The 56,990-nt window shown below is 67.0% G+C and carries 49 protein-coding genes and 2 pseudogenes (1 of these 51 only partly in view); 33 read left to right on the top strand and 18 right to left on the bottom strand.

Annotated features, from left to right (window positions below; all coding sequences use genetic code 11):
* Positions 1-212: 212 nt before the first annotated feature.
* From GC150_00495 to GC150_00470, 6 genes and pseudogenes are all read left to right on the top strand, one after another.
* Positions 213-986, top strand: a complete 774-nt coding sequence (locus tag GC150_00495) for a GntR family transcriptional regulator (protein MBI1383377.1) — start codon at positions 213-215, stop codon at positions 984-986.
* Positions 987-1,089: 103 nt separating this feature from the next.
* Positions 1,090-3,432 carry a molybdopterin-dependent oxidoreductase gene (locus GC150_00490; GenBank protein ID MBI1383376.1) on the top strand — a complete coding sequence of 781 codons (2,343 nt, stop codon included), beginning with the start codon at positions 1,090-1,092 and terminating at the stop codon, positions 3,430-3,432.
* The gene (locus GC150_00485; protein ID MBI1383375.1) at positions 3,429-4,265 is read left to right on the top strand and encodes a carbon monoxide dehydrogenase; all 837 of its coding nucleotides are present in this window, start codon (positions 3,429-3,431) and stop codon (positions 4,263-4,265) included. The genes GC150_00490 and GC150_00485 overlap by 4 nt, the downstream gene beginning before the upstream one ends.
* Positions 4,262-5,508, top strand: a pseudogene (locus GC150_00480) (2Fe-2S iron-sulfur cluster binding domain-containing protein). The gene GC150_00485 and the pseudogene GC150_00480 overlap by 4 nt, the downstream one beginning before the upstream one ends.
* Before the next feature lie 1,063 nt (positions 5,509-6,571).
* On the top strand, positions 6,572-7,348 hold the full coding sequence (locus GC150_00475; GenBank protein ID MBI1383374.1) for an SDR family oxidoreductase: 777 nt from the start codon (positions 6,572-6,574) through the stop codon (positions 7,346-7,348).
* Between the two features lie 62 nt (positions 7,349-7,410).
* Positions 7,411-8,403 (top strand): alcohol dehydrogenase catalytic domain-containing protein, encoded by a 993-nt coding sequence (locus GC150_00470; GenBank protein MBI1383373.1) that lies wholly within the window; start codon positions 7,411-7,413, stop codon positions 8,401-8,403.
* 27 nt (positions 8,404-8,430) lie between these two features.
* Here GC150_00470 and GC150_00465 read toward each other — a convergent pair whose 3' ends face one another.
* From GC150_00465 to GC150_00450, 4 genes are all read right to left on the bottom strand, one after another.
* Positions 8,431-9,000, bottom strand: a complete 570-nt coding sequence (locus GC150_00465; GenBank protein MBI1383372.1) for a GNAT family N-acetyltransferase — start codon at positions 8,998-9,000, stop codon at positions 8,431-8,433.
* A gap of 94 nt (positions 9,001-9,094) precedes the next feature.
* The gene (locus GC150_00460; GenBank protein MBI1383371.1) at positions 9,095-9,553 is read right to left on the bottom strand and encodes a phasin; all 459 of its coding nucleotides are present in this window, start codon (positions 9,551-9,553) and stop codon (positions 9,095-9,097) included.
* A 202-nt stretch (positions 9,554-9,755) separates the two neighbouring features.
* Positions 9,756-10,532, bottom strand: coding sequence for a DUF429 domain-containing protein (locus GC150_00455; GenBank protein MBI1383370.1), 777 nt, complete (start codon positions 10,530-10,532; stop codon positions 9,756-9,758).
* Positions 10,529-11,599, bottom strand: a complete 1,071-nt coding sequence (locus tag GC150_00450) for a pyridoxal kinase (GenBank protein ID MBI1383369.1) — start codon at positions 11,597-11,599, stop codon at positions 10,529-10,531. Before GC150_00450 ends, GC150_00455 begins: the two co-directional genes overlap by 4 nt.
* On the opposite strand from GC150_00450, the gene GC150_00445 reads away from it, so the two are divergent.
* Both GC150_00445 and GC150_00440 read left to right on the top strand, forming a co-directional pair.
* Positions 11,598-12,512 (top strand): CoA ester lyase, encoded by a 915-nt coding sequence (locus GC150_00445; GenBank protein MBI1383368.1) that lies wholly within the window; start codon positions 11,598-11,600, stop codon positions 12,510-12,512. The two genes, GC150_00450 and GC150_00445, sit on opposite strands and share 2 nt — an antisense overlap.
* Positions 12,491-12,694: a DUF1737 domain-containing protein gene (locus GC150_00440; GenBank protein MBI1383367.1), complete on the top strand. Its 204-nt coding sequence runs from the start codon at positions 12,491-12,493 to the stop codon at positions 12,692-12,694. Before GC150_00445 ends, GC150_00440 begins: the two co-directional genes overlap by 22 nt.
* Positions 12,695-12,791: 97 nt before the next feature.
* Here GC150_00440 and GC150_00435 read toward each other — a convergent pair whose 3' ends face one another.
* Positions 12,792-13,208, bottom strand: coding sequence for a TIGR02300 family protein (locus GC150_00435; GenBank protein MBI1383366.1), 417 nt, complete (start codon positions 13,206-13,208; stop codon positions 12,792-12,794).
* Positions 13,209-13,351: 143 nt separating this feature from the next.
* Here GC150_00435 and aroA point away from each other — a divergent pair, with 143 nt between their 5' ends.
* The 8 genes and pseudogenes from aroA (at position 13,352) to trpB (ending at position 21,726) form a co-directional block, all read left to right on the top strand.
* On the top strand, positions 13,352-14,686 hold the full coding sequence (gene aroA / locus GC150_00430) for a 3-phosphoshikimate 1-carboxyvinyltransferase (GenBank protein ID MBI1383365.1): 1,335 nt from the start codon (positions 13,352-13,354) through the stop codon (positions 14,684-14,686).
* 56 nt (positions 14,687-14,742) lie between these two features.
* Positions 14,743-15,369 carry a (d)CMP kinase gene (locus GC150_00425; protein ID MBI1383364.1) on the top strand — a complete coding sequence of 209 codons (627 nt, stop codon included), beginning with the start codon at positions 14,743-14,745 and terminating at the stop codon, positions 15,367-15,369.
* Between the two features lie 238 nt (positions 15,370-15,607).
* Positions 15,608-17,338, top strand: a complete 1,731-nt coding sequence (locus GC150_00420; GenBank protein ID MBI1383363.1) for a 30S ribosomal protein S1 — start codon at positions 15,608-15,610, stop codon at positions 17,336-17,338.
* A gap of 57 nt (positions 17,339-17,395) precedes the next feature.
* Positions 17,396-18,373, top strand: a complete 978-nt coding sequence (sppA, locus tag GC150_00415; GenBank protein ID MBI1383362.1) for a signal peptide peptidase SppA — start codon at positions 17,396-17,398, stop codon at positions 18,371-18,373.
* Positions 18,374-18,490: 117 nt separating this feature from the next.
* Positions 18,491-18,769 (top strand): annotated as a pseudogene (ihfB, locus tag GC150_00410) (integration host factor subunit beta).
* A gap of 571 nt (positions 18,770-19,340) precedes the next feature.
* On the top strand, positions 19,341-19,688 hold the full coding sequence (locus GC150_00405) for a hypothetical protein (protein MBI1383361.1): 348 nt from the start codon (positions 19,341-19,343) through the stop codon (positions 19,686-19,688).
* A gap of 86 nt (positions 19,689-19,774) precedes the next feature.
* On the top strand, positions 19,775-20,485 hold the full coding sequence (locus tag GC150_00400) for a phosphoribosylanthranilate isomerase (GenBank protein ID MBI1383360.1): 711 nt from the start codon (positions 19,775-19,777) through the stop codon (positions 20,483-20,485).
* An 11-nt stretch (positions 20,486-20,496) separates the two neighbouring features.
* Positions 20,497-21,726: a tryptophan synthase subunit beta gene (gene trpB, locus GC150_00395; protein MBI1383359.1), complete on the top strand. Its 1,230-nt coding sequence runs from the start codon at positions 20,497-20,499 to the stop codon at positions 21,724-21,726.
* Between the two features lie 37 nt (positions 21,727-21,763).
* Here the strand turns inward: trpB and GC150_00390 are convergent, their stop codons facing one another.
* Positions 21,764-21,949 (bottom strand): hypothetical protein, encoded by a 186-nt coding sequence (locus GC150_00390; GenBank protein ID MBI1383358.1) that lies wholly within the window; start codon positions 21,947-21,949, stop codon positions 21,764-21,766.
* 186 nt (positions 21,950-22,135) lie between these two features.
* Between GC150_00390 and GC150_00385 the strand changes: the two genes are divergently transcribed.
* Entirely contained in the window at positions 22,136-22,591 is a 456-nt protein-coding gene (locus tag GC150_00385; protein MBI1383357.1) for a hypothetical protein, read from the top strand.
* A 242-nt stretch (positions 22,592-22,833) separates the two neighbouring features.
* On the opposite strand, the gene GC150_00380 is transcribed toward GC150_00385, so the two are convergent.
* Positions 22,834-23,046 (bottom strand): hypothetical protein, encoded by a 213-nt coding sequence (locus tag GC150_00380; GenBank protein MBI1383356.1) that lies wholly within the window; start codon positions 23,044-23,046, stop codon positions 22,834-22,836.
* 283 nt (positions 23,047-23,329) lie between these two features.
* On the opposite strand from GC150_00380, the gene GC150_00375 reads away from it, so the two are divergent.
* From GC150_00375 to speE, 6 genes are all read left to right on the top strand, one after another.
* Positions 23,330-24,181, top strand: coding sequence for a tryptophan synthase subunit alpha (locus GC150_00375; protein ID MBI1383355.1), 852 nt, complete (start codon positions 23,330-23,332; stop codon positions 24,179-24,181).
* Positions 24,182-24,409: 228 nt separating this feature from the next.
* Complete coding sequence (locus tag GC150_00370; protein MBI1383354.1) at positions 24,410-25,543, top strand: acetyl-CoA carboxylase carboxyltransferase subunit beta; 1,134 nt, start codon at positions 24,410-24,412, stop codon at positions 25,541-25,543.
* 145 nt (positions 25,544-25,688) lie between these two features.
* Positions 25,689-27,008: a bifunctional folylpolyglutamate synthase/dihydrofolate synthase gene (locus GC150_00365; protein ID MBI1383353.1), complete on the top strand. Its 1,320-nt coding sequence runs from the start codon at positions 25,689-25,691 to the stop codon at positions 27,006-27,008.
* A 160-nt stretch (positions 27,009-27,168) separates the two neighbouring features.
* Positions 27,169-29,430: an AsmA family protein gene (locus tag GC150_00360; protein ID MBI1383352.1), complete on the top strand. Its 2,262-nt coding sequence runs from the start codon at positions 27,169-27,171 to the stop codon at positions 29,428-29,430.
* 310 nt (positions 29,431-29,740) lie between these two features.
* Complete coding sequence (gene speD, locus GC150_00355) at positions 29,741-30,292, top strand: adenosylmethionine decarboxylase (GenBank protein ID MBI1383351.1); 552 nt, start codon at positions 29,741-29,743, stop codon at positions 30,290-30,292.
* Positions 30,226-31,086 carry a polyamine aminopropyltransferase gene (gene speE / locus GC150_00350; GenBank protein MBI1383350.1) on the top strand — a complete coding sequence of 287 codons (861 nt, stop codon included), beginning with the start codon at positions 30,226-30,228 and terminating at the stop codon, positions 31,084-31,086. Before speD ends, speE begins: the two co-directional genes overlap by 67 nt.
* A 108-nt stretch (positions 31,087-31,194) precedes the next feature.
* Here speE and GC150_00345 read toward each other — a convergent pair whose 3' ends face one another.
* Positions 31,195-32,058, bottom strand: coding sequence for a hypothetical protein (locus GC150_00345; protein MBI1383349.1), 864 nt, complete (start codon positions 32,056-32,058; stop codon positions 31,195-31,197).
* Positions 32,055-34,565 (bottom strand): AAA family ATPase, encoded by a 2,511-nt coding sequence (locus GC150_00340; GenBank protein ID MBI1383348.1) that lies wholly within the window; start codon positions 34,563-34,565, stop codon positions 32,055-32,057. The genes GC150_00345 and GC150_00340 overlap by 4 nt, the downstream gene beginning before the upstream one ends.
* A 104-nt stretch (positions 34,566-34,669) precedes the next feature.
* On the opposite strand from GC150_00340, the gene GC150_00335 reads away from it, so the two are divergent.
* From GC150_00335 to GC150_00320, 4 genes are all read left to right on the top strand, one after another.
* The gene (locus tag GC150_00335; protein ID MBI1383347.1) at positions 34,670-35,203 is read left to right on the top strand and encodes an MmcB family DNA repair protein; all 534 of its coding nucleotides are present in this window, start codon (positions 34,670-34,672) and stop codon (positions 35,201-35,203) included.
* Positions 35,204-35,253: 50 nt separating this feature from the next.
* Positions 35,254-35,874, top strand: coding sequence for a redoxin domain-containing protein (locus GC150_00330; protein ID MBI1383346.1), 621 nt, complete (start codon positions 35,254-35,256; stop codon positions 35,872-35,874).
* 232 nt (positions 35,875-36,106) lie between these two features.
* Entirely contained in the window at positions 36,107-37,558 is a 1,452-nt protein-coding gene (gene phaZ, locus GC150_00325) for a polyhydroxyalkanoate depolymerase (GenBank protein ID MBI1383345.1), read from the top strand.
* Positions 37,559-37,650: 92 nt separating this feature from the next.
* Positions 37,651-38,529, top strand: coding sequence for a DUF45 domain-containing protein (locus GC150_00320; GenBank protein ID MBI1383344.1), 879 nt, complete (start codon positions 37,651-37,653; stop codon positions 38,527-38,529).
* A gap of 95 nt (positions 38,530-38,624) precedes the next feature.
* Here GC150_00320 and aqpZ read toward each other — a convergent pair whose 3' ends face one another.
* The 3 genes from aqpZ to GC150_00305 form a co-directional block, all read right to left on the bottom strand.
* On the bottom strand, positions 38,625-39,320 hold the full coding sequence (aqpZ, locus tag GC150_00315; GenBank protein MBI1383343.1) for an aquaporin Z: 696 nt from the start codon (positions 39,318-39,320) through the stop codon (positions 38,625-38,627).
* 220 nt (positions 39,321-39,540) lie between these two features.
* The gene (locus GC150_00310; GenBank protein MBI1383342.1) at positions 39,541-41,823 is read right to left on the bottom strand and encodes a PBP1A family penicillin-binding protein; all 2,283 of its coding nucleotides are present in this window, start codon (positions 41,821-41,823) and stop codon (positions 39,541-39,543) included.
* A gap of 81 nt (positions 41,824-41,904) precedes the next feature.
* Positions 41,905-42,396 (bottom strand): hypothetical protein, encoded by a 492-nt coding sequence (locus GC150_00305; protein MBI1383341.1) that lies wholly within the window; start codon positions 42,394-42,396, stop codon positions 41,905-41,907.
* 47 nt (positions 42,397-42,443) lie between these two features.
* Here GC150_00305 and GC150_00300 point away from each other — a divergent pair, with 47 nt between their 5' ends.
* The 3 genes from GC150_00300 (at position 42,444) to GC150_00290 (ending at position 44,795) form a co-directional block, all read left to right on the top strand.
* Entirely contained in the window at positions 42,444-43,067 is a 624-nt protein-coding gene (locus GC150_00300) for a GNAT family N-acetyltransferase (protein MBI1383340.1), read from the top strand.
* A gap of 259 nt (positions 43,068-43,326) precedes the next feature.
* A complete protein-coding gene (locus GC150_00295) occupies positions 43,327-43,710 on the top strand; it encodes a hypothetical protein (GenBank protein MBI1383339.1) in 384 nt (127 codons plus the stop codon).
* 158 nt (positions 43,711-43,868) lie between these two features.
* Positions 43,869-44,795: an EamA family transporter gene (locus GC150_00290; protein ID MBI1383338.1), complete on the top strand. Its 927-nt coding sequence runs from the start codon at positions 43,869-43,871 to the stop codon at positions 44,793-44,795.
* 27 nt (positions 44,796-44,822) lie between these two features.
* Here the strand turns inward: GC150_00290 and gyrB are convergent, their stop codons facing one another.
* The 5 genes from gyrB to GC150_00265 form a co-directional block, all read right to left on the bottom strand.
* The gene (gyrB, locus tag GC150_00285) at positions 44,823-47,285 is read right to left on the bottom strand and encodes a DNA topoisomerase (ATP-hydrolyzing) subunit B (GenBank protein ID MBI1383337.1); all 2,463 of its coding nucleotides are present in this window, start codon (positions 47,283-47,285) and stop codon (positions 44,823-44,825) included.
* Positions 47,286-47,909: 624 nt separating this feature from the next.
* Positions 47,910-49,112 carry a DNA replication/repair protein RecF gene (recF, locus tag GC150_00280; GenBank protein ID MBI1383336.1) on the bottom strand — a complete coding sequence of 401 codons (1,203 nt, stop codon included), beginning with the start codon at positions 49,110-49,112 and terminating at the stop codon, positions 47,910-47,912.
* Positions 49,105-50,223, bottom strand: a complete 1,119-nt coding sequence (locus GC150_00275; protein MBI1383335.1) for a DNA polymerase III subunit beta — start codon at positions 50,221-50,223, stop codon at positions 49,105-49,107. Before GC150_00275 ends, recF begins: the two co-directional genes overlap by 8 nt.
* A gap of 302 nt (positions 50,224-50,525) precedes the next feature.
* Complete coding sequence (gene dnaA, locus GC150_00270; protein ID MBI1383334.1) at positions 50,526-52,133, bottom strand: chromosomal replication initiator protein DnaA; 1,608 nt, start codon at positions 52,131-52,133, stop codon at positions 50,526-50,528.
* 936 nt (positions 52,134-53,069) lie between these two features.
* Positions 53,070-53,345, bottom strand: coding sequence for a 30S ribosomal protein S20 (locus GC150_00265; protein ID MBI1383333.1), 276 nt, complete (start codon positions 53,343-53,345; stop codon positions 53,070-53,072).
* Between the two features lie 414 nt (positions 53,346-53,759).
* Here GC150_00265 and GC150_00260 point away from each other — a divergent pair, with 414 nt between their 5' ends.
* The 3 genes from GC150_00260 (at position 53,760) to GC150_00250 (ending at position 56,165) form a co-directional block, all read left to right on the top strand.
* Entirely contained in the window at positions 53,760-54,770 is a 1,011-nt protein-coding gene (locus tag GC150_00260) for an NAD-dependent epimerase/dehydratase family protein (GenBank protein ID MBI1383332.1), read from the top strand.
* 157 nt (positions 54,771-54,927) lie between these two features.
* Positions 54,928-55,572: a hypothetical protein gene (locus GC150_00255; GenBank protein ID MBI1383331.1), complete on the top strand. Its 645-nt coding sequence runs from the start codon at positions 54,928-54,930 to the stop codon at positions 55,570-55,572.
* On the top strand, positions 55,569-56,165 hold the full coding sequence (locus GC150_00250; protein ID MBI1383330.1) for a hypothetical protein: 597 nt from the start codon (positions 55,569-55,571) through the stop codon (positions 56,163-56,165). The genes GC150_00255 and GC150_00250 overlap by 4 nt, the downstream gene beginning before the upstream one ends.
* Before the next feature lie 12 nt (positions 56,166-56,177).
* On the opposite strand, the gene mepA is transcribed toward GC150_00250, so the two are convergent.
* A protein-coding gene (mepA, locus tag GC150_00245) for a penicillin-insensitive murein endopeptidase (GenBank protein MBI1383329.1) crosses the window boundary here: on the bottom strand, positions 56,178-56,990 show its 3' portion. It continues 186 nt past the right edge of the window; the window shows 813 of its 999 coding nt (coding positions 187-999); its start codon lies beyond the right edge, outside the window — the gene reads right to left on this strand; it ends in the stop codon at positions 56,178-56,180.

The raw sequence follows: 56,990 nt of genomic DNA, 5'->3' as shown, positions 1-56,990 counted from the left end.
CGCACGTCAACCAATAATTCCATCATTAGTAAGACCGGATCAATGGTTCGTGCCGCGCGCCGGCCGTGCGACGGACCGTGGTGGCGAGCTTGACCCGCCGCGAGCCGTCCGGCAAGGAAGACAACTTGCCTGATCGCGGCCGCCTGGGCCACAACCGCTGCGCGGCCGATCACCGGCGGCGACGAGCCTCGGCGACGATCTCGGATGGAACCATGGGAAAGACAGCACGCACATCGGTTTCTGGCGAACGGCCCGTGCCGGCGAGCCGGGTCCCGCGCTATCTCGAGGTGGCATCGGTGCTGCGCCAGCGCATCAAGGACGGAAGCTGGTCCGTCGGGGACAAAATCTCGACGCTCGAGGAGCTGGAAAAGGAAATCGGCGTTGCCCGAGTGACCGTGCGCCAAGCGATCGAGCTGCTGCAGAACGAGGGGATCCTCAAGGCTTTCCAAGGTCGCGGCACGTTCGTCACGCGTGCCATCGTCGACGATCGCTGGCTGCAGCTGGCGACCGATTGGGAAAGCCTCATAGCGCCGATCAAGAACAACGTGCTCCAGGTCATCGAGCAACGCCCGAGTGGACCTCCTGTGCGCATGGACGACGATGGCGAGCACGCGGAAAGCTATGTCTACATTCGCAGCGTGCAGAGCCGAGGTCAGGAATCCTACGGTTTCGCTCGGGTCCACATCGCCAAGCACATCCACGACCGGGCGCCGCAACTCTTTTCGAGCCGCGCCGCGCTGGCCGTCATCGCGGGCATGAAGGGCCTCAAGCTGTCGCGCGCCCACCAAACCTTCGTGGTGCGCGGCGCCGATGTCGAGGCGGCCCGCTACCTCAACGTTCCGCTCAATGCCCCGACCGCCGAGGCGCGATGCGTGGTCGAGGACGAGGACGGTGTGCTGATCTACGTCGGCGAGATCACCTACCGGGGCGACTGTGTACGGCTCAACGTCGAATTGCTGTCGGCGGACCGGGCGCAGGATCGCTAGACGGCCCGCCCGTTTGCGTGTCGGACGACTTGTGATCGGGCCCGCGAGCCTCTAAGCTCAATGGTATTGTCATTGGTATGATGTGAACATTGGGCGCGCGAGCATGAGTGAGGGGATCGGAGCGCGGCTGCGGCGCAAGGAAGACGACCGCTACATGCGCGGTCGCGGCCAGTTCGTCGGCGACATCACGCTGGCCGGCATGCTGCACGTCGCTTTCCTCAGAAGCCCCGTGGCGCACGCCCGCATCAACGCGGTCAGGGTGCCCGCCGCGATGCGGGACAGGGTTTTCATCGCCCAAGACCTCGTTGGTGTGACGGGGATCCGTGCGGACACCGCGTTGCCCGGCTTCAAATCGTCGATCCAACCGATCCTGGCCGACGGCAAATTGCGCTACGTCGGCGAACTCGTCGCCATGTGCGTCGCCGAGAGTCGCGCCGCCGCCGAGGACCTCGCCGGCGAGATCGTGATCGACGACGAGGAGTTGCCCGCGGTCACGGACATGCTGGCCGGCCGGCGGGCGGACAGTGCGCTACTGCACGAGGAGTGGGGCGACAACCTCTTCCTGACGACCAACGCCAATGTCGATTTCGAGGCGGCGATCGGCAAGGCGGCCTACAAGGTGACGCGCGAGCTGCGCACCGCCCGTCAGGCGATGTCACCGCTCGAGGGGCGCGGCGTCGTCGCGCACTGGAGCGAGCGGCTCGGTCAGCTCGAAGTCTTTTCATCCACGCAACAGTCGCATCTCGTTCGCTCGGGCCTCGCCGAGTGCCTGGATCTCACGGAGGCGCAGATCCGGGTGATCGCGCCGGATGTCGGTGGCGGGTTCGGCTACAAGGGCATCCTCTTGCCGGAGGAAGTGGCGCTCGCCTGGGGGACCCGTCGCCTCGGGCGACCGCTCAAGTGGCTCGAGGATCGGCGCGAGTGCCTCATCAACGGGGCCGACTGCCGCGAGCACCACTACGTGCTGACGGCCTATGCCGACAGCGACGGTCGGCTCCTCGCGCTCGATGCCGAGGCGACGGTGGATGCGGGAGCTTATTCCGCGTATCCGTTCTCGGCCTGCCTCGAGGCCGGCCAGGTCGGCAGCATCCTGCCGGGGCTCTATGATTTTCCGCACTATCGCTGCCGGACCTATACGGTCGCGACCAACAAGCCGCCCATCCTGCCCTATCGGGGCGTGGCGCGGACCGGCGTCTGCTTCGCGCTCGAGGTGACGCTCGAGGCACTGGCGCGCGAGGCCGGGGTCTCGCCGGTCGACCTTCGCCTCAAGAGCCTCGTACGTCCCGAGCAGATGCCGTTCGACAACATCGCCAAGCGGCATTTCGATTCGGGAGATTATCCCGAGGCGCTGCGCCGCGCGGTGGCGGCGATCCGCCCGGAGCGGGTGGCCGAGTTGTCCGCCAAGCTCGGGAAGGAAAAGAAGATCGGCGTCGGATACGCGATGTATTCCGAGCAGGCGGGGCACGGCACGAGCGTTTATGCATCCTGGGGCATCCCGTTCGTGCCCGGCTACGAGCAGTGCATGGCGCGCCTTACGCCGGACGGCGGGCTCGAGCTGAGGATCGGCGCGCACAGCCACGGCCAGGGCCTCGAGACGACGCTCTCGCAGGTCGCGCACAGTGTCCTCGGTCTCGCCCACGAGGACATCAAGCTCGTGCATGGCGACACGGCGCTGACGCCCTATTCGACGGGAACCTGGGGCTCGCGCTGCATGATCATGTCGGGTGGCGCGGTGGCGGAGGCCTGCTCGCAGCTGCGCGAGCGGGCGCTCGGGATCGGCGCCAAGCTGCTGCAGGCGGCCCCGTCGAGCGTGCGCTACGAGAACGGGCACATCGTCGGCAATGGTGGAAAAATTTCGATCGGGGAGATCGCGCGAACCTGGTACCGGCGCCCGCAGAACCTGCCGGGTGATGTCGATCCGGCCGGGCTCGAGGTGACGGCCGGATACAAGGCCAAGCGCGACACCGGAACGTTCAGCTATGCGGCCCATGCCGTCGTGGTGAGCGTCGACACGGAGACGGGGGAGGTCGCGATCGTCGACTACGTGATCGTCGAGGACGGTGGCGTGCTGGTCAATCCGATGATCGTCGACGGCCAGATCTGGGGCGGCGCGGCGCAAGGCATCGGAACGGCCCTCTATGAGGAGATGGCCTACGACAGCCGCGGTCAGCCGCTCGCATCGACGCTCGGGGATTACCTCCTGCCCGGACCGACGGAGGTGCCCGAGGTGCGAATCCTGCACATGGAAACGCCTTCGCCCTACACGACATTCGGTCAGAAGGGGCTCGGGGAAGGCGGGGCGATCGCGCCGCCAGCAGCCATCGTCAATGCCATCAACGATGCACTCGTGGGTGAGGGAGTGGAAATCACGGTCACTCCGGCGACGCCGCGAAGGATCGTCGAGGCGCTCGCGGCGGCGAGGCGAGGAAAAGGGGCCACCCCATGAAGCCGGCTCCCTTCGAATACGTCCGCCCCGGCTCGCTGGCCGAGGCGCAAGTGCTGCTCGCGGACCGGGCCGGAGCCAAGGTCATGGCGGGCGGCCAGACGCTCGGGCCGATGCTCAACCTGCGTCTCGTGCAGCCGTCGCTGTTGGTCGACATCACGCGGATCGACGAATTGACGCGGGTCGAGGCCATCGATGGCGGACGGGCGCTGCTGATCGGGGCCTGCGTGACACATGCCGCGATCGAGGACGGGCTGATCGAGGATCCCTGCCAGGGACTGCTCGGCTTCGTCGCGCGGGGGATCGCATATCGGGCGGTGCGCACGCGCGGGACCATCGGTGGCAGCCTCGCGCACGGGGATCCGGCGGCGGACTGGCTGTCGAGCCTCGTTGCAGCGGATGCCGCGGTCGTCGTGCATGGCGGCTCGGGTGAGCGGCGCATGGGCCTTGCCGACTTCATGCTCGGCGCGATGTCGACGGCGCTCGAGGAGGACGAAATGCTGACCGGGGTCGTCGTGCCGCGGCTCTCGCGTGGCGCGCGCTGGGGCTATGCCAAGATCTGCCGCAAGACCGGCGAATTCGCGCATGCGATCGGGGTTTATCTCGAGGACCGCGAGCGCGGGATCGAGCGTTTCGTGGCGGGGGCGACGGATGGCCGGCCGATCGTCGTGGAACTGGGAGAACTCGGGGCCGGGGATGCCGAGGGGCTCCGCCAGGGCGACCGGGGTGCCATCAAGGCGGTGCTCACCGGGCGCGGGCTGGCGCGTGACGACTACGAACTCGCCCTCAACGCCGCCGCGATCGCACGGGCCCTGGACATGGCGAGGCGCGCATGACGGCGATCAAGCTCACGGTCAACGGGCGTCCCGTCAGTGTCGACGTCGAACCTCGCGCGCATCTCGCGGACGTACTGCGCGATGAACTCCTGCTCACCGGTACGCATATCGGGTGCGAGCACGGGGTATGCGGGGCCTGCACGGTCGAACTCGACGGGGAAATCGTGCGCTCGTGCATCACCTATGCGGTGGCGTGTGACGGGGCCAGCGTGCGCACAATCGAGGGCTTCGACGACGATGGGTTGATGGCCCGGCTCAGGGCGGCCTTCAGCGGGGAGCATGCGCTGCAGTGCGGCTACTGTACGCCTGGCATGCTCATCGCGGCCCGTGATCTCGTGACGCGCAAGCGCGGACTTTCGGGAGACGACATCCGCCACGAAATGAGCGGCAACCTCTGCCGCTGCACGGGTTACGTCGGCATCACCCGGGCGATCGCGGGGGTGATGGCGGAATGTGAGCGCGAGGGCGTGGCGGTGCGCTCCAGCGAGCGGGCGCTCGGACCTGCTCCGGGGCCTCGAGCTACGACGGCTGGCGAGCGGGCTGTCGGTGGGCAGCAATCGCATCGCCCTGGTGAGCCGGCCAAGTCGCAGCGTCCGCCGGCAACGAGCACGCAACGCGGCGGCGCCTCGCGCCCGGCGATCACGGTCGAGGTCTCGCGTCCCGAGGCACACGAAGGCGCCACGCGGCTCGCCCAGTCCTTCGTGCTGCCGCACCCGCGCGACGACGTCTGGGCGCTCATGTCGGACCTGCGCGAGATGGCGAGCTGTATGCCGGGTCTCGTTATCGAACGGGTCGACGAGGACGGGAACGTCGCCGGTCGCTTCAATGTTCGCCTCGGGCCGATCACGGCCGGCTTTGCCGGAGAGGGAAGTGTCGCCCGCGAGCCGGAGCGCTTTCGGGCGACCATCGAGGGGCGGGGCAGCGATCAAAAGAGCGGCTCTGCGACCAGCGGGCGCATGTCCTACACGCTTGCCGCCGTGGACGGCAGCGACGGGCAACCGGCGACGCGGGTCGATGTGATCATGGACTATGCGCTCACCGGTCCGCTGGCCCAGTTCGGCCGCTCGGGCATGGTTGCGGACCTCGTCAAGCGCATGTCGGGAACCTTCGCAAGCAACCTCGATCACAAGCTGGCGGGGGAGGCCGTAGAGGGCGGGGCCGGGCGCGGGGCGAGCGCCATCGGCCTCCTCTGGGGATTGCTGCGGGACTGGTTCGCGCGGCTGTTTCGGCGTGGCTAGCACAGCCCACCTGTTGTCGCGGGGCCGGGCGAAGTGCACTTCGCCCGGCCCACGCATCGCGGTCAGGCCGCTTTCGGGCACTCGTAGTCGGCCGGCCATTCGAGGCCGAGGTCGTTCGGCTCATCGTCGCTGGTTCCGTCGTCCTTCGTCAGCCAGTAGAGGGGTGCGACCGGGATTTCTGCCGGTCCGTCGCCCGGCTCCGCGACGTCCAGCTTGGCGCGCAAGGCCTCCTCGGCGGCGATCGCCGCCCGCAATTCGGCGCCGGTGTCCACGATCTCATCGGAGGCGACCCGTCCCGCCTCGATCGCGATCCGCCGTTCCTTCGAATAGACGCTGTCGAAGCCCATGTGGGCATAGAGCAGCCTGCGGCCCATGGGGATGTGGAGGGTGCCCGAAAACCAGGTGGCCGGAGCCGGCAAGCGGTTGCCGGGCAGGACGGCAAGGAGGGTCTCCAGCATGTCCGGCGGCATCGGCGCCTCCCAGCTGCCGGCTCCGACGTTGATGTGAACGAGGTGGAGCCGGCCGTCGATGATCTCCCATGTGCCGGTGTAGCCGCGCCAGTGGCAGGTCGAAAGAGTGTTGGGATTGTAAATGGGGAGCTGGTGTTGCTCGATGAGTGGCGTCAGGGGGACGCATGTCAGTGCGGCGAGGCGGCCGTCGAGGATCATGCGCTCGGAACATTGTGCGGTCATCTGCTCTCCAGGATCGGTGTGGGGGTTGGTCCCGAAACGGCTCTCTCGGCAGGGGAGTGGAGCACGTTCCGAGACCCGAACAACTTACCACACCGGCCCGCAGAAGGCAAAAATTACCCCATGATAATCAATTGATTTTGCTTATAGAATCGACGTTCTTGACGTGGCGGCGCGTGGTATTTCGGCCACGTCCGCGATGGCCCCGCCGGGACCTTTCACACCATCGTTTCAGCCCCGGCGGGCGGCTCTCCTCGAGGCGTCGCGTGAGCCTTCACTTGCGAGGCGGGGGCGCATTCGCCATACCGGCCGGGTGCATTGGCCGATGGGGTGGCGCGCGTATTGGCGCCGCGCGACGCGGGCGGATGGAGGGGCAGGAATGGCAAGGCCGTATCTCGAGGAGCTCTTCTCCCTTTCGGGCCGCGTCGCGGTGGTCACCGGTGCCTCCTCGGGCATCGGCCGGCACATGGCGCGCGTCCTGGCACGGGCCGGGGCGAGCGTGGTGGCGGTGGCAAGGCGGCCGGAGCCGCTGGCCGAACTCGCCGGCGAGATCGTCGATGGTGGCGGGCACGGCGGTTTCGTGGTGGAAGCGCTCGACGGGGCGATGGATTTCGTCGGCTTCGCACGAACGCTCGCCGATCCGTTCGGGGCGCCGGACATCCTCGTCAACGCGGCCGGCGTCAATTTGCGCCAGCATGCCGACGCGGTGACGCCCGAGGGCTGGGCGAAGACCCTCGACATCAACCTCACGGTGCCGTTCTTCCTCGCCCAGGCGCTGGTGCCGGGGATGCGCGCCAAGGGCGGTGGCAACATCATCAACATCGCCTCGCTGCAGTCCTTCCGCGCCTTTGCCAACGGCATCGCCTATGGCGCCTCCAAGGGCGGCGTGGCGCAGCTGACACGCGCGATGGCCGAGGCCTGGTCGCGGGATGGGATCGTCAGCAATGCGATCACGCCCGGCTTCTTTCCGACCGAGCTGACGGCACCGGTGTTCGCCAACCCGGAGCTCAGCCGCCACAACGCGGCGATGACCGCGATCGGGCGGAATGGCGAGATGCGCGATCTCGACGGCGTGACGGTTTTCCTCGCCTCGCGCGGGTCGGCCTACATCACCGGCCAGCTGATCGCCGTCGACGGCGGCTATACCGCGAAATAACCTCGGGCTGGGTCGCACGGCGGCCAGTGGCGAAGCATGCGGCAACGTTGGGGAGCCAATAGATGGAAGCGCTCGTCTATACCGGACCCGAAGCGCTCGAAGTGCGCGACGTGGCAAGGCCCGAGGCGGCGGGCGAGTGCGTCGTCGCGGTCGAGGCGTGCGGCATTTGCGGCTCGGACATGCACGCCTATCTCGGGCACGATCCGCGGCGACCGGCGCCGCTGGTGCTGGGCCACGAGGCGGCGGGCACGGTGGTCGAGGGACCTCGAAAGGGTGAGCGCGTCACGATCAATCCGCTCGTCACCTGCGGCACCTGCCCGGCCTGCACCGGGGGGCGCAGCAATCTCTGTCGCAGCCGGCAGATCATCTCGATGCCGCCGCGTCCGGGCGCGTTCGCCGAGCTGGTGCGCATTCCCGAGCGCAACCTCGTCACCTTGCCGGACGGAATGCCGTTCCTGGCGGCCGCGCTGACCGAGCCGATGGCGACGGGCTATCATGCGGTTGCTGCCGCTGCGCGGCTCTCGGCGCGTCCGCTCGCCTCGCTCGAGGTGGCGGTGCTGGGGGGCGGGGCCATCGGCCTCGGCGTTGCCTACGTGCTGCGGCACTTCGGGGCCGGGCGGATCGTCGTCGTCGAGCCGAATGCCCTGCGGCGGGCGACGCTCGAACGGCTCGGGATCGCCGAGGTGGTCGAGGCGGACGCGGCGCTCGCGGATTCGAGCGTCGAGGTGGTGGTCGATGCGGTCGGGATCGCCGCCACGCGCGCCGCCAGCTCGCGGATCGCGGCGCCGGGCGGAGTCATCGTGCACGTTGGGCTCGGCGACAACGCGGGCGGGCTCGACACGCGCAAGTGCACGCTGCAGGAGATCACGTTCCTTGGAACCTACACCTACACCATGGCCGATTTCCGCGAGACGCTGGAGCTGATCGGGCGCGGCGTTTTCGGCGATCTCGACTGGGTGGAACGGCGGGCGTTGGGCGAGGGGAGTGCGGCCTTTCGCGCGTTGCGGCGGGGCGAGGTGGCGGCGGCCAAGATCGTGCTCTGCCCGGGTGGGTGACCGCGCGTCGGACCCGGAAATCGGTGACTACGACCAGTGAAACGACTGGCGCTCGAGCCGCGTCGAGCCGAAGCGCTGGCTCGAGCGTTCACCCGGCCGCCCTCCGCGCCGTCTGTAGAACGCGCAGGCCGGCTCGTTGGCGACGAGCGACCAGACCCGCAGATGCCGCAGGCCGAGCGCAGCGAGATTTTCGCGGGCGGCGGCAAAGAGCTGCTCGCCGAGTCCGATCCCCTGGTACGCGGGGCCGAGATAGAGTTCGGTGATTTCCCCCGTCGGGCGGCCCTGGAAACGGCCGCTCGAAAGGCAGGCGTAGCCGCCGATCTCGCCGAGCACTTCCAGCACCAGAACCGGTAAGCCGCGGGCGAGGCCCCCCTGCCAGTAGGAGGCATCGCGCTTCGACACGAAACGCATCAGATCGAGGTGCGGGATGATGCCCTGGTAGGCGCCGATCCATGAACTGGCCGAAACGTCGGAGAGGGCGGTGCTGTCGCCGGCAGTGGCCCGGCGGATCATGATCGGGGCAGCGGTCATGGGGACGAATCTAGGGCTGGCTGGACCGGTGACAAGGGCCAACCGGGTTCCGCCGCTCGGGGGCATCGTCCCACCACGAGAAAAGGGGCCCGCGGCGATGCCGCGAACCCCTTTCGATCGAATGTGTGCGCCCGGCGGGCTCAGCCCGCGGATCGCGACCTCAGTTGCCGGTCTCGCGGACCTGCTCCATCGTGCGCGCCGTGACGGAGTTGGCGTGCTCGACGGTTTCGCGCATGACCTTCGAGGACATCTCGAAGAAGGAGCGGGTCTGCTCGCCGAGAACGGCGAACTGCTGCTGCATGAAGTCGGCCTGGAGACGGGCGGCTTCCGGAAGCGAACGAGCGCGGGCCAGGGCCTCGGCGGCGTCGAACGCGGCCTCGGTGTTGGCCGACATGTTCGCCATGGCCTGCTCGCTGAGCGAACGCACGCCGACAGCGGCCTTGGTGACCAGTTCCTCGGTCGCGGAATTGGCTTCCTTGGCGACGGCATTGAGCTTGGTGTAGGCGTCGCGGGTGCGCGCCACGCTTTCCTCGGCGAGGGCCTGGAAGTTCTCAGGCATGCGGACCTGCTTGGCGGCCTGCATCATGTCCTCGGCCTGCTTCATGAAGTGCTCGTTCATCGTCGTCACCGTTCCAGTTTGGGGTTAGCGTCGTTCGTGTTTGGTCGCACCTGCACGCTGCGATTTTGGCCATGTGACCACTTCGGCAGCCCGACCGAATTCCATGAGGCATACATAGCGCGAAGTTTGCTGCGACGCAATAGTAGATTTGTGCAGCGCAACAAAAATTGCGCCTACGTCGCGCTCGCGGATTTTCAGGCCCTCAAGCCCAGATTTCCATCCTGAGGCCGCGGCGGTCGCGCATGGGCTCGTCGGGAAAACGGCGGGCGTTGCCCGCGATGCGGCGGCGCGCCGTCCAGGCACAGGCGGCGGCATCCAGCAGGTCGTCGGCACCGGCGAGGCGGGCCGGCCAGGAGAAACCAACCAGCGCGGCAACCGGAAAGCCGGCCTCGGACAACAGGTTGCGCCGCAAATCCAAGCCCTCCGGGGCGGGGCGCGACTTCACCTTCTTGGGCAACGCGAGGGGCCGCCAGCCGTTCATCGCGCAGAAGGCGACCTCGGGGTGGCACTCGACGACGCGCTCCTGCAGGGCGGGGGTCAAGAGGCGGTCGGCCTCGCGGATCTTGGGAAAAATATTGTAGCACTGCTTGGAGACCTTGCGCGGTGGATCGGACGTCGCGAACGCGGTGGCGCAGGCCTCGACATAGCTCGCAGCCATGACGGCCGCCCGTGACGGCACAGCAAAGAGCGCGGACTGGCGCTCGCCGAGGAGCCGACGCGCGGCGGTGTCGCAGCCGCGCCCGCCTCTCGTCACGTGGTCGGCGAGCCCGATCGGGATGTCGATGGCGAGGTGGTCGGTGGGTCGGAGGCGAGCCAGAAGATCGCCGAGACGCGGGGTGATGAAGACCTCGAGATCTGACGACCCGTCGTTGCTGCCGGACGCATCGGCGGTGGCGCTCGCTGGCCAGCGCACGACCAGCCAGCCACCCGGACAACCGTCGGCGCCGTAAGCGTCCGCAGCGGTCGGTGGGGCCGTCATGTGCCGGTGCCGGGCGGCGTCGAGGCGCGGCTGTCGTCGAGCGTCTCGAGCGGCACAACGGGCCAGGGTTTGCGCTCGATCCAGGCTCCGCCCTCGGCCGCGAGGGCCAGTTCGTCGCGGCCGGCAGCCGCCTCGACGACCGCCTCGAGCGCCGCGACGGAATGGGCGAGCATGCCGCGGGCACCGACCGAGGGGGCGCGCAGCCGGTGGCCAAGTACCAGGGCGGCGATGAGGTCGCCGGTGCCGTGGGGCACGTGGGGGCGTCTCGTCTGCACGGCCGCCCAGGCGGTGCCATCGCCGACGAGGACCGTGGAGATGTGCCGCGCGCTCGGCAAGGGAACGGACGTCACCAGCGTCGCCGGACGCGACAGGCGATCGACCTGCGCCATGACGTCCGCCTTGGTCGAGGGCATGCCGAGACCGCTCAGCCAGCCGAGCTCGAAGATGTTCGGCGTGATGATGTCGGCACGCGGCACAAGTTCATCGCGGATGGCGCCCGCCACCTCCTCGTCGACATAGAGGCCCTTGGGGTGATCGCCGATGATCGGGTCGACCATGACCAAGGGCGCGCGCCCGGCCGCGCGGATGCGGTCGATGGCGGCGGCGGCAGTGGCCACGTGTCGCGGGCTCGGCATGTAGCCACAGAGAATCGCCGAGACCTCACCGAACCAGCCGTTGGCGGCAAGTGCGTCGACCATGGCGCGAACGGTTTCCGGCGGGATCGGCGAGCCGGCCATGTGCGAGTAGCCGGGGTGGTTCGAGAGCACGATTGTCGGCAGGCACCAGGTTTCGAGCCCGAGACGGCGTAGCGCGAACACCGCTGCGCTGTTGCCCACGTGGCCGCGCACGACCGTTGAAGAGATGGCAAGGATGGCGGGCATCGCGGACGGGCTCATGGCACACTGGCGGGCGCCTCGGCGTTGGCCTATCGAACAGTGGCCGCAGCGGCGACGGAGCGCTAGAATCGGCCACATCCACCGTGCCCGCAAGGGGCCTCGTGCGCGTTCGGCGGCGGGCTTGGGTCGGCCCCGGGATGCCGACGAAACGCAGGCGAGGACACTAGGCATGCACGACGATGGCTTCAGACCGCGGCGCAGCGTTCTCTACATGCCCGGCGCCAATGCCCGGGCGCTCGAAAAGGCGCGCACACTCGATGCCGATGGCCTGATCCTCGATCTCGAGGATGCGGTGGCTCCGGACGCCAAGTCCATGGCGCGAGAACAGGTGGTCGCAGCGGTGGCGGCGGGCGGCTATGGCCACCGCGAGGTGATCGTGCGGATCAACGGCCTCGACACCGCGTGGGGCAACGATGACCTCGAGGCCGCGGCGCGTGTTCGGCCCGACGCGATCCTGGTTCCCAAGGTCAGCGAGCCGGAACAGATCCGTACGGTCGGCAGGCGGCTCGGTGAGCTGGACCCAGGTGGCCGCGTCGCGATCTGGGCGATGATGGAAACGCCAATCGGCATTCTCGATCTCGGGGCCATCGCGGCGGCGAAAAAGGACGAGCCGCGCTTTCGCGCATTCGTCATGGGCACCAACGATCTGGCCAAGGAGACAGGCGCCTCGCTCGACCAGGGGCGGGCGGCGATGACGGCCTGGCTGAGCTTTGCCGTTCTCGCCGCGTCGGCCCACGGGCTGACGATCATCGACGGCGTCTACAACGATTTCCGTGACAACGAGGGGTTCGTCGCCGAGTGCGCGCAAGGGCGATTGCTCGGCATGCACGGCAAGACGCTCATCCATCCCGGCCAGATCGCGGAGGCGAACCGCGCTTTCGCCCCGAGCGCCGAGGAAGTGGTCCGGGCGCGGCGGATCGTGGCGGCATTCGAGGCCCCGGAGAACGCCGGCAAAGGTGTCGTCACTCTCGACGGGCGTATGGTCGAGTTGCTACATGCCCGCGTCGCGGCGCGCACGCTCGCCGTCGCCGATGCGATCGCCAAACGGGATGGAGGCGAAGGGTGCGTCTCTACAGATACCTGACGGGTCCGGACGACAAGAGCTTCTGCCACCGCGTCAGCGAAGCTCTGAACAACGGTTGGATGCTCTACGGCAATCCGACGCTGACGTTCGATGCCAAGACCGGGCGCGTGATCTGCGGCCAGGCGATCGTCAAGGATCGGGACGGCGACTACTCGCCCGACCTCGAGCTATCCAAGCAATAGACCGGCCCGCCAATTGGCGCCCGCGGCGCGGTCGATTGCCGAGGCGACGCGGGATCGGATGCAAACCCCCCGATGTGGGCGGGCGCGGGAGCGGCCCTCAGACCTCGTCCTCTTCCGGCTCCACGCCGCCGCCGAGGATACCGGTCACATCGTCGCCTTCGACCTCGTCCTCCTCGAGGAACGCATCGTCCTCGTCGTCGTCGGCTTCGACTTCGGCGACGTCGACGCTGATGTCGGCCAGATCCTCGTCGGCGATGTCCTCACCGACAACCGGGGCCACTGGCCGCTTGGGCGCTGGAGCCGCACGCTTGCGTGCCTCCTCCTCGAGGACCGGATCCGGCCGCGCGTCGTCGGCCTCCATCTGGTACTCCGCGCCGCAGAGCGGGCAGATGATCTCGCTGCGATTGAGATCGTAGAACCGGCCATTGCAGGACCGGCAAACGCGTTTGGTGCCGCGATCGGCCTTCTTGGTCATCGGAAACCCGGTTGATGTTTTGAAACGGTTGCGGCCCATTGCCACGCCCAAGGCACGCTGTCAAAAGCATTCCCGACAAAGGGTGGACGACGCGCGGCGAGCCTGGGGGCAAGCCCGATGCGCGCCACGGCCCGTTGCCGCGACCGGGCGTCGCGGTCGCGAACTCACGGGGAGTGTAATGCATGGCAGTTCCAATGCGGTCGCAGCGAGGGCGCGCGCTCGCTGGAAAGGTCCGAGTACCCGGTGACAAATCCATCTCGCACCGGGCGGTGATCTTCGGGGCGCTGGCCAGCGGTGTGACCGAGGTGCGCGGCCTGCTGCTCGGCGAGGACGTGTTGTCGACGGCGGGGGCAGTGGAAGCGCTCGGCGCGCGGATCGAGCGCGGGGCCGACGTCTGGCGCATCACGGGGCGCGGCACCGGTGGCCTTTCGGAGGCGGCAGGGGCGCTGGATTTCGGGAATACGGGAACCGGCGTCCGGCTGATGATGGGCGTTCTCGCGGGCCATCCGTTCCCCAGCCGGTTGGTCGGTGATGCCTCGCTGTCGCGACGGCCGATGGGGCGGGTTCTGGAGCCGTTGACGCTGATGGGGGCGAGCGTCGACGATGGGCGCAACCAGCTGCCGCTGACACTGCGCGGTTCGGACGATCTGGTCGCGATCCGCTATCGGCTGCCGGTTCCTTCGGCGCAGGTGAAATCCGCCATCCTCCTCGCAGGGCTGCATGCCAACGGGCGCACGACGGTGATCGAGGCGGAGGCGACACGCGACCATACCGAACGCATGCTCGGCTATTTCGGCGGCGAGATCGAGGTGGTCGAGGCGGCGGATGGGCGGCACATCACGGTATCCGGCGGGGCCGAACTCGCGGGGCGGTCCGTTCAGGTGCCGGGCGATCCGAGTTCGGCAGCCTTCGCGACCGCCGCGGCGGTTCTGGTGGCGGGCTCCGAGATCGTCGTCGAGGGCGTGCTCGCCGGCCCGACGCGGACCGGATTTTACAAGACGCTCAAAGAGATGGGGGCCGACGTGGAGCTCGCCAATCCGCGCATGGAAGGTGGCGAACAGGTGGCCGACATCGTCGCGCGTTCGGGTCCGCTCAAGGGGGTCACGGTGCCGGCCGAGCGGGCGCCCTCGATGATCGACGAGTATCCGATGCTGGCCTGCGTGGCGGCCGCAGCGGACGGCGTGACGCGGATGGACGGGCTCGCGGAGCTGCGGGTCAAGGAGAGCGACCGGCTGGCCGCGACGGCGGAGGGCCTGCGTCGTCAGGGCGTCGGGGTGGCGATCGAAGGGGATTGCCTCATCGTCGAAGGGCGCGGGCACAAGGGTGTCGCAGGTGGGGGGCTCGTCGAAACGGAGATGGATCATCGCATCGCGATGGCGTTCCTGACGCTCGGGCTTGCGAGCGATGCGCCGGTGCGGGTCGACGACGTCTCGATGATCGCGACGAGCTTTCCGCAGTTCTTCTCCCTCATGGGATCACTCGGCGCGACGTTCGTCGAAGACGGCCCGGCCGCGTGAGGCGGCGGCCGTCGGGGGCTGCTCCGGGGCCCGTAAAGGTAGTGGTGGGCGGGCTGATGGTGATTGCGATCGACGGGCCGGCGGCATCGGGCAAGGGCACGCTCGCGCGTCTGCTCGCGGCCCACTACGGGCTGCATCATCTCGACACCGGTGCTCTCTATCGCGCCGTCGCGCGCGACATCATTCAGGCGGGTGGCGATCTTACCGACGAGGCGACGGCGGTTCGCGCGGCGCATAATCTCGATGCCTCGACGCTCGCCGACCCGTTCCTGCGGACACGCGGGATCGGCGAGGCCGCTTCGATCGTGGCCGGCCGCGCCGGCGTGCGGGCGGCGCTCATCGAATACCAGCGAGCGTTCGCCCGCCGCCCGCCGGGCGCCGTGCTCGATGGCCGCGACATCGGGACGGTCGTGTGCCCGCATGCGGATCACAAGATTTTCGTCGTGGCGGATGTGCGCGTGCGGGCGGAGCGCCGTTACCGTGAACTGCGGTCGCAGGGCTTCGATGTCGAGCTGGGGCAGGTGCTCGAGCAGATCAGCGAACGCGATCGGCGCGACCGGGAACGCGTGTCGGCGCCTTTACTAATGGCCGAAGACGCTTACTTGCTCGACACCTCACATTTGGATATAGATGCCGCGCTGAGAGCCGCAATCGACTTGATCGAGAGAGGCGGGCAAAGCTGAGGATCGAGAGGGGACGCTCGTGGAGCGCGCCCCTTTAGTTGCTGACGTACCCCATGGGATCGCCGGCACTCCTTCGCCGAGGCTCGACAGGTATCGCGTTCGTTCGAGCCGAGCGGCATAACGTCAACCAACACCGGTCGGCGCGCAATGGCATCCCCGTGTACGAGGGGCGCTGCCAACCCGCAGCCATTGCCGATCGGTCAAACCCGTGACCCCGGTCACGAAACTCGGAGTTTGAATGAGCGCAGGCCACGCCGCTGGGATGAACAGGGACCTCAACCCGACACGGGAGGATTTCGCGGCACTCCTCGAGCAAAGCTTCAATGAGACGTCGCCACTCGAAGGGTGCGTCGTCAAAGGCAATGTCGTCGCCATCGAAAAGGATCTCGCCGTCATCGACGTCGGGCTCAAGACGGAAGGGCGGGTGCCTCTCAAGGAGTTCTCGGTCCCGGGCGCCGAGGTCAAGGTCAAAGTCGGCGATGTCGTCGAGGTCTACCTCGAGCGCGTGGAGAACGCGCTGGGCGAGGCGGTGCTGAGCCGCGAAAAGGCGCGGCGCGAGGAGAGCTGGACGCGGCTCGAGAAGAAATTCGAAGCCGGTGAGAAGGTCGAGGGCGTGATCTTCAACAAGGTCAAGGGCGGCTTCACGGTCGACCTCGATGGCGCGGTGGCCTTCCTGCCGGGCAGCCAGGTGGATGTGCGCCCGGTGCGCGACATGGCACCGCTGATGAACACGCCGCAGCCGTTCCAGGTCCTCAAGATGGATCGCCGGCGCGGCAACATCGTCGTCTCGCGCCGCTCGGTGCTGGAGGAGACGAGGGCCGAACAGCGCTCGGAGATCGTCGCCCGCCTGCAAGAGGGTCAGATCATCGAGGGCGTCGTCAAGAACATCACCGATTATGGTGCGTTCATCGATCTCGGCGGTATCGACGGTCTGTTGCACGTCACGGACATGGCGTGGCGCCGCGTCAACCAGCCGAGCGAGATCGTCAACGTCGGCGACACGGTCAAAGTGCGGATCATCCGCATCAACCCCGACAGCCAACGCATCAGCCTCGGCATGAAGCAACTGCAAGCCGATCCCTGGGTGGCGATCGAGGTCAAGTATCCGATCGGCGCCCGCTTCAAGGGCACGGTCACGAACATCGCCGACTACGGCGCGTTCGTCGAGCTGGAACATGGCGTGGAAGGCCTCATCCACGTCTCGGAAATGAGCTGGGTGAAGAAGAACATCCACCCCGGCAAGATCGTCTCGACCAGCCAGGAGGTCGAGGTGCAGGTACTCGAGGTGGATCCCGTCAAGCGGCGCATCTCGCTCGGGCTCAAGCAGACCCAGGACAACCCCTGGGAGAGCTTTGCGACCCGCTATGCGCCCGGCACCCCCGTCGAGGGTCAGGTGCGCAACATCACCGAGTTCGGCCTTTTCATCGGGCTGGATGGCGGGGTGGATGGCATGGTGCACCTTTCCGATCTCGACTGGAACCGGTCGGGCGAAGAGGCGATCCAGGACTACAAGAAGGGCGACACCGTGCGGGCCGTCGTGCTCGAGGTGGACCCCGAGAAGGAGCGCATCAGCCTCGGCATCAAGCAGATCGGCAACGATCCGTTCGAGTCCATCGGCAACATCCGCAAGGGCAGCCGCGTCACCTGTGAAGTTCTCGACGTCAAGGACAACGGTCTCGAGGTGAGGCTGGCAGACACCGACATCACCACCTTCGTGCGGCGCGGCGATCTCTCGCGCGACCGGGCCGAGCAGCGGCCCGAGCGCTTCGCGGTCGGCGACAAGGTGGATGCGGCCGTTACCCAGATCGACGCCCGGGCCCGGCGCATCAGCGTTTCGATCAAGGCGATGGAAATCGCCGAGGAAAAGGAGGCCGTGGCGCAGTTCGGCTCGCAGGATGCGGGCGCCTCGCTCGGCGACATCCTCGGAGCGGCGTTGCGAAAGCGCGGCGACGGCGACGGACGCTCGTAAGTCCGTACCACCTCCGCGGGACGCCGGCGGCGTCCCGCGGAGCCTCTTTCGGGAGCGATGTTCATGAGCGTGGACGTGACCCGAGCGCTCGAGCGGCGGCGCATGCGTGGGCGGCTGACCCTCTGGCGGGTGCTCGCCGTGGTATTCGGGATCGTCGCGCTCGCGGTCGCGGGCCTTTCGGCAAGCGGCGGCCAGTCCGCCCTGTTCGGCGGCAAGCATATCGCCCGGGTCGAGATCACCGGTCTCATCCAAAGCAATCGCGCCCAGCTCGAGTTGCTCGAGACCCTCAAGAACGACAGCGACGTCGCGGCCATCGTGCTCGCGGTCAACAGCCCGGGTGGCACGACGGCCGGTGGTGAGGCGCTGTTCCTGAAAATCCGCGAAGTGGCGGAGAAGAAACCGGTGGTGGCCGTCTTCGACACCATCGCGACATCGGCCGCCTACATCGTCGGGCTCGCTTCGGACCGGATCGTGGCGCGGGGCAACACCATCACGGGGTCGGTCGGCGTCATATTCCAGTGGGCCGAAGTGGGTGTCCTGCTCGACAAGATCGGCGTGCGGATGAACGAGATCAAAAGCGGACCGCTCAAGGCCGAGCCCTCGATGTTCTCACCACTCAGCGAGGAGGCGAGACGGCTCACCGAGGAAATGGTTTCGGAATCACAGGCTTGGTTCAATGGCCTCGTTTCGGAACGGCGGAGCGTCGATATCGCCGGCGTGCCGGGGCTCACGGACGGGCGCATCTATTCCGGCCGCCAGGCCCTTGCGCACCGGCTCGTCGACGAGCTCGGAGGCGAGAGCGAGGCAATCCGCTGGCTGGTCGCCGAGAAGGGTATCGAGGACGATCTCGAGGTTCGGGACCGTAAACCGAAGTCCTTGGAGGACTTGAGCTTTCTATCGCGTGCGACGGCTGCGGCGCTGGAATTGGCCGGTCTCGAGGGGGCCGCAAGGGCTCTCAGGGGCGATATCGCAGCCCGCATCGAGGCTTTCCAGCTCGAGGGATTGGTGTCTATCTGGCACGCAAATCGGAATTAGTGTTGCAAAACAAGGGCATCACGCCAAAAACCCATTGCAAACCAAGGCAAATCATACGACTACGATTCGTGTGGGCAACGTCTTTCACCCCGTCGAGATGGGGCATGGAGTGGGAAAATGATCAAGTCTGAACTGATCCAGCGCATCGCGGATGCCAATACGCACCTTTACCAGCGCGACGTCGAAACCATCGTCAACGTAATCTTCGACGAGATCACCGAGGCCCTCGCGCGCGGCGACCGGGTCGAGCTTCGCGGCTTCGGCGCCTTCACCGTCAAGCACCGCGCGGCGCGCGTCGGGCGCAATCCGCGGACGGGCGAGTCGGTGCCGGTGGACGAAAAGTTCGTGCCGTTCTTCAAGACCGGCAAGGAGCTGCGCGAGCGCCTCAACCGGGACGTCGCCAAGGGCAAGAAGACCGCCAAGGCGAAGGCCGCTCCCAAGGCTGCCGCCAAGGCCGCGCCGAAGGCCGCTCCCAAGGCAGCGCCGAAAGCCGCAGCCAAGGCCGCTCCCAAGGCGGTCGCCAAGAAGCCTGCCGCAGCCGCAACCGGCCGGGCAGCCGCCAAGAAGCCGTCGAAGGCTCCTGCAAAGGCCGCTGCCGCCTCGGTGACGAGCGCGGTGCGCCGGTCCAAGCCTTCGGAGAGCTGAGCCCCCCTCAGGGTCCAGCCGAGTGAACGAGGCCGTCATCCGGTGGGCACCGGGTGGCGGCCTCTGCTTTCATGGGTCAACCGCGCCAGTGGGCGGATGGGCTCTTGCCGCAGTTGTCCGAGCGCCGTCCCTCGCCGGTGCCGCCGCCGGGACGTCGCCAGCAACCTCGATGACCGTTGGCCGGCGCCAGGGGCTTGCGTCGCGTCGCATGCGGCGCCAGAACCAAGACCATATCCGTGGCAGCGCGGCCCGGGGCGGAACGCTTCGGGTGCGACCTGCAGCTGCCGCAACGTCGATGTCCAACTGAAGGAAGGCTCGGGCCATGCTGCGTGTGCTCTTCTGGCTCTTAATCGTCATTCCAATCGGTGCGCTGGTGGTGGTGCTGGCCGTCGCCAACCGCCACGAGGTCGAGCTGATCCTCGACCCGTTCCGCCCCTCCGCGCCGGCGCTGTCCATTCCCGCGCCGCTCTATGCCTTCATCTTCGCCGGTCTGTTCCTCGGGTTGGTGCTCGGCGGTGTCGCCAGCTGGATCAGTCAGGGCAAATGGCGCTCCATGGCGCGCGAGCGCACGCGCGAGGCCTACCGCTGGAAGACGGAGGCGGACCGCTTGCTGCGCGAGAAGGAGGTCGGCTCGCGACTGGGCCTGCCGGAACCGGGGCGTACGGCCTGAATTGACGCGTCCAGCAGGCAACCGGGGCCAGGGCCGAGAGAGATGATCGGCGCGGGCGCGAGGCCCTGCCACAGCCGTTCGAGGGCATCTTGGTCGAGATCAAGATCTGCGGATTGAATGACGAGGCGAGCATCGCCACCGCCACAGCGGCCGGGGCGGACCGGATCGGGCTGCTGTTCTATCCGCGTAGCCCGCGCAACGTCTCGCTCGAGAGGGCGGGCGAGCTTGCGCGCCAGGCGCGGCGGATCGCAGGCGGGCGGGTGCGGATCGTCGCCGTCTCGGTCGATGCGGATGACGAATTGATCGAGGCGATCGTGACAAGCGTGGCGCCCGACGACCTGCAATTGCATGGCAGCGAGAGTGTCGCTCGCGTCGCCGAACTCAAGGCGCGGACAGGCTGCGGCATCATCAAGGCGGCGGGGATCGCATCGGGCGCCGACCTCGAAAGAGCGGCGGTCTATTCCGGCGTCGCCGACCTCATGCTGTACGATGCCAAGCCGGCGCCGGAGATCGGCGCGGACCTGCCCGGCGGCAACGGCCTGTCGTTCGACTGGCGGGTTCTGGCCGGTCTTGCGGCTGGCGAGCGCTATCTGCTGTCGGGCGGACTCCATGCCGACAATGTCGCCACCGCGCTCGCCCTCACCGGGGCGCCGGGTGTCGACGTTTCCTCTGGCGTCGAGAGCGCGCCCGGGCGAAAAGACCCCGAGCGCATCCGCGCCTTCATTTCCGCCGTACGGGCCTTCGAGGCGAGCGGCCGGACCACCGTCGCCGCCAGCGCCAACACGCCGCGCACCTAAAGGAGCCAGCCATGGCCAATCCGCTCTCCCAGCAGCAGCCCAACAGTTTCCGCACGGGGCCGGACGAGCGCGGCCATTTCGGCATCTACGGCGGGCGTTTCGTCGCCGAGACCCTGATGCCGCTGATCCTCGAGCTCGAGGAGGCCTACGAGGCGGCCAAGGGCGACGAGGTCTTCCAACGCGAACTCGCCGACCTCATGACCCACTACGGCGGGCGGCCGAGCCCGCTCTATTTCGCAGAGGGCCTGACCGAGGAACTGGGCGGGGCGAAAGTCTACTTCAAGCGCGACGAGCTCAATCACACGGGCAGCCACAAGATCAACAACTGCCTCGGCCAGATCCAGCTCGCCCGGCGGATGGGAAAGAAGCGGATCATCGCGGAAACCGGGGCCGGCCAGCATGGCGTCGCCGTCGCGACGGTGGCGGCGCGTTTCAAGCTGCCCTGCGTCGTCTACATGGGCGCGCACGACATCGAGCGCCAGAAACCGAACGTTTTCCGCATTAAGCTGCTCGGCGCCGAGGTCAAGCCGGTGACGGCCGGCACGGGCACGCTCAAGGATGCCATGAACGAGGCGCTGCGCGACTGGGTCGCCAACGTCGAGAGCACCTTCTACATCATCGGCACGGCGGCGGGACCGCACCCCTATCCGGCGATGGTGCGCGATTTCCAGTCGGTGATCGGCAAGGAGACGCGCGAGCAGATGCTGGAGCGCGAGGGGCGCTTGCCGGACGCACTCGTTGCCTGCATCGGCGGCGGCTCGAACGCGATCGGCCTTTTCCATCCCTTCCTGGACGACGCCTCGGTTGCGATCTACGGCGTCGAGGCGGCGGGCAAGGGGATCGAGACCGGCGAGCACTGCGCCTCGCTCAACGGTGGCGAGCCGGGCGTGCTGCATGGCAACCGCACCTATCTGCTGCAGGATGCCGACGGGCAGATCAAGGATGGCTATTCGATCTCGGCCGGGCTCGACTATCCGGGGATCGGGCCCGAGCATTCCTGGCTGAAGGACACGGGGCGCGTTTCCTACGTCTCGATCACCGACAAGGAGGCACTCGATGCCTTCGAACTCTGCTGCCGCACGGAGGGGATCATCCCGGCGCTGGAGCCTTCCCACGCGCTCGCCTACGTGAAAAAGCTCGCCCCGACACTCAGCCCCGACAAGCTGCTCGTCATGAACCTCTGCGGGCGCGGCGACAAGGACATCTTCGCCGTCGCCGAGCACCTCGGGCGGGCGATGTAGGCGGGGGGCGAAGCAATTGTGCTCCGCCCCCGCCATGTCACGCGTGTTGGATCAGGATCCAGAAGACCGCCCTGTTATTATGGGGCGGCATCCTATTGCCCTTCGCAATGGGGGCAGTCGTGCTGGGAGAGTCATCAGAGCGCCACACGCCACTCTCTGGGCAGACCTCTCCCGTCCTCCGGCGCGTGCCGAGGGGCAGCCGAGCAGAAAGCAAGTAGTTCATTGTTGGTTCTCCATCAAGGAGTTGAGATGATGGAGAAGGTCTCGACCCCCGAATCAAAACTTGATATGATTCGTTTTGTAAGAGCTGAGGCGGGCCTTCTCCGCTTGGGCCAATTGAGGGGCTGCACGCGGCAACGTGCAGCCCTTCTTCGTTAGCCCAATGGTAAGGTTACACCGCGTATCCTCGGTGCGCAAGCTCCGCGAAATCTGCGGAGCCGTAAAATTTGCGTTTGTTATGCAGTCCAAGAGAGAACAGAGACTTCTGCGGCTGATCCACAACACGGAGTTGCGGCTGCAGCGCGCCATCGACGAGGCTTCAAAGATCAGAGCTGAGCTAGTCGAATTGCGTGAACGCCTCGCAGTGGCGCAATCTGAGGCGGCACAGATTCCCCTTCCCTTCGAAAACAAAGTCAGGGGAATGTCGGAGAAGTGGGCTTCGGTTCTAAATTTTATCGTCCTCCGATCGCCCCAACCAGTATCCGTGGATGATATTCTTGCTTTTGCGCATGAAAACGGGCTGGAAGTATCGCGATCTTCTGTGAGGGCCCAGCTACACCACTATGTTCAACGCGGCTTTATTGAGCGAATTGGTGATGGAGCCTACCTCATTACTCACGAGGGGCGAAGATATTGTGACTATTGATGATTCGGGCCGCCCCTCGCTTCGTAGGTGGCGCGGCGACAAGGACATCTTCGCCGTCGCCGAGCACCTCGGGCGGGCGATGTAGGTGGGGTCGGGGGCATGTAGGAGCCGAGGCGGGGTTCCGGCTCCGGTTTCCTTGTTTCGCCTCGGATCGCCCTACGCCATCAATTGAAGCGGCACTGGGCGAGCTTCAGTTCGCGGCGCTGCATCTCGGCGCGGGCGATCGACCAGTTGACGGACCGTCACCAGGACGCGTGGCCTTCGTGCCAGTTGTGCCAGCGGATGCCGTGGTAACCGCAGCCGAGCCGCTCGTTTCGCTGGTTCTGCTGCACGGCGCTGTCGGCGTAGGCGGCACAGGCATAGAACGCCTCGGCCGAACCCGCAAGGCTCGCCGAGCCCATGGCGGTGGCGATGGCGACGCCGGCGACGAATGTCAGTCGATTGCGGATGGTCATCGGTCTCATTTCCCTTTCAATTCCATCGTGTTGTCGGTCTTCGGCTGAAACGGCGAGAGGCCGGCCGGCGACCTTGGTCCGGGAATCGCACGCGGTTGGTGAGGGCGTGGTTTCGCGCCGCCCCGGAAGAGCACGCCAGCCCGCATTCGGATCAGCCGGCGGTCTGCTTGCAAGCTCGCGGGGTTCGCGCTAGGCCTCGGCGATGGGCGGGAGGTGCGGTTGCGCGGTCCCGTGCGGGGCTGCCGTCTGGCGGATGGGCACTCATACCGGGGTCGATGACGATATGGCGGACGGGTCGGACGGCGCAGGCGGCGGCGAAACACGCATCGATCGCCGGTTCAGGGAGCTGAAGGCCAAGGGGCGGCCGGCTCTCGTCACGTTCGTCACCGCCGGTGATCCCGATCTCGCGACGTCAGAGGCCATCCTTGCGGGGCTCGCTGGTGCCGGAGCCGACGTCATCGAACTCGGCATGCCGTTCTCCGATCCGATGGCGGACGGGCCGGCGATCCAGGCCTCATCCCTTCGGGCGCTCAAGGGCGGCCAGACGCTCGTCAAGACGCTCGACATGGTGGGGCGGTTCCGCGCGCGCGATTCCGAAACGCCCATCGTGCTCATGGGCTATTACAACCCGATCTACCGGATGGGCGTCGACGTCTTCCTCGAGCGGGCGGTGGCGGCTGGCGTCGACGGTCTCATCGTCGTCGACCTGCCGCCGGAGACGGATGAGGAACTCTGCCTGCCAGCGCTCGCCCGGGGGCTCAACTTCATCCGGCTCGCGACGCCGACGACGGATGCCAAGCGGCTGCCGAAGGTGCTGAACAATACTTCGGGTTTCGTCTATTACGTCTCGATCATGGGCATCACCGGCACGGCCGCGCCGGACCCGGCCAAGGTCGGAGCGCAGGTCGCGCGCATCAAGGCGGCAACGCCGTTGCCCGTCGCGGTCGGCTTCGGCGTCAAGACGCCCGAGCAGGCGGCTGCCATCGGGGCGGTCGCGGACGGCGTGGTGGTCGGTTCGGCGCTGGTCAACATCATCGCCGACAACCTCGATGAAGCGGGCCGCGTGCGAGCCGGAACCGTCGAGAAGGTGCTCGCTCTGGTCGGGGCGCTCGCCAGACCGCTGCGCTCGGCTTGAGGGGGGCGGTGGCAGCGCGGCCGCCGGGGCCTGTGGACGAGCGGGGTTTTCCTGCGCCGGGCTTGCGGTTGCCCGCGCCAGAGCCTACGTTTCGCCGCAAACGGAGGGTTGCAGCGCGCCTCGCCCCAGGCAGTGCGCGCGTCCTATGATAGGGGATCGTCCCTTTCCGGCGGCGGCGCCGGGTGCGCCGGCACAACGTCGGCGCTATTGGCACAAGGCTCGTGTGACGTGAACTGGATCAACAACGTCGTTCGCCCGAAAATCCAGGGGATCTGGCGCAAGCGCGACATCCCCGAGGACCGCTGGGTCAAGTGCCCCGAAACCGGGCAGATGGTCTTCTACAAGGACCTCGAGGACAACCAGTTCGTCATCCCCGGCTCCAACTACCACATGCACATGACGGCGGGGACGCGCCTCGCGTCGCTGTTCGATGGTGGCACTTACGACGTCATCGAGGTGCCGGACGTACCCGTCGATCCCCTCAAGTTCCGCGACGAGCGGCGCTACACGGACCGCATCAAGGCAGCGCGCGAGGCAACCAGCCTCAAGGACGCGGTGCTCGTCGGAAAGGGTACGCTCGATGCGCTGCCCGTGGTCGCGGCGGTGCAGGACTTCAAATTCATGGGCGGATCGCTGGGCATGGCGGCGGGCGAGGCCGTCGTTGCCGGCATGCTCAAGGCCGTCGAACTGAAGTCGCCGTTCATCATGTTCGCCGCCTCGGGCGGAGCGCGCATGCAGGAGGGCGTGCTCTCGCTCATGCAGATGCCGCGAACCACGGTCGCCGTGCAGGCGCTGCGGCGCGCCAAGCTGCCCTATGTGGTCGTGCTGACCCATCCAACGACGGGCGGGGTGACGGCTTCCTACGCGATGCTGGGCGATGTCCATATTGCCGAGCCGGGTGCGCTGATCGGCTTTGCCGGACCGCGCGTCATCGAGCAGACCATCCGCGAGCAATTGCCCGAGGGTTTCCAGCGCGCCGAGTTCCTGCTCGAGCACGGCATGATCGACATGGTCGTTCACCGCCATGAACTGCGCGAAACGCTCAGTCGGGTCTGCCGGCTGCTGATGCGTGCGCCGGCGCACGTCGCCGCGGCCGAGACGGCGCAGAAGGGCGAGGTGCTGACGGCGGGCGATACCGGACAGGCAGGCGACGACCGCAATCTGCCGGTGCATGTCAACGGCAGCGGCCATCATGGCGCGGGCACCATAAACGGTAAGGCTCCGAACGGGCACATCGAAGCCCTCGAGGAGATCGAGATCGTGGTCTCGGACGAGGCGGTCGCCGACGTGCGACCATCGGCGTCCGTCGGGCGTGGCGAAGGGGCAGGTGGCAAGCCCGTGCCGGGGGCCACGAAGAACTGAGCTGCCCCTCCCGTTCCATTGTCGACCGGCGACGGTTCTGCGCCGGTGATCAATTCACGTCGATGACCTGGTTCCAACCGTTCTGCCGCATCCGGCCGGGCCGCGATGGCGGGGGCCGGAAGCACCGGTCGGAGTTGAGCGCCACATGCCATCCTCGAGCATGATCCTCGATCGAATCGTCGCGCGCGGCAGACCGGGCATCGATCTCTCGCTCGAGCGCATCGAAGCGGTGCTCGAGCGGCTCGGCAGTCCACACCGCGAACTCGCGCCGATCATCCATGTGGCCGGCACGAACGGAAAAGGCTCCGTCATCGCGCTGATGCGCGCCATGTTCGAGGCCGGCGGCGCGCGCGTGCACGTCTACACATCACCGACGCTCACGACACTACACGATCAGATCGTGCTCGCCGGCATGGTGATCTCGGAGGCGCACCTTTCAGCGTGCCTCGCGCGCGTCGAGGCTGCGGCGGACGGGGTTCCACTCACCCGCTTCGAGGCCGAGACGGCCGCGGCCTTCGTGGCATTCGCCGAAATCCCGGCCGACGTCGTACTGCTCGAGACCGGGCTCGGTGGGCGGCTCGATGCCACGAACGTGGTGATGCCGAGGCTGACGGTGATCACTCCGATCTCGCTCGATCATGCCGAATTGCTCGGCGATACGGTCGAAGCGATCGCGGCCGAGAAGGCGGGCATCATCAAGCGCGGTGCGACCTGCATCGTCGGCCCGCAGAGCGATGCGGCGCGGGCGGTGCTCGCGCGGGCCTGCCGGCGAGCGGGCTCCAGGATGCTGTCGGCAGGCGAGGACTTTCGCGCCTATTTCGAGCACGGCCGGCTCGTCTTTCAGTCCGAAACGCAGCTCGTCGATCTGCCGGCGCCGCAATTGCTCGGGCGCCACCAGGTCGAGAATGCCGGGACGGCGATCGCGGCGGTGCTCGAGTTCGGCCTCACAGGCGTGACGCGGGAGGCGATCGCCGCCGGGCTGCGCAATGTGCGCTGGCCAGGCCGGCTCCAGAGATTGGACGGGCTCGTCAACGGGCTGCTGCCGGAAGGCTATGAAGTCTGGGTGGATGGCAGTCACAACGCGGCGGCGGCGGCGGCCGTGGCCTCGACGATGGGTGATCTCGAGGAGCGTTCGCCCAAGCCGCTGCACATCTGCATCGCCATGCTCGCGAGCAAGGATCCCGAGAGCTTCCTCGAGCCATTCGCTGGCATTGCTTCGCTGGTCGTCGCCTTGCCGGTGCCGCCGGAGCGCCTCGCGCATGCGACGGCGCCTGGCCTGCCGCCCGAACGGATCGCGGCGGCGGCGACGGGCATCGGGCTCGATGCGCGTGTCGCACGCGATCTCTGCCACGCGCTCGCCTCGAGCGTCGCGGCCGGCGATGGCGAGGTGCGGCTGCTCATATGCGGCTCACTCCATCTCGTCGGTCATGTCCTCGCGATCGATGGGGACGATGGGTCGCTCTGAAGTGGTCCGCTGGCCGCGTGACACGCTCGTGACATCAACACCCGCCAGATTGTCACGTGTAAACCACGGCGTGGCCAGCTAAACACGGGATCGACATGGGTCACGTTGCGCCGTGGGGGCGCAGCTTGGCCTCGATCGCGAGCAATGGGGACGAACCGCCATGCGCTTGATCCTTTACACGCTGCTCGGCTTGGCCTGTGTCGCCGTGGCGGCGATCACTTTCCTCGTCGTTGCCGCGCCGACGGGCCTCATCCGCGAGCAGGCGATCGCCATGGTACGCCAGCAGACCGGGCGCGAGCTGTCGATCGGTGGCCCGGTGTCGCTGTCGCTCTATCCGAACCTCGCCGTCACGCTCGATGACGTGGCGCTCGCCAACCCGCCGCAGATGGGTGGTGAACCGTTCGTGGAAATGGAGCAGCTGCGATTGCAGGTGCCCGTGATGCCGCTCCTCCAGCGCGAGGTCCGTGTCGAGCGGTTCGTGCTGGTCAAACCCCGGTTCGCGCTCAGGGCGACGTCCGACGGGCGCAACAACTGGACGTTCGCACGGGGCTCCGATGCGGATCGGTCGGTCCGGTTCGCCGCTCTCGATCGGCAAGCGGGGCTCGGGGCGGGCCTGCGGACCGCACAGGGGGCCGTCGCCTCCGACGTGCCGCCCGAAGCCTTCGAGCGCCTCGCGCAGGCGCAGCGGGCGGCCGGAACGGCGAACGATGCGGGCGGGGCCGGGAATTCGGGTGGAGCGCTCGGCGGCCAGTTGCGCGGCCTCAGCCTCGGTGACGTGCAGATCGTCGGCGGTTCGCTGGTCTATTCCAACGAAGCCGATGGTTCGACCCAGCGGCTCGACGACATCGACGTCGCCCTCAGTCTGGCGCGTATCGATGGTCCGCTCGGGGCGGAGGGCAAAGCGCGCTGGCGCGGCGAGAACGTGCCGTTCGAGCTGGAGATCGCATCGCTCGCCGATCTCATCGAGGGGCAGGCAACGAAGCTTCGCGCGGAGATGCGCGCGCGGCCGGTGGCGGCGCTCTATGAGGGGCAAATCAGGCAGGCGGCACGGCTGACCCTCGACGGTCAGCTCGCGTTGCAGGCGGTTTCCCTCGGGGAACTCGGGCGATGGGTCGACGTGGCGCTCGCGGACGCGCCCGGGTTCGGCGCCGGGCGGATCAGCGGCAGACTGCAAGTGAACGGTGACCGCGTGACACTGCGCAGTGCCACGTTCGAGGCCGGTCCCAATCGGGGCGAGGGCACGATCGTCGCCAATCTCGTCGGCAAGGTGCCGGCGATCGAGACCGAGTTGCGGTTCGCATTGCTGGACCTCGACAGTTTTCGCGGTGGGTCGGCCGGTACGTCGACAGCGCAACCGGCGAGCGGGGCGTCGGATGGCGGGGCCGGCGGCGGAGCGTCCGGCAGCGGCGACGGTATCGGCGATCTCCTGCGCCAGCTCGGAACGGGAAGCGGCGCCAAGCAATTCGTTGCCGGAGGCGTCTCCCAGAGCGCAAAACCGAGCGCCGTCGGGGCGAACGGCTGGAGCCGAGAGGCGATCGATCTCGGCACCATGAGACTGGTCGCCGTCAGGGCCCGGGTTCGGGCCGACGAACTCAGGGTCGCCAACCTCGTGGTCGGGCCGGCACAATTGTCGGCGCAGCTCAAAGGGGGACAGCTCGAGACGGTGATCGAGGACGTCGCCCTCTACGGCGGGCGGGGCAAGGGCACGGTCGGCGTCGATGCGCGGCGCAATGTGCCTCAGTTCGCTGCCAAGCTCGAGTTGACCGGCGTCCAGATGCTGGGGCTGCTGCGCGACCTGGCGGAATTCCAGCGGGTCGATGCGCGCGGACGCGTCGTTCTCGATCTCGCGGCCAAGGGCGCCAGTGAGCATGCGATGGTCGCCTCGCTCACCGGGCCTATCCGCATCGAACTCTCCGATGGGGCGATCGTCGGCGTCAATGTCGCCAAGGCGCTGCGGAACCTGCAGCAGGGCAGGATCGGCGACATCGCGCAGGGCGACGACGAGCGTACCGATTTCACCGCGCTCGATGCCACGTTCGTCGCCGCCGCCGGCGTGTTGACCAACGACGACCTCAACCTGGTGGGGCCGCTGGTGCGCGTCGATGGGGCTGGCACGATTTCCCTGCCGAAGCGCACGCTCGACTATCTCGTGCGTCCGCGGCTGGTCGCGAGCCTCCAGGGGCAGGGTGGCGGCGCCGCAAAGGGGATTGAAATCCCGGTGCGGGTCCAGGGACCGTGGGACCGTCCGAACTACGTTCCGGACCTCTCGGGCCTGCTCGCCGACCCGGAAGGGGCCGTTCGCGCCGTCGAAGGGCTGACCGGCAACCTCGCCAATCGTGACGAGGTGCGCAGGGGCATCGAGGAATTGCGCAAGGGCGGCGATGCCGGCCGTCTGCTGCGCGGGCTGCTCGGTTCGCAGTAGGCGAGAAAGTCCGGCGAGTACGCCCGCAGGCGAAAAATGCGCTGCTGGATCAAGCCGATGCCCTTGAATTGCCGGGCTGCCGGCACCATCTGCGTCCGGCCGGCGTCAAGCGACTGCTGCGTTGGCAAGGCAAGTCGGAGAGATCGGGAAAGGATCAACGACTTATCGAGAATCGGCGCGGAAGGGTGCTGCCGGTCGGGATTTCATGCAAGCGACATAGATTCTTCTTGCGTATGTCACCGACACAGAGTAATCCGCCGCTCCTTAGCACCCAGGGTCTGGGTCATCTGCTGGTTGGGGAGGACGCCATATGGCAAACCATGTCGCCCTCTTCCAATTGGGGATGGACTTGGCATCCAGTTCAAGCACCGCCCAAACGGAAGAACACGATCACCGCGCCGCACCTCACGAGGAGCAGCGTAAGGACTTTTTCATCGAACGGAACGGCGTGCGTTTCGCAGGAACGCATCTGCTGATCGATCTGTACGAGGCGGAAAAGCTCGACGACGTCGACCTCATGGAGCGGGCGCTGCGCGAATGCGTGACGGCCGCAGGGGCGACGTTGCTCCACATCAACCTCCATCACTTCGAGCCGAACGGTGGCGTCTCGGGCGTCGCCGTGTTGTCGGAGTCGCACATCTCGGTCCACAGCTGGCCGGAGGTGGGTTATGCGGCGTTCGACGTTTTCATGTGCGGTGCAGCGCGCCCACACGAGGCCGTCGGCGTTCTCCAACGCCATTTCCAACCCGGTCGGGTGGTGGTGAAGGAGCACATGCGTGGTGAGGAGGGAAATCTGTGGAACGATGGATCGAGGAAGACCTGCACGACGGTTGGGGCTCCCGCTATCGCGTTGATCGCCTGATCCACGAGAGCCACACCGAGCACCAGCATCTCGTCATCTTCGAGAACGCCAAGTTCGGCCGTGTGATGATGCTCGATTCGATCGCGCAGCTGACCACGGCGGATGAATTCGTCTACCATGAGATGATGGCGCACGTGCCGATCGTCGCCCACGGGCGAGTTCGGCGCGTGCTCATCGTCGGCGGTGGCGATGGCGGCGTGATGCGCGAGGTGTTGCGGCATCCGGGTGTCGAACGTGTCGTGCTCTGCGAGATCGACCGTGGCGTGATCGACATGTCGCTCGAATTCTTTCCCGGCGTCGCCGGGGGAGCCTTCGACGATCCGCGCGCCGAGGTGGTGATCGCGGACGGTGTCCGGTTCGTTGCCGAAACGAACGAACGGTTCGATGCGATCCTGGTCGATTCGACCGATCCCGTCGGACCAGGAGCGGTGCTGTTCACGCGCGAGTTCTACCAGAGCTGCAAACGTTGCCTGACGCCCGGAGGCGTACTCGTGACGCAGAACGGCGTTGCGTTCATGCAGGGCAAGACGCTCAAGGCTTCGGTCGGTCACTTCCGCGGCCTATTTGCCGATGGCAGCCTCTATCTCGGCGTGACGCCGACCTATGTCGGGGGAGCGATGAGCTACGGGTGGGCGACGGACGATGTGCGCCTCAGGTCGCTGAAGGTGGAGGAGGTCGAAGGCCGCTTCTCGCCGCTCGGGATCGTTACGCGGTATTATACTCCGCAGGTGCATGTGGCGGCGTTCGCGCTGCCGGCCTACGTGCACGAGACCATCGGCGACAAGCCGGTCTGACGACGGGGCGGTTCCGCCTCGGCTCCAGTGTTCCATCGACGAAAAGGCCCGGCGCGCGCAACGTGCCGGGCCTTTTTTCGTCATCGGCAGTGTCCCGGCGGCGCGAGGTCAGACAAGCAGCAGCACCGGGCAGTCGAGCGCGGTCAGCAGGCGGGTCAGGTCGCCGTCCTCGTGTGACATCAGGCCTGCGGCCCGGCCGATCAAAAGGCTCGCGGCGAGTTTGCGGGTGGCCGTTGCAACGACCGTCGGTTCGCCGAAGGCAGGCGGCGCAAGCACAAGCCGCGGCGGGCTTGCCATGGAGGCGAGCTGCTCGGCGAGCGAACCGGCGAGACGGGCGATAGCCTCGCGATCATTGCCGATGACGAGGATGAGCGCGCGCCTTCGTTCGGTGGCGGAGATTTTGAGGAGGAGTGGGAGGAGTGCCGGCAGGTCGCGTTCGTCCTCGAGGGCCATGACGATGCTCTCGCCACGCGTCGAGGCATCCGGTCCGGCGATGAGCAAGGCGTCCGGGGCTTCTGTGGTCCTAGCCAGTGCGCTGCGGATCCGCTCGAGGCTCGAGCGTTGCACGGTCTCGGCGAGGGCGAGGATGTTGTGGAGCCCTGTGCCACCCGGATCGGCTTGCCCGGACGGCGTGTCGACGGCCGCATACCGGTGGCTCGAAGGGCCGTGCGGCGCGGCGCCGTGGCGCCGCGCAAGATGGCGGTCGACGCCGCGCAGGGTATGGTGCACGGTGCCTTCGATCTCGTGGGGGGCAAGTGCGGTGGCGATGCCCGATAGGCGTCGGACCTCCCGGCAACAGTCGAGCGCAGCGAGTGCCGCCAGAGTTCCGTCGTCGTCGAGCCGCTGCTCAATGCGCGCACCGATGGCATCCGCCAACCCGGCGACGGCTGCAACGAGCGTCCGGCTGACGGCCGCGCCACGGGCCTCGATGACGATGCGCCGATGGGTCGCTCCGGTGGGCTGCTGGCTCATGATGTCGACATCGCCTCCTCTGGACCGTCCTTCAGATTGAACTCCCTGCGCAGCTTGGCGAACAGCCGTAATTTGCGTTCGACACGATAATTCACGCTGTCCCTCGGAAAGCGGCCGTCTTCGCCGCGCTCGCCGGCGGGCAGGCCGGTGAGAATCTCGATCCCCTCGTCGATGCTGGAGACGGCATAGATCGAGAACTGGCCGGCGTTGGCGGCAGCGACGATATCCTGGCGCAGCATGAGGTGCTGGATGTTGGCGCGGGGGATCATGACACCTTGGGCGCCGGTGAGACCGCGAGCCCGGCAGATGTCGAAGAAGCCCTCGATTTTCTCGTTGGCGCCACCGATCGCCTGCACTTCGCCGAGCTGGTTGACGGAACCGGTGACAGCGATCGACTGACGCAGGGGCACCTCGGCCAGCGCAGAGATGAGGGCATAGAGTTCGGTCGAGGAGGCGCTGTCGCCGTCGACGCCGCCGTACGACTGCTCGAAGACCAGGCTCGCTGCGATCGAGAGCGGTACGTCGATGGCATAGCGGCTCGCGAGCACGCCCCACAGGATCATGACGCCCTTGGAGTGGAGCGGGCCGCCGAGCAGGGCCTCGCGCTCGATATCGGTGACGCGGCCCGAGCCGAGCCTGACGCTCGCCGTGATCCGGGTCGGCTTGCCGAACGAAATGTTGCCGAACGAGAGGACGCTGAGGCCGTTGACCTGGCCGATCCTGGCGCCATCCGTGTCGATCATCACGATGTCGCGGCGCACCATCTCCTCGGAGCGCTCGCGGATGCGGTCGGCGCGGTGCTCCTGTTCGCTGACGGCGAGTACGACATCGCCCTCGGTGATCAGCTCGCGGCCGGCACGCATCGCATAATAGTCCGCCTCGCGGAGGATATCGGCGAGGCGGCCGACCTGGAGGGAGAGCTTGCGGTTGTCGTCGGCCATGCGCGCGGAGCGCTCGATGAGGCGCGCCATGCCGGCCGCCTCGACGTGGCGTAGCTCGTGGGTGCGCACGATCGAGGCGATGATGCGGGCGTATTCGCGAAGGCTCCCGTCGGTGCGATCGATGGAATCGTCGAAGTCGGCCTGCACCTTGAAGAGGCCAGGGAAATCCGGATCGAGGTCGTTGAGGGCGTAGTAGATCTGGCGGTCACCGACGAGCACCACCTTGACGTCGAGCGGGATGGGGTCGGGCTCGAGGGTCTGGGTGGAGGTCGGGGCCTGGCCTTCGTTCGGCGATTCGATGCGGATCTCGCGGCGGCGCAGGGCGCGCTTCAGGCTTTCGTAGGCAAAAGGCGTCGTCAGCAGCTTGGCCGCATCGAGGAGGAGATAGCCACCGTTGGCGCGGTGCAGGCTGCCGGGACGGATGAGGAGGAAATCCGTGATCAGCGCGCCCATGCGGGCAATGAACTCGACGCGGCCGACGAGATGGCCGTGGCCGACGTTGAGGTCGTCGACGATCGGGGCGCCCTTGTCGGACGGATTGCGCGAGACGATGACGTTCACACGATAGCGTCGGAAACGGTCGTCGCGCGAGACGTCGACCGACTGGGCGACGAGGGCACCGTCCTCTTCTTCGCCGGGAATGATGAAGAGGCCGACGTTGCGAACGAGATCGCGCCGCGCGGCCTCGAGGTAGGTGAGCACATCCGGAAGATCGGAGAAGGCCGCCACGACGTCATCGAGGGCCTGATGGATGGCGAGCGAGGCGACCTCCTCGTTGAGTTCCTGGAGGCGGGCACGCATCTCCTTCTGGACGCGTGGGGCCTGCTGGATGATCTCGCCGAGTTCGGACTGGAGCTGCTCGACGCGGGCTTCGAAGGCCTTGCGTTCGGCATCCGGGAGGGACTGGAAGTCTTCGGGCTTCATCACCTTGCCGTCGGAGAGGGGTGCCATGGCGATACCGGTCGGCGTCTGGACCACGGCGATGCTCTGGGACCGGGCGCGTTCGGTCAGGGCCTCGAAGGCCTGCTCCTGGCGTGAACGGATCGCTTCGGTCAGGGCGCGGTGCCGGCTCTGGTAGTCGTCGCTCTCGAAGAGCGCGGGAAGCGACGTGCGCAACTCGGCGATCGCGGCGAGCATGCCGTTCGCCAGCATCTCGCAACGGCCCGGCGGCAGGGAGAGTGCGCGGGGGGCGGAAGGGTCGTCGAAGTTGTTGACGTAGACCCAGCTCGGGGGCACCGGCTCGCTGGCCGCCTTCCTGGCGAGATACTCCTTGACGGCCGTGCGCTTGCCGGTGGCGGAGGGACCCATGACGAAGAGGTGGAAATCGCGCTGGCGAATGCTGGCGGCGAGTTCGATCGCCTTCAAGGCCCGCTGCTGGCCGATGAGACCGGTGGCGGGTTCGAGTTCCGCGCTACTCAGCACGCCCAGTGTCGCCGGATCGACCGTGAGGCGAAGGTCGGCTGCATCGAGGCGGGTGCGATCGGCGGTCGGACCCGAAGGTCTTGTCGAAGGGGCTCCGGGCGTGGTCACCTCGGTGGGTCCGCTCGTCGGACGCTTGAAGAACATCGGCACCAACTCCTGCAATCGACCCGCCACGGGGCCTCGGGCATCGGTAGACTAGTCGAGGGGCGTGTCGACGAGAAGGCCAGCCGAGTGAAGGAGGGGGGGCCATGAGCGACGATCCAGCGATCAATCGAGCCGCCACGCCCGCCAACGAAGCCGGCGCGGGGTTGCCGGTGGTGCCCGTGGACGGACGACAGTCGCCACGCGCCCTCGAGATCGCGCGCGGGACGGTTCGGCTCTTGCGTCAGCGGGGCTACGAGGCGGTGGCCGAGCTGGTTCTGGCCGACGGGCGGCGGGCCGACCTCGTTGCACTCTCCCAACGCGGGGAAATCTGGATCATCGAGATCAAGTCGAGCCTCGCGGACTACCAGGCCGATGGCAAATGGCCCGACTACCTCGAACATTGCGACCAATTCGCATTCGCCGTCGGCCCGGACTTCCCGCTCGCTGTTCTGCCGGACGGGGTCGGTCTCATCGTCGCCGACCGGTATGGCGCCGAGGAGTTGCGCCCGGCACCAGCCGAGCCGATATCCCCTGCAAGGCGCAAGGCCGTGCTGATCCGTTTCGCGCGGGCGGCAGCGGCCCGGCTGAGTGGGCTCGCCGATCCGCTGGCGGCCTGCGAACAGGGCAACACCTGGTGAAGCGAGCGAAGACGGCGCGGTTGCGAGCCAGAGCGAAGGGACAGTCAAGCATGATCGGACGTGGCATCGGCATCGCCATCACGATCGCGGCGTTCGCGCTCGGCGCGGCGGTCGCCCTCTGGCAGTTCGGCCCGTCCGTGTTCCATCCCGCCGCGCGGTCGGGTGGGCAGGTCAGCGTCGGGACGGCACTGGTCGGCGGGCCGTTCACGCTCACCGCCCACGATGGCCGGCAGGTGAGCGAGCGCGACCTCGTCGGTCGGTATACCCTCATCTATTTCGGCTTCACCCATTGTCCCGACGTCTGCCCGTCGGGACTGCAGACGATTGCCGCGGCGCTCGACGAGGCGGGTCCGGCCGGCGAGAAGGTGACGCCCTGGTTCATAACGGTCGATCCGGAGCGCGACACGGCCGAGCAACTCGCCGACTATGTCTCGCTCTTCCACCCCCGTCTCGTGGGTCTGACCGGCACCCCCGAGCAGATCAAAGCCACGACCAAGGCCTACAAGGTCTATGCGGCGCGCGTCGACGATCCGTCGTCTGCCGGCGCGTACACCATGGACCATTCGTCGATCGCTTACCTTATGGACAAGGACGGTCGCTATGCGGCACACTTCTCGCACGGAACGGGCGCAAGCGAGATGGCGGCTCGACTGCGCACGTTGGTGAAGTGAGGTTCGATCAGGTAAGGAACTGTAAAGTACGTGGTTTGTTCCCGACCAGGGAGGCGTGGACAGACGGCGGGGAATCAGTGGAAACTTTCAATGAGCTTTGCGCAACTTTCGACAACAATGGGCGCACAAGGCCGGATCCACTTGGTTCGTCGCAATGGGGGTTGCGCGAGAGCCTGCGAAAAGCGGGCAAGTGGTGCCCCGTGTCATACCGCCTCAGGGGGACAGTCGGAACATGCTCTATTCCTGGTATGAGCTGGGTCATGCGGCCGTAAGGCCGGCCCGCGCCGCCGCCGATACGTATCGGCTGATCTTGAGCCATCCCTTCAACCCGATCGCGCACACGGCCATGGGGCGCGGGGCGTCGGCCGCGTTCGAGGTCTTCGAGCGCACCACGCGGCGTTATGCCAAGCCGCGCTTCGGCATCGCCGAGACGATCGTCGATGGCGAAACGATCGCGGTGACGCAGGAGACCGTCTCGGAAAAGCCGTTTTGCCGGCTCGTGCGCTTCCGCCGGCACCTGGCGCCCGAGCGCGCGGCGAGCGATCCCAAGGTGCTGCTGGTCGCTCCCATGTCGGGGCATTTCGCGACATTGCTCCGGGGCACGGTGGAATCGCTGCTGCCCGATCACGATGTCTACATCACCGACTGGCTGGACGCGCGGAACGTGCCACTCAGTGCCGGCTCCTTCGATCTCGACGACTACGTCGACTACATGATCGAGATCTTCCGTCGCTTCGAGGGCGATGTGCACGTCGTCGCGGTCTGCCAGCCGTCCGTGCCGGTGCTGGCCGCGGTTGCGTTGCTCGAGATGGATCGCGATCCTGCGATCCCGTCGAGCATGACGCTGATGGGTGGGCCGATCGACACGCGCATCAACCCGACCGTGGTGAACCTGCTCGCGGAAAAACGCGGCACCGAGTGGTTCAAGCGCAACGTCATCACCTATGTGCCCTGGCCGAACGCCGGGGTCGGGCGGGCCGTCTACCCGGGCTTCCTGCAGCTCTCGGGGTTCATGACCATGAACCTCGACCGGCATCTCAAGGCACACAAGGACCTGTTCCTGCACCTCGTGCGTGGCGATGGCGATTCGGCCGACAAGCACAAGGAGTTCTATGACGAGTATCTCGCCGTCATGGATCTCACGAGCGAGTTCTATCTGCAGACCATCGAGACCGTGTTCGTTCGCCATGCCCTGGCCAAGGGTCAGTTCCGCCATCGCGGCCGCCTCGTCGAGCCGAGCGCGATCGAACGGGTTGCGCTTCTGACCATCGAAGGCGAAAAGGACGACATCACCGGGCGGGGGCAATGTTCGGCTGCCATCGACCTGTGCAGCGGCCTCCAGTCCGCGATGAAGCAGCACTACGAGCAGCCCGACGTCGGGCACTATGGCATTTTCAACGGCTCACGCTTCCGCAAGGGCATCCTGCCGAAGATGGCCAAATTCATCCGCCAGCACGACCGCTTCAAGCACACGCGCCCGCCACATCCCGACGAGCGCGCGGTGCACGACCGGACCGGAGACCTGCCTTCGGCAATGCGCTCGATCCCGGTCGAGTTGGCCTGGGGGGTCGGTGCCATGGACCTCGTGGGCCTCACTCCGGAGATCGTGCGGCGCTCCAGCGCGCCGAAGCCCCGACCGGCACAGCGGGCCGGGGGCAAGGTGCCGGGCTCGCGGCGCCGCTGATACCATTCGCTCGGGCGCCGCTGCTTCGGGTGCCCAGGCCAGTCGGACCGTTGGGGCTCGTCGGCGCACCGGGCCGTTCATCGCTCGGCGAAATGTCCTGGCTGCCGGGTGGTCGATCCGACATTGTCACACGTCCCGGGTCGGGCACGGGGCGCACATCCTGTTCAGGCGTTCTCCAGCAACCTCGGACGGTGGTCATGCGGCTGACTGAAGACGTCGTCGGGCACGACGAGATCAAGGTCCAAGGCCTCTCGCGCCCCATCGAAGTGCGGCGGCACCCGGCCGCCCGACGCTTGACACTGCGGGTTTCACAGACCCGCCGGGCGGTGATCCTGACGGTTCCAACGACTTGCGGCCGCCAGGAGGCAGGGCGCTTCGTGACGCGCAACCTGGCGTGGCTCAGATCACGACTGGCGGATCTGCCGCCGGGTGTGCCCTTCGAGGAGGGGGCGCTGGTGCCGCTTCGTGGTGTCGAGCACGTGGTGCGATTCCGGGAGCCGCAGCGGGGCGGTGGGGTCGTCAGGGCTCTCGAGGGCGACGAGCGCATCGCCGATGGGTTGCCCGTGCTGGAGGTCGCGGGTCTCGGCAGGAGCGGGGCCCGGCGGTTGCGCGACTGGTTGCAGGCGGAGGCGCGGCGAGACGTATCGCGCGCGGTCGGTTTTCATGCGCGAAATCTCGGGCTGCAGCCGCGTCGCATCACGGTGCGCGATCAGACCACGCGCTGGGGGTCCTGCTCGTCGGGCGGGGCGCTTTCGTTTTCCTGGCGGCTCATTCTCGCGCCGCGCTTCGTGCTGAGCTACGTGGCGGCACACGAGGTCGCGCACCTCCAAGAGATGAACCACGGACCGCGATTCTGGGCACTGGTGCGCATGACCATGCCGCGACTCGACGAAGCTCAGGCATGGCTGCGTGAGCATGGCGCGCGATTGCACAGCATCGGTTGCGAGAGCGAGGACGGCGCCGGCGATTGACGTCGTGCCGGTTTGCCGGAGCGGGCCGAGACCCGCCCCGAGGTCCGCGCGACCGGAGACCCGATGCGCGGCCCGGGCTTTCCAGAAGCGCCCGCCTACCGCTCGTTATCGGAAAGGAGGGCGTTGTAGATCAGCGCGCCGATCGCGGCGCCGATGACCGGGGCCAGCCAGAACAACCAGAGCTGCCCGAGGGCATCCCCGCCGGCAAAGAGCGCCTGACTCGTCGAGCGGGCCGGGTTCACCGACGTATTGGTGATCGGGATCGAGATCAGGTGGATGAGCGTCAACGCCAGGCCGATGGCGATCGGGGCGAAACCGGCAGGTGCGCGCTTGGCGGTCGCGCCGAGGATTATGATCAGGAAGAAGGCAGTGAGGACCGCCTCGGCGACGAATGCCGAGACCATGGAAAAGCCGCCCGGCGAGGCGGTTCCATAGCCGTTGGCGGCAAAGCCACCCACACCCGTGAAGCCGGTCTTGCCGGAAACGATCAGATAGAGCAGCGCGGCGGCGGCCACGGCGCCGAGGAGCTGCGCGACAACATAGGGCAGGAGCTCGGACCACGAGAAACGCCCGGCCACCGCGAGGCCGGTCGAGACAGCGGGGTTGAAATGGCCGCCGGAAATCGGGCCGACCGCGTAGGCCATGGTCAGCACGGTCAAGCCGAACGCGAGTGAAACGCCAGTGAAACCGATGCCGAGCCCAGGATAGGCTGCGGCGAAGATCGCACTACCGCAACCACCGAACACGAGCCAGAAAGTGCCGAATGCCTCGGCGGCAAGCTTTCGCGACATGGATGTCTCCAGCCATTGAGGGGTCGTCCGGCATCGCCATCGACCTGGCCAGCCGCATCCGTGCGGATCAGCTGGTCGGTCGCCTTCGAGCCGTGTCGAGCCTATGGACCGGAATCGGACAGTGTCCAGAGTGTTCACGCCGCCCCATCCGTGGCGAAACTGACGTCTCCACAGCCATTACGCGGTCGGCGCCGCTGTCGCTCACGCCTTGGCGGGTGTGTCAGTTTCGGGACGTCAGCCAACCCAGCGGATCGCTTTCTGCCCGTTGATTGCCTTTGGCGGCGGGCGGCGTGTCGCCGGTTGCAAGACCGAGGCCCATCGGGGCGACGGCGGGCTTTTCGGCCAAATCCAGGAGTTCGGCGATGCTCGCGACACTGCCGGACGGATCGTCCGGTGAACGGGGGCGTTCGCGCAGCGCCATGAGCTTGGCCGCGTAGCTACCGGCGAGTGGTTTGGGCAGCAACCCTTCATGCGCGGCCAGCATCACTTCGCGCCAGATGTGTGCCGGAATATCGCCGCCCGAGACCGACTGCATGCTTCGGTTGGCGTCGTTGCCGACCCAGACGCCGGCCGTCAGGTGGCCGGTGTAACCGATGAACCAGGCGTCGCGGAACTCCTGGGAGGTGCCGGTCTTGCCTGCGGCCGGGTGGGGCGGAATGGCGGCGCGCTTGCCGGTGCCACTGGACAGGGTGTGCGCGAGCATGTCGCTCATGGCCGCGACGCTGGTCTCCTCGACGACGCGCGTTTCCGCAGCGCTCTTGCGTTCATAGAGCACCGTCCCGTCGGCCCGGCGGACATCGAGGATCGCATGTGGAGTGACGGTCGAGCCACCATTGGCGAGGTGCGCGTAGGCGGCGGTCAACTCGAGCGGTGTCACCTCGGCGGTGCCGAGGGCGAGCGAGGGGTTGGTGTGGACTGGCGTGCGCACGCCGAGGCGCGCGGCGGTCTTGGCGACCTTACCGGCGCCGACCTCCATCATGAGCCGAACCGCAACCGTGTTGTAGGAATGGGAGAGCGCCTCGCGCAGCGTCGTGCGCCCGCGATAGCGCTCCGTCGCATTGCGTGGTGACCAGCCGTCGACCTCGACGGGCTCGTCATAGGCAACGGAATCCGGCGTGAAACCGGCCTCCATCGCCGCCAGATAAACGAGCGGTTTGAATGCGGAGCCGGGCTGGCGTGTCGCGCGAACGGCGCGATTGTACTGACTTTCGTCGTGAGAGACCCCGCCGACCATCACACGAACCCCGCCATTGTGATCGAGGACGACGACGCTGGCCTGTTCGGCGCCCCGAGCCACCGCGCCTACGTCGATCGCCTGGCGCACGATGCTCTGGGCGCGGTGCTGGAGTTCACTGTCGATCGTCGTGCGCACGATGATCGTGCCTTCGGTCGTGCCGACCAAGGCGTCGAGCTCGTCGAGGACCCAGTCGGCGGCATAGTCGGCGCCGCGACTGCGAAGCCGGCGTGGGCCCGTCTTGAACTTCACCGGCCGCGAAGCCGTGGCGGCTTCCTCTTCGGCGGTGATATAGCCCTCGGCGCGCATGCGTTTCAGCACGACACGGGCGTGGCGCAGTGTGCGGCGCGGGTCGCCGGTCGGGGCGAAGCGGGTCGGGGCTTTCAGCAAACCCGCCAAAACGGCGCATTCGGCGAGGCCGAGTTCCTCGGGGCGTTTGCCGAAGTAGCGGTCCGCAGCCATGGCGACGCCATGGGCGCCACCGCCGAAGTAGACCCGGTTGAGATAGAGCTCGAGGATGCGCGGCTTGTCGAGCCGCCACTCGAGCCAGAACGCGAGCATCAGCTCCTGGGCCTTGCGCAGGAGATTGCGGTCGGGGGCGAGGAAGAGGTTCTTGGCCAGCTGCTGGGTGATGGTCGAGCCGCCCTGCACATAGCGGCCGGCTCGTACGTTGGCGAAGGTGGCGCGTGCGAGGCCGACGAGGTCGACCCCGGAGTGCTCGAGAAAGCGCGAATCCTCGGTGGCGATGACGGCCTGGATGAGCTGACGGGGCATGGCCGCGAGCGGGACGATGCGGTGTTCATCACCGCGTTGGGCCAGCAGTGAGCCGTCGCGGGCGAGCACCTTGACCACCTGACGCTCGACGACAGCGCGTTCGAGCGAGGGTTTCGGCATGGTGACGAGCACCGCAGCGCACACCGCGAGCGCGGCAACGACCGGGGTGAAGGTCAAGCCGGCGGTCCAGATGACGAGCCTTCGCAGCCCCGGCCGGCTCCGACGGGGGCCGCCTGTTCGCCGCGCCGGCGTCTGACCGGAGACGTTGCTGGTGGTCGATTCGCTCGCCCAGAACCTGCCGAGCAGAGCCAAACCGCCCGCAAGCCCGTGACGAGCGCCGCGGTCCGCGCTGCCCAATGGCGCTCGGTCCGGCGCGCGTCGCTCGCTCGGCCAATAGGGGCGGTCGTCGAAGGAGGGGTCATTCCGGTCGAGCATGTCACTCACGCAGATGCTGTTATTCTGCGGGCGACAGAATGCTGCCGCCTGAGGCAGCATCCTTGCTGATCAGCCTTTACAAAAACTGAAGTTTAGTCCCGCCACAGGTCATCGTCGGCGGTTCATGAAACTCGGATGCCGTCAACCGAGCTTGCCGAGTGAGCCGGCGGCGGCTCCACCAGCGGCATCGGCGCGACGCTGGGCGAGGAGCTCCTTGCGCTCGGCCTCGAGGCGCTCGCGCTCGGCGGCGATCGAGCGGCGCTCGGCGGCCAGATGCTCGCGAGCCTCGCGCATGGCTTCGCTCTCTTCGTATTGCTGCTCGACCGAAAGTGCACTCGAGAACAGCCAGCCAACGAATGTCAGCGCGCTGAAGACGATGATACGCGCGACGACGACGAACGCCATGAAGACGAGGCTCTGCTCCTGCAGCAGGAAGCGCAACCAGACGTTGACCCGGGGCGTCGTGCCGAAGTGGTTGGTGAGGGAATAGAGGATGTCGTCCTTGCGGTAGCTCGCCCAGATTTGGATCGACTCCAGCGTCTCGGGAAAATAGTAGGCGCAAAGAGCGATCGCGATGATGCCGAGGATCAACGACAGGAAGATCGTCAACAGCGCCCTGATCAAGCCGGCCATCATAACGCTCTCCCCCTCGCGTTCACCGCGGCACCCGGCCGGGCGACATGTTTGCCAGTTCGTTCTACAAGTCGAATTGCCATGCAGCAAGGTGCCGCGGCGCGCCGGGTCGCGGTATCGAATCGAAGGTGGGCCCGATGAACATCGAAGGGTGTGTGATCACAAAGGGTGAGGCACAGGACGCCGAGGCACTGGTCGATCTCTACCGCGACGCGTTTCCCGACGAGGATCTCACCGGATTGATCCGCGAGTTGCTCAAGGCTCCGGCGGATGTCGTCTCGTTCGTTGCGCGGCGCGCGGGCGCGGTGGTCGGGCACGTCGCGCTCTCGCGCTGCGCGGCGACGGATGGTGGCGGTCCGATCGGTCTGCTCGGGCCGTTCGCGGTGGCACCGGCCCTGCAACGCAAGGGCCTCGGGATGGCGCTCGTCGAGGAGTTGTTCCGATACGCGGCGGGCGCAGGGATGGGGCTCGTCCTCGTGCTCGGCGACCCGGCCTACTACGGCCGCTACGGCTTTCGCCCCGAGGAGGACGTCGAGCCTGCCTATCCGCTCCCCGATGAGTGGCGCGAGGCCTGGCAGTCGGTGACGCCCGGCGGTGGTACGAGGCCCCGCCGTACCGGCCGGCTGATCGTGCCGGCGCCCTGGCGGCGGGCCGAGCTCTGGGGTCCGTGACGGGGTGGGCGCTGTGGGTCAATCGGGTCCGGCGTCCTCGATTCAGGTGTCCCGTTCAGCGGCGAAGGAAGGCGTTGCGAACGCGGATTTCCAGCTCACGTTGGAGGGGGAGAAGAACACGAAAACTCTTGCTGATCATAGAATTTCCGATTATACTCCCAATATATTCGAAGTGCGATTCCCAGCGTTCGCGCAATGCTGGTGCCGAAGGTCCGGGGTGGTCGCGCCGGCCGTAATTTTCGGTTTCGAGGGATATTTCATGGAACGCCCGGTGTTGAACGTTGGCGGAATAATCTTCCTTTATTTAATCTCTTGTGTCCTTCTCGTGACCGAATGGCCCGACTCCTGGTGGGAGGCGGTCGATCCGTCGGTCATCGTCGAGTGCAGGTCGGAATTCGGCGCGTCGGTTGTGATCGGATTCAGCCCGTGGCTCGGGCGCATCCGCTACGATGGCAGCCGCATAACTGGCGACGTTACGAGTGGGTCGGTCGCCTTCCGCTTCAGAAACGTGAACCACGAATCCTGCGAGTGGACCGTGTCCCGTGTCTCCGGCGAGGCGGACTTGCGATGCGATGGCAAGGCCAAGACCGACACGAGTGTTTCCGTATTTACCTGCGTTCGCAAGGACAAAGTCCTCTTTTGAATGCGTTCCGAACCTGCCCCGAGGGCGGCCCGTTCAGTGCAGTGCGCCGCTGTGGTCTCCCCTGCGCTCGCGGGGTGTCGCCATCTCGCGCATGAATCGGGTGGAGGCGGTGCCGTAGAGCGGACATGGTCGGGCCGGGTCAGGGCTCGGGGGACGGCATGCAGGCGGCTCGGACGATGGACGGACAGGACTGGGCGCTGCTGGTCCTCCTCTCGGTGCTCTGGGGTGGCGCCTTCTTCTTTTCCGGGATCGCGGTGCGAGAGCTGCCGCCACTCACCGTGGTGCTCGCGCGCGTCTTCTTCGCCGGCCTGACCCTGCTCCCGGTCTTCTGGCTGCTCGGGCACCGGCTGCCGACCAGCGTTTCGGGATGGCGCCCCTTCGTCGGTATGGGACTGCTCAACAATGTTCTCCCCTTCTCGCTGATCTTCGCCGGTCAGACCTATATCCCCTCGGGGCTAGCCTCGATCGTCAATGCGACGACGCCCCTCTTCACGGTGTTGGTGATGGCGGCGTTCGCCGAGGAGCGGCTCACGGGACTGCGCGTCTGCGGGGTTCTGCTCGGTTTGGTCGGGGTCGCGGTGCTCAAGGGATTTTCCGCGAACTTCGAGAACGCCGAGTTCGTCGGCATCCTCCTATGCCTTGCCGGCGCGGCGAGCTACGGGTTCGCCGGCCTCTGGGCGAGGCGGAACCTCGGCGGTGTCCCCCCGCTCAAGTCCGCGACGTGCCAGCTCATTTCCTCGAGCGTCATCATCGCGATCGTCGCTTGCTTCGTCGATCGTCCGTGGGCGCTCGCGATGCCGGGGACTGCGACGCTGCTTTCCCTCCTGGCGCTCGCCGTATTCGGCACCGCCGCGGCCTACGTGGTGTTCTTTCGCATCATAGGGCGGGCGGGCGCCAGCAACGCGATGCTCGTGACACTGCTCATCCCGGTCTCGGCGCTGGCGCTCGGGATCGCTTTCCTCGACGAGCCGATCCGCGAGCGCCAGATCGCCGGCGCGCTTGTGATCGCGCTCGGGCTGCTTTTCATCGACGGGCGAATTCCGCTCCGCGTCATGGCGTGGCGGGTCCCGAGGCAACGGCGATAGCGGGCCGGCGCACCCTGCGTGCGCCGGTCAGACGTCGAGGTTGGCGACGGAGAGGGCATTCTCCTGGATGAATTCGCGGCGCGGCTCGACCACATCGCCCATCAGCTTGGAGAAAATATCGTCGGCCGCGTCGAGTTCGCCGATCCGCACCTGCAAAAGCGTGCGGGCCGCCGGATCGAGCGTCGTCTCCCAGAGCTGGTCGGCATTCATTTCCCCGAGACCTTTGTAGCGCTGGAGGGACAGACCCTTGCGGCCGGCTTCGTAGACGGCATCGAGCAGGTCGCGGGGCCCGTGGATCGGCCGGCTCGTCTCGCGGCGGCGAAGGATCGCGGGCTTGCCGTAGACGGCCGCGAGGTCGGCGCGCCGTTCCTCGAGCCGCGTGCCCTCGCGCGAGCGGAGCAGGGCGTGGTCGAGTACGTGAGCCTCGGTCACGCCGCGCAGTTCGCGCCGGAAGACGAATCCCTCGTTGCCGTAGTGCCCACTCCAACCGCGATCGGTCTCCTCGAAGATCGCATCGAGGCGGGCGGCGATCGCGGCGGCGCGGGCGTTTGCGGCTTCGGCCGACTGGGTGAGGCCCGGCTCGAAGAGGCCGCCGATGGCCGCCTGCTCCACGATGAAGCGGGTGTAGCGGGAGTGCAAATCATCGATGAGGCGGACGACGGCGCGCGCGAGTTCGACGATGTCGCGCAGGTCCTGGCCGGCGCGCGTCTCGCCGTTGCCGGTGGTCAGCGTCGTCTCCTCGAGGCCCTGGTCGATCAGATAATCCTCGAGGGCCCTCTGGTCCTTGAGATACGTTTCGGATTTTCCCCGCGTCACCTTGTAGAGGGGCGGCTGGGCGATGAAGAGGTGCCCCGCCTCCACCAGTTCGGGCATCTGGCGGTAAAAGAAGGTGAGCAGGAGGGTCCGGATGTGGGCGCCGTCGACGTCGGCATCCGTCATGATGATGATCTTGTGGTAGCGCAGCTTTGCGAGATCGACGAGGCTCTTTCCCTCCTCGCCGCGGCCGATGCCGGTGCCGAGGGCGGTGATGAGCGTGCCGATTTCCTGGCTCGATAGCATCTTGTCGAAGCGGACCCGCTCGACGTTGAGGATCTTGCCACGGATTGGGAGAACCGCCTGGAACTCCCGGTTGCGCCCCTGCTTGGCGCTGCCGCCCGCCGAATCGCCCTCGACGATGAACATCTCGGTGTTGGCCGGGTTCGGGTCCTGGCATTCCGCCAGTTTTCCAGGAAGATTATTGATGTCGAGAACGCCCTTGCGCCGGGTGAGATCGCGGGCGCGGCGCGCGGCCTCTCGCGCCTGGGCCGCCTGGATGACCTTTTCCATGATCTTCCTGGCCTCGCGCGGGTGCTCCTCGAGCCAGGCCGCGAGATGGTCGCCGACGGCGCTCTCGACCACGGGGCGAACTTCGGAGGAAACGAGCTTGTCCTTGGTCTGGCTCGAGAACTTCGGGTCCGGAACCTTGACGGAGAGGACGCAGGTGAGGCCCTCGCGGGCATCGTCGCCGGTGATCGCGATCTTCTCCTTCTTGGCGATGCCGCTCTCGTCGGCGTACTTGTTGACGACCCGCGTCAAGGCGCCGCGGAAGCCGGCGAGGTGGGTTCCGCCGTCGCGCTGGGGAATGTTATTGGTGAAGCAGAGAACGTTCTCGTGGAAGCCGTCGTTCCACCAGAGCGCGACCTCGACACCTATGCCGTCGCGCTCGGTGCGGATCATGATCGGCTCGACGATGCCCTCGATCGGCTTTCGGGAGCGGTCGATGTGGCGCACGAACTCGGCGATGCCGCCATCGTAGCAGAACTCGACGACGCGCGGGTCGGCCGAGCGGGAATCGACCAGCACGATCCGCGCACCCGAGTTCAGGAAGGCCAGTTCGCGCAGACGATGCTCGAGGGTGGTGAAATCGAATTCGGTGCGGGTGAAGGTCGCCGGGCTCGGAAGGAAGGAAACCTCGGTGCCGTGCTGGCCCGAGGCGTCGCCGAGGATCGCCAGCGGTGCGGTCGGAATGCCGTTCTCGAAGGCGATGTGGTGCTCCTTGCCGTGCCGCCAGACGCGGCAGCGCAGCCAGGTCGAGAGTGCGTTGACCACGGAGACGCCGACGCCGTGCAGGCCGCCGGAGACCTTGTAGGCGTTCTGGTTGAATTTTCCGCCCGCGTGCAATTCGGTGAAGACGATCTCGGTGGCCGAGCGTTTGGGCTCGTGGTCGTCGTCCTGCTTGATTCCGACCGGAATGCCGCGACCGTCGTCGCGTACCGTGCACGAGCCGTCGGCATTGAGCTCGACCTTGCAGTAACTCGCATGGCCCGCGAGAACCTCGTCGACGGCGTTGTCGACGACTTCGTAGATCATGTGGTGCAGGCCGGAGCCGTCATCGGTGTCGCCGATGTACATGCCCGGGCGCTTGCGCACGGCGTCCAGACCCTTCAGATGGACGATCGAGCCCTCGTCGTAGTCGCTGGCATCGTCCCGTCGGAGCGGCTCGCTGCTCATGGCATCTCTCTATCTTTGGTCTATTCTGAAAAAACGCGACCGCCGCGGTGCGGCAGGCTGGCGGACCGGTGGAAGCCGTCGGCCGGTCACCCGGCGGGGTCTCCTTCAACTCCAGAGCCGGCATTGGCCCGGTCCATGGCCCGCCCGCCCCCCCGCTTGGTCGAAATCCCATCCATCGAGGTGATCGTCCTTCAATGCGCTGCGCCGATCCGACCCGCTACACGGCATTTTCACCCGGCGTAACCGGTCACCGAGGGCGCCGGCCGTTCCGCCATGGGGGCGAAATCGGTGGGCGAGCACCACGAACCGGTCCGTTGCTGCGTCATACGACCGTCGCGCCCGAATTCCTCCGACCGGAACGATGTCCAATGCGGCGGAGCCGGTCCGCAGAACCGCCCTTCGTAGCTCGGTCAACGCGGCACACCCTGCGAAACGACTCCTCGTGCGAATGCCGCGCGCACGCCCCTTCGGAAGGCTTGAATTCACCTCCATCAGTATAGCATATCGGGGCCTTCGCGGAAGTCTTTTCTGCAATAAATAATCATTATTTATCAGCTACTTATGTGTGCGCTTCCCCGGTTTCCACCCGGTCCGTGGGAACCGCTGTCGCAAGTCGTCCGAAGATCAGGGAACCGGCCTTGCGCGACCGTCTTCGACGAGCAGGAAATCGGCCGCTCCCTCGAGGCGATGGAAGGGGCCACGGTCGGTCCCCGTCATCCATGCCTGGGTGCCGAGGCGGAGCAGCTCCTCGAAGAGCGCCCCTCGGCGGGCCTCGTCCAGATGGGCCGCGATTTCGTCGAGGAGCAGCACCGGCGCCGTCCCCTTGGGGCTCGCGCGCACCAGTTCGGCGTGGCCCAGCACGAGATTCACCAGCAGGGCCTTCTGCTCGCCGGTCGAGCACAGTCGGGCAGGCTGGTCCTTGGGGCCGTGCACGACGTGCAGATCGCTGCGGTGGGGGCCGAACCGGGTTCGCCCCGCAGCACGATCGCCCGGCCGCATCTCGGCGAGGCGCTCGCGGTAGCGGGCTTCGATCTCGAAGGGTGGGCAGTCGCGCGCCGCAAGCTCCTCGAGCGGGCCCTCGAGGGTCATTCGGGCCCAGGGAAAGGCAGACAGGGGATTTGCGAGCCGGCGTCGGGAGATGGTCCCGGTCAAGGCTTTCACGGTGGCGGCGCGAGCGATGGCGATCGCAGCTCCGGCGGCCGCCATCTGCTGTTCCAGGCCGGCGAATTGGAAGGCGGGGGCACGCTCGTCCTCGAGCAGGCGGTTGCGCTGGCGCATGGCGCGTTCGAACGCGGCGGCGGCGGCGCGCGAGCCCGGCTCGAGGCAGAGGACCAGCCGATCGAGGAACCGTCGTCGCTCGCTGGCGGGGCCGGTGAAGAGGCCATCCATCGCAGGCACGAGCCAGACCATCTCGAGATGGTCGGCAAGGGCGCCCGAGCCCTTTTGGGCGCGATGGTCGATGCGGACCGCGCGCCCGCCGGCCGTTGCGGACGATTCGATGCCGGTGCCGATATGAATGGTCGCGCGCGGCGTTACGACGTCGGCGGCAATCGCCCAGCCACCGCCGCCGCCCGAACGGGCAAGATCCGCGTAATTCGAGCGCCGCATGCCCTGGCCGGGCGCGAGCAGGGACACCGCTTCCAGCAGATTGGTCTTGCCCGAGCCGTTGGCGCCGTAGAGAACCACCGGACGTGGCCCGAGAGTCAGGCGAAGGTCCGCGTAATTGCGGAAATCGAAGAGGCTCAGCGTGGCGATCCACGTGACCGGCGCATCGGGCGAACCACCCGACCGAACGGCTTCCCCTGCGGTTGTCGGCTGCTCAGACACGCATCGGCATCAGCACGTAGATCGCCGAAGCATCGCCGTGGTCGCGGATCGTGGTCGGCGAGCCGGGGTCCGCGAGCATGAACTCGGCTTCGCCGCTATCGAGCTGGCTGGCGATATCGAGCAGATATCGGGCGTTGAAACCGATCTCCAGCGGTTCGGCGGAGTAGTTGACCTCGATTTCCTCGGTCGCGCTGCCGCCGTCGGGATTGTAGACGGAAAGGGTCAGCCGACCGGCACCCAGTGCCAGTTTGACGGCCCGACCCCGGTCGGTCGAGACGGTCGACACACGATCGACGGCGGTCGCGAACTCGCCGGTTTCGACGATCATCTGCTTGTCGTTCGATTGCGGGATGACGCGGTTGTAGTCTGGGAACGTGCCTTCGATCAGCTTCGAGGTCATGATCACGTTGGCGCAGGCGAACTGGATCCGGCTGTCGGATAGCGCCACGTCGACGGGGGCGTTCTGATCCTCGATGAGCCGGTGAAGCTCGTTGACGGTCTTGCGCGGTACAATGACGCCCGGCATCCCCTCGGCACCGGACGGGCAGTCGAACTCGACGCGCGCGAGGCGGTGGCCGTCGGTTGCAACGGCCCGGAGCATCGGCTTGCCCGTCGGGTCGGCGACGTGGAGATAGATTCCCGTCAGGTAGTAGCGGGTCTCCTCCGTCGAGATCGCAAAGCGCGCCTTCTCGATCAGCCGCTTGAGGTCCCGAGCATCGATCTCGAAACGGTGCGGCAACTCGCCGGCCGTCAGATCGGGGAATTCGTCGGCGCTGAGCATCGGAAGGTGGAAACGGGCCTGGCGCGTCATGACGGCGAGGCGCTGTTCGTCGCCCTCGGTCGCAAGTTCGACCTGGCTGCCGTCCGGCAGCTTGCGCACGATATCGTAGAGCAGATGCGCGGCAACGGTGGTTGCGCCGGGCCGCGAAACGGTTGCCGGAACGCTTTCGACCACCTCACGTTCGAGGTCCGTGCCCTTCAGCTCCAGCACCGAATCACCGGCCACGAGAAGGACATTCGACAGAATCGGCAGCGTGGTGCGCCGTTCGACGACGCTGGCCACGTGGGACAGGGCGCGCAGTAGGTCGCCCCTTTCGATGTGCAGTCGCATGGCGCCTGACCTCGCCTTCGCTGTGCCTCGCGGCCTTCGCAACCTAAGGGCCCCGACACGGCCGCACCACAAGTATGAACGTGCGAGGCCCACCTGCCGGCACGAATCGGTTGCCCGAGGCCCGGGGACGCGGACATTGGACTGCCCGCATCGATTTTTCAAGGCTGCGGGCGGCGAGGGCGGTGGCGGAGCGGTCACTTTCGGCATTCGAGCCGGACTGCGCGCCCCACGAAAGAATAAGGGCCCCGGTGGCCATTCGCCGTGCCGGAGCCCTCGGAATTGACGGACCACAGGTCCCGGGCTTATGAATTGAGGAAGCGCTTCAGTTCGTCGATCTCGTCCTTGAGGCGCATATCCACTTTAATCTCCGCGTCGATCTTGCGCACGGCATGCAACACGGTCGTGTGATCGCGCAGCCCGATCCTGCGGCCTATCTCGGGCAGGGATCGCGAGGTGAGCTGCTTGGCGAGATACATCGCCACCTGGCGCGGCCGGACCACGGAGCGGTGGCGGCGTTGGGACAAAATATCCGTGCGGCTGACCCCGTAGTGTCGCGACACGAGCTTCAAGATGTCCTCGATCTTGATGCGCTTCTGTTCCGGTCCCTGCATCAGGTCGCGGATCGCCTCGCGCGTGGTCTCGACGTTGATCGGCAGCCCCGTCAGGTGGCATGCGGCATAGAGCCGCGTCACGGCGCCCTCGAGTTCGCGAGCGCTTTCGTTCAGTTCGCTGGCGAGGAATTCGATCACCTCGCGTGAGAGCTGGAAGGTCGGGTCGGCCGCCTGCTTCTCGGTGGCGCGCCGCCGCAGGACGCGGCAACGCAGGTCGTAGTCCAGGCTGCCGAGTTCCGTCACCAAACCGCCGGAGAGGCGCGAACGCATGCGCGGATCGAGCCCCTCGAGGAGACCCGGCGCATTCGCCGAAGCCACCACGACCTGGCGCCCGCTGTCGAGGAGGGCGTTGAGGGTGTGGTCGAATTCGAGTTCCGTGCGCTCGCCCTGCAAGAACTCCATGTCGTCGATCAGGAGAATTTCGATGTTGCGGATCGTTTCCTTGAAGCTCGTTGCCCGCTGATTGCGAAGCGCCTCCACGAAGCTGTAGCGGAAGCGCTCGGCGGTCAGATAGAGCGCCCGTACGCCCGGATAGCGCCGCTTCACATCCCAGGCGATGGCATGCAAGAGGTGCGTCTTGCCGAGCCCGACGTTGGAATGGATGAAAAGTGGATTGTAGCGCAGCGGCTGCTCCTTCAACGTCTCGGCGACCTGACGGGCCGCGGCGAACGCGAGCCGGTTCGGGGCGCCCTCGACGAAGCTGTCGAAGGTGAGGCGCGGGTCGAGCGGCGAGCCGTGGAAGCCGTTGATCTCGGTGTGGCTGCTCGGCAGGTCCGCATGCTCGACGGGCGCGCTCGTCCTGGCGTGGGATCGGGGCGCCGACGTGCCGCGCTCGTCGTCCCGCTCGTCGTCGCCGGACCGAGCCTGCACCTTGACCGCACGGCCCGGCACGCGGATGGAAAGCGATACGCTCCTGACGCCCTCGTACTCGGCCGAAAAGCAATCGAGCAGCAGACGCATGTAGTTCCGCTCGATCCAGTTCTTGAGGAAGCGTGTGGCATGAGACAATTCGAGCTCACTGCCTGTCCGACCCTCGAACTGCAGTTGCGCGAACCAACTGATGAAATTCTCGTCCCCGACCGCCGCCTTGATGCGGGCCAGCGCCCGCATGAACGGCTCGCCGGTGACGTCGCCGCCCGAGGAGGCCGCGACATCCGAAACCGGCCGCGAGATGCGCGGTGCGCGGATGCGGTCGATCTCGATCGGCGTTCCTGTCTCCTCACGACCGGACGGCGCCGCCTGACCGAGGTCCTTGTCGTCCGGGAGCCCTTCGCCTGGTGTTTTCGAATCAGATGCCATTTCAGTTCACCCCTGCTTGCCGGTAAGGGGCATTCGCCCCGTTGTTCTCGAACGCAATGATGCCCGTCCGCCGCTTCAGGGCGAACATCACGCAACGCTACAAAGGAAATTAATCCCGCTACCCGAACGCCGGGCATGGAAGGAAACGAGACTCGAGCCAATTGGAACGCGGCCCGGCGTCGCACGCGCGACGCGCCTCACGCAGTGTCGGACAAGGCCATGCCGACGATCGCGCCGTTCCGGCGCAAGCAACCAACCGTCCACGTCAGAGACGAGGAACGTACATGCTCGATCTGGTCATCAGTGACCGCGATCGGCAGTGAACAACCATACGCTTCAGATGCAGCTCTCAATTTCAAGGCCCCCCGCTTGCCGGTCGCCGACGTTCCGCCACGAACGCTGGGCTTTCGGCAGGCATAGTTTCGCTATCCCCCGGAACGTGCATCCGCCCCAGGGGTCAGTTCGTCACCCGCATGCTTGACTTGTTGTTGGCCGCAATGATGGCCGCGGTACGCGATACGATGTCTTGGGCGGTGACGTTCCCCTTCGCCCCGGACCCCCTGTCCTTAGCACCCCTCGGGGCTGTGGGCAAATCGGGAAAGCCTGGGACAACCGGCGCGAAAGTGGCCTCGAATCCGGCGTTTGCGACGGTTGCATGAACGTTCCAAAATGGAACGAATGTTCGGTAACCTGTTGATTTTCTCTATCAAAATCCGATGCCAAAGGCATCGATGCCGCAGATCGATGAAACTGTTCTGCGGCGTGAGGCAATGCGGATTCTGCGCGTCCCATCGCCTGGTTGGGAGAACAAAGAAGGCGCGGCCGGCATCTCTCCGGTCGCGCCTTCGGGGGATTCTGCGGCCAATTGCTTTGGCTTGGGTGTTCAGGTCCGACCGTCCACAGGGTCTGCCGGTGTGACGGACTGGCAACAGCAAATCAGGAAGTGGCGGCGGCCATGGTGCGCAGGCGGGCCGAGAGGCGGGAAACCTTGCGCGACGCGGTGTTGCGGTGGATCACACCCTTCTGGGCGGCGCGCATGATCTCGGGCTCGGCAGCCTTGAATGCCACCGTCGCCGCTTCGCTGTCGCCAGCCGCGATCGCCAGCTCGAGTTTGCGCACGAAGGTGCGCATCCGGCTGCGGCGCGCCTTGTTGACCGCGGTGCGCTTGGTGATCTTGCGCACGGCCTTCTGGGCGGACTTCGTATTGGCCATCGTCGTTCCTCGACTTCAACGACAAGGTGAGTGGGACCGCGAGCCGACGAGGCGGGGCGGACACGCCTTGTTAAATGGGAATATCCCGCGCTGGTCCCACCAGCGCAGGTTGACACTCCTATAGTCGGTGCGGTGCGTGCAGGTCAACGGAAAGCCGTATGAATCGGGCGCTTTCAGGCGACTGACCGGTCCGCCGGTCGACATGGGAGCCGCCATGGGGAACGCGCGAGAAGGGGCGTGGGGTGGACGCCGCGATGGGCGCGGTTGCAGCGGGCCCGCCCCGGTGCCAGAAGACTTCGGGTCGGGTCGCGGCGATTCGTCCCGTTCCGGGCGTGAGGTGGTGAGCGTAGCGTCCGGCGCCGCGGGGCCGGCGGACCCGATGGAGTTCTGGCGGCGCGGACAACGGAGCGCAGGATGCGGGTGCTGGTTACCGGTGTCGCCGGATTCATAGGCTATCACACCGCCGAAGCGCTGCTGGCGCGCGGCGACGAGGTGATCGGCCTCGACAACCTCAACGATTACTATGACGTGCGGCTGAAGCAGGCGCGTCTGGCCCGCCTCGAGGGGCGTGAGGGCTTTCAATTCGTGCGCGGCGATCTGGCGGATGGCGTTCTCATGGCGCGGCTCTTTGGCGAACGCCGGCCGGACCGGGTCGTCCATCTGGCGGCCCAGGCGGGGGTGCGCTACGCTGCGCAGAACCCCGGAGTCTACGTCGAATCGAACCTGAAGGGTTTCCTGCACGTGCTCGAAGGCTGCCGGCACAACGGCGTCGAGCACCTGGTGTTCGCCTCTTCGAGTTCGGTTTACGGGGCGAGCACGCAACTTCCCTTCAGTGTGCACAACAACGTCGATCACCCGATCAGTCTCTATGCGGCCAGCAAGAAGGCCAACGAGCTGATGGCGCATTCCTATGCGCACCTCTACGGGATTCCGGTCACGGGGTTGCGGTTCTTCACGGTCTATGGGCCATGGGGCCGGCCGGACATGTCGATCTTCGTTTTCACCCGCAAGATCCTGGCCGGCGAGCCGATCGACGTGTTCAACCACGGGCGCCATTCCCGCGATTTCACCTACATCGACGACATCGTCGAAGGGGTGTTGCGCACGCTCGACCGGGTCGCGACCCCGGCGCCGGAGTGGTCGGGCGACGCACCGGACCCGGCGACATCGCGGGCGCCCTACCGTCTCTACAACATCGGGAACAACCGCCCGGTGGAGCTGATGGATCTCATCGGGCTCATCGAAAAGGCGCTCGGACGCACGGCCACAAAGAACTATCTCGACATGCAGCCGGGCGACGTGGAGCGCACCTTCGCCGACATCGAGGCCCTGGCCCGCGATGTCGGGTTTCGCCCGACGACGCCGATCGAAGTCGGGATCGAGCGGTTCATCGCTTGGTTTCGGGACTATCACGATCTCGGGTAGAATTTCGAGATCGAAATAAATCCTTGTTTTTCGTGAAGACTTCGGCAACCGGGGGCGTGGCATTGGAAGCAGGTTACGATCCGGTCGGCGGTGACGATCATACGACGACGGTCCGACCGCGCCAGCTAGGTGATGGCTCGAGCTGTGGGGGGAACTGATGACGACGAAGGTGATCATCTGGCTCGTGGCGCTGACCATCGCGGCCAGTCTTTTTGCCGTCCTGGCCGGGGCGGGGCTTCATTGGCCGCATATCGTGGTCTGCCTCATCGTCAATCTGGCGATCGTGGGCCTCGCCTGGGGCGAGAACGGGCAACTGCTGCGCGAGGGGGCATCGCGGGCGGAGATCGGGGCCTCCAACGCGCGCTACATGGGAACGATCTGGGGGCTTGCGGCACTCGCCATGGCGGTCACCTATACGGCCGTGCTCGAGTGGCGTGAATGGTGGCACTTCGTTGCCGGTTTCGCCGTCGTCGCCGCGTTCTGCACGCTGCTGGCGGGGATGCTCTACAGCCGGCGCAACGAGCCGGTCCGGGTCGGGCGAATCCTGCACTACGCGCGTCTCCTCGGCTGGGCACAGCTCGCCGCGATGGCGGTCCTCCTGGTCGGACTGGTGCTCGACAGCAAGATGGATGCGCTCGGCATCGCGCCGCTCTATACGCGGGACAATCCGCCGCAGGACTGGGCGGCCAGCAATATCTTCTTTGCCGGCGGTTTCGCGCTGCTGCTGCTGAGCTGGCGGGCGATCCAGACGTACGACATGACGCCCGACGCGGCGGGTCAGTCGACGACGAAGCGGGCATGAGGCGACGCCTGATAACGGCGCTGGCCGGGGCGGCGGTGACGGTCTCGGCCGCCGCCGCCGGCTCGGCGGAAGTCGCCTGGCTCGGGGCGGGCCTGACGCTGACGACGCTCGCGGCCCTCACGGCGCGGGCGGTCGCGGCACGGCGGGCCGGTGCCCGCTCCCCGGCTTACATCGCAGCCGCCGAAATCGGGCGCGGTTTCGCGGCGCTCGCCGTCTGGGCGGGGCTCGGCATGGGCGGCGCCTACTACCTCACCGATCTCTCCTGGTATCACGCCTATCAGTATGCCCTGGCCTTCCTGCTGGTGGCGGGCTCGGCGGTCTGGATCAGCGGTCGCATCGGCGTTGCCGGGGCGGCCGCCGCCGCCGATCGGGACTTCTGGTCGGCGCCATGGCTGCTCGTTGCCATCGCAGTCCTGCAACTCGCGGGGGGCATCGCCGCTGTGGTGTTCCTGGCGGCCAGCGGCAAACTCTTCGGCATGCGCGCGGACTGGATGGCGAACGTCATCTTCGCGACGGCCGCGGCCGGCCTTGCGGCGGCAGGCCTTGCCGGGCTCGTCGCTTTGCGCGGTCTCATCGCCGGACGCGCTGGATAGGCCGCGTGATGGTCAGCGCGGGCGGCGCACCGGCAATGCGGTGACGCTGGCGACCGCGGCACTCCCTTTGAGAATGAGCGGTGGCCGGTCGTGCGCGAGGACCTCGCGGCAGGCCGCCGGCAATTGAGCGAGGGTCAGCTCGGGCTTCGGCGCCGCGGGCTTCGGCTTGGGGCGCGGGCCGCGCGGCGGGTTCTCGATCGCCGCCTTGGTCTTGCGGTACCATTCCTCGGCGGCGGCACAACTCGTTCCGCCGGGGGCGTCCTGGCTCTTGCAACCCTCGCTGCCGCGCGGGCAGTCGAGCCGGATGTGCATGTGGTAATGATGGCCCGGCCACATCTGCACCTTGGCGAGCCAGGGCGCGTCGCCGCCGTTGGCCTTGCAGAGGGCGTGTTTGATGGCAGGGTTGACGCCAACGCGGTTCACCTCCGGGTAGGAGGCCGCGCGGCGAATGAGCGCGACGTGGCGCTCGGTGAAGACGGCCGGGTTCACCTCCAGGGTATTCTTCAGCATCGAGGTTGCGGCGAGATTCTCGCGCTCCTGCCACGTCAGACGGCGATCCGGCATCGGGGTCAGCCAGATGTCGGCATCGAGGCCGACCTGGTGGCTCGAGTGGCCGGTCAGCATCGGCCCGCCGCGCGGCTGCTGCATGTCGCCGACGAGAAGACCGGGCCAGCCATCGAGGCGCTGGCTGTCGTCGGCCAGCTGCTTGACGTAGTCGATGAGCGCGGGATGGCCCCAGTTGCGATTGCGCGAGAGCCGCATGGCCTGCCAGGCCGGCCCGTCGACGGGCAGGGCGACGCCACCGGCGAGGCATCCGCGTGAATA

The organism is Hyphomicrobiales bacterium (assembly GCA_016125495.1).
Classification (GTDB): Bacteria; Pseudomonadota; Alphaproteobacteria; order Rhizobiales; family RI-29; genus RI-29.
Note: the sequence above shows the minus strand (reverse complement) of the source record. Positions and strands in the feature narration are given on the sequence as shown.

What these genes read in the sequence shown, in the direction of transcription:
- GC150_00250 (MBI1383330.1), top strand. Translation starts at nt 55,569, where the DNA reads ATGAGGCGACGCCTGATAACGGCGCTGGCCGGGGCGGCGGTGACGGTC.
- GC150_00490 (MBI1383376.1), top strand. Translation starts at nt 1,090, where the DNA reads ATGAGTGAGGGGATCGGAGCGCGGCTGCGGCGCAAGGAAGACGACCGC.
- GC150_00450 (MBI1383369.1), bottom strand. Translation starts at nt 11,599, where the DNA reads ATGCCTAGTGTCCTCGCCTGCGTTTCGTCGGCATCCCGGGGCCGACCC.
- GC150_00455 (MBI1383370.1), bottom strand. Translation starts at nt 10,532, where the DNA reads ATGACGGCCCCACCGACCGCTGCGGACGCTTACGGCGCCGACGGTTGT.
- GC150_00345 (MBI1383349.1), bottom strand. Translation starts at nt 32,058, where the DNA reads ATGAGCCAGCAGCCCACCGGAGCGACCCATCGGCGCATCGTCATCGAG.
- trpB (MBI1383359.1), top strand. Translation starts at nt 20,497, where the DNA reads ATGGCCAATCCGCTCTCCCAGCAGCAGCCCAACAGTTTCCGCACGGGG.
- GC150_00255 (MBI1383331.1), top strand. Translation starts at nt 54,928, where the DNA reads ATGACGACGAAGGTGATCATCTGGCTCGTGGCGCTGACCATCGCGGCC.
- GC150_00405 (MBI1383361.1), top strand. Translation starts at nt 19,341, where the DNA reads ATGCTGCGTGTGCTCTTCTGGCTCTTAATCGTCATTCCAATCGGTGCG.
- GC150_00335 (MBI1383347.1), top strand. Translation starts at nt 34,670, where the DNA reads ATGAGCGACGATCCAGCGATCAATCGAGCCGCCACGCCCGCCAACGAA.
- GC150_00380 (MBI1383356.1), bottom strand. Translation starts at nt 23,046, where the DNA reads ATGACCATCCGCAATCGACTGACATTCGTCGCCGGCGTCGCCATCGCC.
- GC150_00310 (MBI1383342.1), bottom strand. Translation starts at nt 41,823, where the DNA reads ATGCTGCCTCAGGCGGCAGCATTCTGTCGCCCGCAGAATAACAGCATC.
- GC150_00495 (MBI1383377.1), top strand. Translation starts at nt 213, where the DNA reads ATGGGAAAGACAGCACGCACATCGGTTTCTGGCGAACGGCCCGTGCCG.
- GC150_00340 (MBI1383348.1), bottom strand. Translation starts at nt 34,565, where the DNA reads ATGTTCTTCAAGCGTCCGACGAGCGGACCCACCGAGGTGACCACGCCC.
- GC150_00390 (MBI1383358.1), bottom strand. Translation starts at nt 21,949, where the DNA reads ATGAACTACTTGCTTTCTGCTCGGCTGCCCCTCGGCACGCGCCGGAGG.
- GC150_00485 (MBI1383375.1), top strand. Translation starts at nt 3,429, where the DNA reads ATGAAGCCGGCTCCCTTCGAATACGTCCGCCCCGGCTCGCTGGCCGAG.
- gyrB (MBI1383337.1), bottom strand. Translation starts at nt 47,285, where the DNA reads ATGAGCAGCGAGCCGCTCCGACGGGACGATGCCAGCGACTACGACGAG.
- dnaA (MBI1383334.1), bottom strand. Translation starts at nt 52,133, where the DNA reads ATGGCATCTGATTCGAAAACACCAGGCGAAGGGCTCCCGGACGACAAG.
- GC150_00470 (MBI1383373.1), top strand. Translation starts at nt 7,411, where the DNA reads ATGGAAGCGCTCGTCTATACCGGACCCGAAGCGCTCGAAGTGCGCGAC.
- GC150_00445 (MBI1383368.1), top strand. Translation starts at nt 11,598, where the DNA reads ATGCACGACGATGGCTTCAGACCGCGGCGCAGCGTTCTCTACATGCCC.
- GC150_00300 (MBI1383340.1), top strand. Translation starts at nt 42,444, where the DNA reads ATGTTTGCCAGTTCGTTCTACAAGTCGAATTGCCATGCAGCAAGGTGC.
- GC150_00360 (MBI1383352.1), top strand. Translation starts at nt 27,169, where the DNA reads ATGCGCTTGATCCTTTACACGCTGCTCGGCTTGGCCTGTGTCGCCGTG.
- GC150_00330 (MBI1383346.1), top strand. Translation starts at nt 35,254, where the DNA reads ATGATCGGACGTGGCATCGGCATCGCCATCACGATCGCGGCGTTCGCG.
- aqpZ (MBI1383343.1), bottom strand. Translation starts at nt 39,320, where the DNA reads ATGTCGCGAAAGCTTGCCGCCGAGGCATTCGGCACTTTCTGGCTCGTG.
- speD (MBI1383351.1), top strand. Translation starts at nt 29,741, where the DNA reads ATGGCAAACCATGTCGCCCTCTTCCAATTGGGGATGGACTTGGCATCC.
- GC150_00435 (MBI1383366.1), bottom strand. Translation starts at nt 13,208, where the DNA reads ATGGGCCGCAACCGTTTCAAAACATCAACCGGGTTTCCGATGACCAAG.
- GC150_00375 (MBI1383355.1), top strand. Translation starts at nt 23,330, where the DNA reads ATGGCGGACGGGTCGGACGGCGCAGGCGGCGGCGAAACACGCATCGAT.
- GC150_00295 (MBI1383339.1), top strand. Translation starts at nt 43,327, where the DNA reads ATGGAACGCCCGGTGTTGAACGTTGGCGGAATAATCTTCCTTTATTTA.
- GC150_00260 (MBI1383332.1), top strand. Translation starts at nt 53,760, where the DNA reads ATGCGGGTGCTGGTTACCGGTGTCGCCGGATTCATAGGCTATCACACC.
- GC150_00275 (MBI1383335.1), bottom strand. Translation starts at nt 50,223, where the DNA reads ATGCGACTGCACATCGAAAGGGGCGACCTACTGCGCGCCCTGTCCCAC.
- GC150_00290 (MBI1383338.1), top strand. Translation starts at nt 43,869, where the DNA reads ATGCAGGCGGCTCGGACGATGGACGGACAGGACTGGGCGCTGCTGGTC.
- GC150_00460 (MBI1383371.1), bottom strand. Translation starts at nt 9,553, where the DNA reads ATGAACGAGCACTTCATGAAGCAGGCCGAGGACATGATGCAGGCCGCC.
- GC150_00320 (MBI1383344.1), top strand. Translation starts at nt 37,651, where the DNA reads ATGTCCTGGCTGCCGGGTGGTCGATCCGACATTGTCACACGTCCCGGG.
- GC150_00475 (MBI1383374.1), top strand. Translation starts at nt 6,572, where the DNA reads ATGGCAAGGCCGTATCTCGAGGAGCTCTTCTCCCTTTCGGGCCGCGTC.
- GC150_00465 (MBI1383372.1), bottom strand. Translation starts at nt 9,000, where the DNA reads ATGCCCCCGAGCGGCGGAACCCGGTTGGCCCTTGTCACCGGTCCAGCC.
- GC150_00420 (MBI1383363.1), top strand. Translation starts at nt 15,608, where the DNA reads ATGAGCGCAGGCCACGCCGCTGGGATGAACAGGGACCTCAACCCGACA.
- GC150_00365 (MBI1383353.1), top strand. Translation starts at nt 25,689, where the DNA reads ATGCCATCCTCGAGCATGATCCTCGATCGAATCGTCGCGCGCGGCAGA.
- sppA (MBI1383362.1), top strand. Translation starts at nt 17,396, where the DNA reads ATGTTCATGAGCGTGGACGTGACCCGAGCGCTCGAGCGGCGGCGCATG.
- aroA (MBI1383365.1), top strand. Translation starts at nt 13,352, where the DNA reads ATGGCAGTTCCAATGCGGTCGCAGCGAGGGCGCGCGCTCGCTGGAAAG.
- GC150_00425 (MBI1383364.1), top strand. Translation starts at nt 14,743, where the DNA reads ATGGTGATTGCGATCGACGGGCCGGCGGCATCGGGCAAGGGCACGCTC.
- phaZ (MBI1383345.1), top strand. Translation starts at nt 36,107, where the DNA reads ATGCTCTATTCCTGGTATGAGCTGGGTCATGCGGCCGTAAGGCCGGCC.
- GC150_00265 (MBI1383333.1), bottom strand. Translation starts at nt 53,345, where the DNA reads ATGGCCAATACGAAGTCCGCCCAGAAGGCCGTGCGCAAGATCACCAAG.
- GC150_00305 (MBI1383341.1), bottom strand. Translation starts at nt 42,396, where the DNA reads ATGGCCGGCTTGATCAGGGCGCTGTTGACGATCTTCCTGTCGTTGATC.